This is a genomic window from Variovorax sp. 01T432 (assembly GCF_056398605.1).
Window position 1 is genome coordinate 279373 of sequence record NZ_JBFTPS010000005.1, and the last position, 56439, is coordinate 335811.

At 67.4% G+C, this 56439-nt stretch carries 53 protein-coding genes (2 of these 53 cut by a window edge); 33 read left to right on the top strand and 20 right to left on the bottom strand.

What is annotated here, in order from left to right; genetic code table 11:
* The 24 genes from AC1DNF_RS06375 to AC1DNF_RS06490 all read left to right on the top strand — a co-directional run.
* Positions 1-1295 carry the 3' portion of an FAD-dependent oxidoreductase gene (locus AC1DNF_RS06375; protein WP_478147705.1) on the top strand. 127 nt of this gene lie to the left of the window's left edge, so only the last 1295 of its 1422 coding nucleotides appear in the window; its start codon lies beyond the left edge, outside the window; it ends in the stop codon at positions 1293-1295.
* Between the two features lie 10 nt (positions 1296-1305).
* Positions 1306-2694 (top strand): MmgE/PrpD family protein, encoded by a 1389-nt coding sequence (locus AC1DNF_RS06380; protein WP_478147706.1) that lies wholly within the window; start codon positions 1306-1308, stop codon positions 2692-2694.
* Between the two features lie 10 nt (positions 2695-2704).
* Positions 2705-3772 (top strand): CobW family GTP-binding protein, encoded by a 1068-nt coding sequence (locus AC1DNF_RS06385; RefSeq protein ID WP_478147707.1) that lies wholly within the window; start codon positions 2705-2707, stop codon positions 3770-3772.
* The gene (locus AC1DNF_RS06390; protein ID WP_478147708.1) at positions 3769-5157 is read left to right on the top strand and encodes a dihydroorotase; all 1389 of its coding nucleotides are present in this window, start codon (positions 3769-3771) and stop codon (positions 5155-5157) included. The genes AC1DNF_RS06385 and AC1DNF_RS06390 overlap by 4 nt, the downstream gene beginning before the upstream one ends.
* A gap of 50 nt (positions 5158-5207) precedes the next feature.
* Entirely contained in the window at positions 5208-5885 is a 678-nt protein-coding gene (locus tag AC1DNF_RS06395; RefSeq protein WP_478147709.1) for an isochorismatase family protein, read from the top strand.
* 15 nt (positions 5886-5900) lie between these two features.
* Complete coding sequence (prpB, locus tag AC1DNF_RS06400; RefSeq protein WP_478147710.1) at positions 5901-6797, top strand: methylisocitrate lyase; 897 nt, start codon at positions 5901-5903, stop codon at positions 6795-6797.
* Positions 6798-6815: 18 nt separating this feature from the next.
* Positions 6816-7646 carry an aspartate/glutamate racemase family protein gene (locus AC1DNF_RS06405; RefSeq protein WP_478147711.1) on the top strand — a complete coding sequence of 277 codons (831 nt, stop codon included), beginning with the start codon at positions 6816-6818 and terminating at the stop codon, positions 7644-7646.
* Positions 7643-8638: a Bug family tripartite tricarboxylate transporter substrate binding protein gene (locus AC1DNF_RS06410; protein WP_478147712.1), complete on the top strand. Its 996-nt coding sequence runs from the start codon at positions 7643-7645 to the stop codon at positions 8636-8638. The genes AC1DNF_RS06405 and AC1DNF_RS06410 overlap by 4 nt, the downstream gene beginning before the upstream one ends.
* Positions 8639-8656: 18 nt before the next feature.
* Positions 8657-9667 carry a Bug family tripartite tricarboxylate transporter substrate binding protein gene (locus AC1DNF_RS06415; protein WP_478147713.1) on the top strand — a complete coding sequence of 337 codons (1011 nt, stop codon included), beginning with the start codon at positions 8657-8659 and terminating at the stop codon, positions 9665-9667.
* Between the two features lie 34 nt (positions 9668-9701).
* Positions 9702-10454: a hypothetical protein gene (locus AC1DNF_RS06420; protein WP_478147714.1), complete on the top strand. Its 753-nt coding sequence runs from the start codon at positions 9702-9704 to the stop codon at positions 10452-10454.
* Positions 10451-11191, top strand: coding sequence for an SDR family NAD(P)-dependent oxidoreductase (locus AC1DNF_RS06425; RefSeq protein WP_478147715.1), 741 nt, complete (start codon positions 10451-10453; stop codon positions 11189-11191). The genes AC1DNF_RS06420 and AC1DNF_RS06425 overlap by 4 nt, the downstream gene beginning before the upstream one ends.
* 12 nt (positions 11192-11203) lie before the next feature.
* Complete coding sequence (locus tag AC1DNF_RS06430; RefSeq protein WP_478147716.1) at positions 11204-11986, top strand: maleate cis-trans isomerase family protein; 783 nt, start codon at positions 11204-11206, stop codon at positions 11984-11986.
* A 154-nt stretch (positions 11987-12140) separates the two neighbouring features.
* A complete protein-coding gene (locus tag AC1DNF_RS06435; RefSeq protein ID WP_478147717.1) occupies positions 12141-14522 on the top strand; it encodes an adenosylcobalamin-dependent ribonucleoside-diphosphate reductase in 2382 nt (793 codons plus the stop codon).
* Positions 14523-14635: 113 nt separating this feature from the next.
* Positions 14636-15022 carry a putative zinc-binding protein gene (locus AC1DNF_RS06440; protein WP_478147718.1) on the top strand — a complete coding sequence of 129 codons (387 nt, stop codon included), beginning with the start codon at positions 14636-14638 and terminating at the stop codon, positions 15020-15022.
* 25 nt (positions 15023-15047) lie between these two features.
* Complete coding sequence (locus AC1DNF_RS06445; RefSeq protein WP_478147719.1) at positions 15048-15953, top strand: acyltransferase; 906 nt, start codon at positions 15048-15050, stop codon at positions 15951-15953.
* Positions 15954-15965: 12 nt separating this feature from the next.
* Positions 15966-16583, top strand: coding sequence for a PAQR family membrane homeostasis protein TrhA (gene trhA, locus AC1DNF_RS06450; RefSeq protein WP_478147720.1), 618 nt, complete (start codon positions 15966-15968; stop codon positions 16581-16583).
* Between the two features lie 95 nt (positions 16584-16678).
* On the top strand, positions 16679-17032 hold the full coding sequence (locus AC1DNF_RS06455; RefSeq protein WP_478147721.1) for a metal-sulfur cluster assembly factor: 354 nt from the start codon (positions 16679-16681) through the stop codon (positions 17030-17032).
* Entirely contained in the window at positions 17026-18123 is a 1098-nt protein-coding gene (locus AC1DNF_RS06460) for a hypothetical protein (protein WP_478147722.1), read from the top strand. Before AC1DNF_RS06455 ends, AC1DNF_RS06460 begins: the two co-directional genes overlap by 7 nt.
* 116 nt (positions 18124-18239) lie before the next feature.
* Positions 18240-19943, top strand: a complete 1704-nt coding sequence (locus AC1DNF_RS06465) for a SpoIIE family protein phosphatase (protein ID WP_478147723.1) — start codon at positions 18240-18242, stop codon at positions 19941-19943.
* Positions 19940-22408: a response regulator gene (locus tag AC1DNF_RS06470; protein WP_478147724.1), complete on the top strand. Its 2469-nt coding sequence runs from the start codon at positions 19940-19942 to the stop codon at positions 22406-22408. Before AC1DNF_RS06465 ends, AC1DNF_RS06470 begins: the two co-directional genes overlap by 4 nt.
* 4 nt (positions 22409-22412) lie before the next feature.
* Complete coding sequence (locus AC1DNF_RS06475) at positions 22413-24077, top strand: efflux MFS transporter permease (protein ID WP_478147725.1); 1665 nt, start codon at positions 22413-22415, stop codon at positions 24075-24077.
* Between the two features lie 21 nt (positions 24078-24098).
* Positions 24099-25202 (top strand): HlyD family secretion protein, encoded by a 1104-nt coding sequence (locus tag AC1DNF_RS06480; protein WP_478147726.1) that lies wholly within the window; start codon positions 24099-24101, stop codon positions 25200-25202.
* A 3-nt stretch (positions 25203-25205) separates the two neighbouring features.
* Complete coding sequence (locus AC1DNF_RS06485) at positions 25206-26612, top strand: efflux transporter outer membrane subunit (RefSeq protein WP_478147727.1); 1407 nt, start codon at positions 25206-25208, stop codon at positions 26610-26612.
* Between the two features lie 102 nt (positions 26613-26714).
* Complete coding sequence (locus AC1DNF_RS06490) at positions 26715-27914, top strand: YbfB/YjiJ family MFS transporter (RefSeq protein WP_478147728.1); 1200 nt, start codon at positions 26715-26717, stop codon at positions 27912-27914.
* Positions 27915-27982: 68 nt separating this feature from the next.
* Here AC1DNF_RS06490 and AC1DNF_RS06495 read toward each other — a convergent pair whose 3' ends face one another.
* The 5 genes from AC1DNF_RS06495 to AC1DNF_RS06515 all read right to left on the bottom strand — a co-directional run bounded on the left by AC1DNF_RS06495 (position 27983) and on the right by AC1DNF_RS06515 (position 31126).
* Complete coding sequence (locus AC1DNF_RS06495; protein ID WP_478147729.1) at positions 27983-28390, bottom strand: VOC family protein; 408 nt, start codon at positions 28388-28390, stop codon at positions 27983-27985.
* 232 nt (positions 28391-28622) lie between these two features.
* Positions 28623-29297, bottom strand: a complete 675-nt coding sequence (locus AC1DNF_RS06500) for a peroxiredoxin-like family protein (RefSeq protein ID WP_478147730.1) — start codon at positions 29295-29297, stop codon at positions 28623-28625.
* A gap of 102 nt (positions 29298-29399) precedes the next feature.
* A complete protein-coding gene (locus AC1DNF_RS06505) occupies positions 29400-29753 on the bottom strand; it encodes a hypothetical protein (RefSeq protein WP_478147731.1) in 354 nt (117 codons plus the stop codon).
* Positions 29754-29782: 29 nt separating this feature from the next.
* Entirely contained in the window at positions 29783-30322 is a 540-nt protein-coding gene (locus tag AC1DNF_RS06510) for a carboxymuconolactone decarboxylase family protein (RefSeq protein WP_478147732.1), read from the bottom strand.
* A gap of 54 nt (positions 30323-30376) precedes the next feature.
* Positions 30377-31126, bottom strand: coding sequence for an SDR family NAD(P)-dependent oxidoreductase (locus tag AC1DNF_RS06515; protein WP_478147733.1), 750 nt, complete (start codon positions 31124-31126; stop codon positions 30377-30379).
* A gap of 116 nt (positions 31127-31242) precedes the next feature.
* Between AC1DNF_RS06515 and AC1DNF_RS06520 the strand changes: the two genes are divergently transcribed.
* The 3 genes from AC1DNF_RS06520 (at position 31243) to groL (ending at position 34482) form a co-directional block, all read left to right on the top strand.
* Positions 31243-32157 (top strand): LysR family transcriptional regulator, encoded by a 915-nt coding sequence (locus AC1DNF_RS06520; protein ID WP_478147734.1) that lies wholly within the window; start codon positions 31243-31245, stop codon positions 32155-32157.
* A 335-nt stretch (positions 32158-32492) separates the two neighbouring features.
* Positions 32493-32783: a co-chaperone GroES gene (gene groES / locus AC1DNF_RS06525; RefSeq protein ID WP_478147735.1), complete on the top strand. Its 291-nt coding sequence runs from the start codon at positions 32493-32495 to the stop codon at positions 32781-32783.
* Between the two features lie 46 nt (positions 32784-32829).
* Positions 32830-34482, top strand: coding sequence for a chaperonin GroEL (gene groL, locus AC1DNF_RS06530; protein WP_478147736.1), 1653 nt, complete (start codon positions 32830-32832; stop codon positions 34480-34482).
* A gap of 58 nt (positions 34483-34540) precedes the next feature.
* Here groL and AC1DNF_RS06535 read toward each other — a convergent pair whose 3' ends face one another.
* Both AC1DNF_RS06535 and AC1DNF_RS06540 read right to left on the bottom strand, forming a co-directional pair.
* The gene (locus tag AC1DNF_RS06535) at positions 34541-36013 is read right to left on the bottom strand and encodes a sensor histidine kinase (RefSeq protein WP_478147737.1); all 1473 of its coding nucleotides are present in this window, start codon (positions 36011-36013) and stop codon (positions 34541-34543) included.
* Entirely contained in the window at positions 36010-36735 is a 726-nt protein-coding gene (locus AC1DNF_RS06540; protein WP_478147738.1) for a response regulator transcription factor, read from the bottom strand. The genes AC1DNF_RS06535 and AC1DNF_RS06540 overlap by 4 nt, the downstream gene beginning before the upstream one ends.
* Before the next feature lie 98 nt (positions 36736-36833).
* On the opposite strand from AC1DNF_RS06540, the gene AC1DNF_RS06545 reads away from it, so the two are divergent.
* From AC1DNF_RS06545 to msrA, 4 genes are all read left to right on the top strand, one after another.
* Positions 36834-37460, top strand: a complete 627-nt coding sequence (locus tag AC1DNF_RS06545) for a cytochrome b/b6 domain-containing protein (protein WP_478147739.1) — start codon at positions 36834-36836, stop codon at positions 37458-37460.
* A complete protein-coding gene (locus tag AC1DNF_RS06550) occupies positions 37457-38248 on the top strand; it encodes a molybdopterin-binding protein (protein ID WP_478147740.1) in 792 nt (263 codons plus the stop codon). The genes AC1DNF_RS06545 and AC1DNF_RS06550 overlap by 4 nt, the downstream gene beginning before the upstream one ends.
* Before the next feature lie 88 nt (positions 38249-38336).
* Positions 38337-38606, top strand: coding sequence for a pentapeptide MXKDX repeat protein (locus AC1DNF_RS06555; RefSeq protein WP_478147741.1), 270 nt, complete (start codon positions 38337-38339; stop codon positions 38604-38606).
* Between the two features lie 70 nt (positions 38607-38676).
* Positions 38677-39405 carry a peptide-methionine (S)-S-oxide reductase MsrA gene (gene msrA / locus AC1DNF_RS06560; protein ID WP_478147742.1) on the top strand — a complete coding sequence of 243 codons (729 nt, stop codon included), beginning with the start codon at positions 38677-38679 and terminating at the stop codon, positions 39403-39405.
* A gap of 18 nt (positions 39406-39423) precedes the next feature.
* On the opposite strand, the gene AC1DNF_RS06565 is transcribed toward msrA, so the two are convergent.
* From AC1DNF_RS06565 to tal, 3 genes are all read right to left on the bottom strand, one after another.
* The gene (locus AC1DNF_RS06565) at positions 39424-39774 is read right to left on the bottom strand and encodes a DUF805 domain-containing protein (protein ID WP_478147743.1); all 351 of its coding nucleotides are present in this window, start codon (positions 39772-39774) and stop codon (positions 39424-39426) included.
* A gap of 75 nt (positions 39775-39849) precedes the next feature.
* A complete protein-coding gene (gene pgi / locus AC1DNF_RS06570) occupies positions 39850-41406 on the bottom strand; it encodes a glucose-6-phosphate isomerase (protein ID WP_478147744.1) in 1557 nt (518 codons plus the stop codon).
* The gene (gene tal, locus AC1DNF_RS06575; RefSeq protein WP_478147745.1) at positions 41403-42353 is read right to left on the bottom strand and encodes a transaldolase; all 951 of its coding nucleotides are present in this window, start codon (positions 42351-42353) and stop codon (positions 41403-41405) included. Before tal ends, pgi begins: the two co-directional genes overlap by 4 nt.
* Before the next feature lie 117 nt (positions 42354-42470).
* Between tal and AC1DNF_RS06580 the strand changes: the two genes are divergently transcribed.
* On the top strand, positions 42471-43142 hold the full coding sequence (locus tag AC1DNF_RS06580) for a lipocalin family protein (protein ID WP_478147746.1): 672 nt from the start codon (positions 42471-42473) through the stop codon (positions 43140-43142).
* Here AC1DNF_RS06580 and AC1DNF_RS06585 read toward each other — a convergent pair.
* The 4 genes from AC1DNF_RS06585 to AC1DNF_RS06600 are packed head-to-tail and all read right to left on the bottom strand — an operon-like array spanning position 43088 to position 48044.
* On the bottom strand, positions 43088-43750 hold the full coding sequence (locus tag AC1DNF_RS06585; protein WP_478147747.1) for an HAD family hydrolase: 663 nt from the start codon (positions 43748-43750) through the stop codon (positions 43088-43090). The two genes, AC1DNF_RS06580 and AC1DNF_RS06585, sit on opposite strands and share 55 nt — an antisense overlap.
* Positions 43747-44793 carry an ABC transporter ATP-binding protein gene (locus tag AC1DNF_RS06590; protein ID WP_478147748.1) on the bottom strand — a complete coding sequence of 349 codons (1047 nt, stop codon included), beginning with the start codon at positions 44791-44793 and terminating at the stop codon, positions 43747-43749. The genes AC1DNF_RS06585 and AC1DNF_RS06590 overlap by 4 nt, the downstream gene beginning before the upstream one ends.
* A gap of 16 nt (positions 44794-44809) precedes the next feature.
* Positions 44810-47032, bottom strand: a complete 2223-nt coding sequence (locus AC1DNF_RS06595; RefSeq protein WP_478147749.1) for an ABC transporter permease — start codon at positions 47030-47032, stop codon at positions 44810-44812.
* A 1-nt stretch (position 47033) separates the two neighbouring features.
* On the bottom strand, positions 47034-48044 hold the full coding sequence (locus AC1DNF_RS06600; RefSeq protein WP_478147750.1) for an ABC transporter substrate-binding protein: 1011 nt from the start codon (positions 48042-48044) through the stop codon (positions 47034-47036).
* 127 nt (positions 48045-48171) lie between these two features.
* Here AC1DNF_RS06600 and zwf point away from each other — a divergent pair, with 127 nt between their 5' ends.
* Entirely contained in the window at positions 48172-49641 is a 1470-nt protein-coding gene (gene zwf, locus AC1DNF_RS06605; protein ID WP_478147751.1) for a glucose-6-phosphate dehydrogenase, read from the top strand.
* 22 nt (positions 49642-49663) lie between these two features.
* Here the strand turns inward: zwf and AC1DNF_RS06610 are convergent, their stop codons facing one another.
* From AC1DNF_RS06610 to AC1DNF_RS06635, 6 genes are all read right to left on the bottom strand, one after another.
* Positions 49664-50656, bottom strand: coding sequence for an ABC transporter ATP-binding protein (locus AC1DNF_RS06610; RefSeq protein WP_478147752.1), 993 nt, complete (start codon positions 50654-50656; stop codon positions 49664-49666).
* Positions 50653-51651 carry an ABC transporter ATP-binding protein gene (locus AC1DNF_RS06615; protein WP_478147753.1) on the bottom strand — a complete coding sequence of 333 codons (999 nt, stop codon included), beginning with the start codon at positions 51649-51651 and terminating at the stop codon, positions 50653-50655. Before AC1DNF_RS06615 ends, AC1DNF_RS06610 begins: the two co-directional genes overlap by 4 nt.
* A gap of 16 nt (positions 51652-51667) precedes the next feature.
* The gene (locus tag AC1DNF_RS06620) at positions 51668-52579 is read right to left on the bottom strand and encodes an ABC transporter permease (protein ID WP_478147754.1); all 912 of its coding nucleotides are present in this window, start codon (positions 52577-52579) and stop codon (positions 51668-51670) included.
* 61 nt (positions 52580-52640) lie between these two features.
* On the bottom strand, positions 52641-54224 hold the full coding sequence (locus AC1DNF_RS06625) for an ABC transporter substrate-binding protein (RefSeq protein WP_478147755.1): 1584 nt from the start codon (positions 54222-54224) through the stop codon (positions 52641-52643).
* A 27-nt stretch (positions 54225-54251) separates the two neighbouring features.
* The gene (locus AC1DNF_RS06630; RefSeq protein ID WP_478147756.1) at positions 54252-55505 is read right to left on the bottom strand and encodes a M20 aminoacylase family protein; all 1254 of its coding nucleotides are present in this window, start codon (positions 55503-55505) and stop codon (positions 54252-54254) included.
* Positions 55505-56439, bottom strand: partial view of an ABC transporter permease gene (locus tag AC1DNF_RS06635; protein ID WP_478147757.1) — the 3' portion only. Its footprint extends 46 nt past the window's final position; 935 of the gene's 981 nt are visible here — the last part of the coding sequence; its start codon lies beyond the right edge, outside the window — the gene reads right to left on this strand; it ends in the stop codon at positions 55505-55507. The genes AC1DNF_RS06630 and AC1DNF_RS06635 overlap by 1 nt, the downstream gene beginning before the upstream one ends.

Here is a 56439-nt window from a genome sequence, read left to right on the forward strand (position 1 = left end):
AGGTGGCCATCCTGGAAAAAAGGGAGCGGCCGGGCGGCAATTCCTCGCTCAGCACCGGATCGGTCCCCGGCGCCGGCAGCCGTTTCCAGCGCGAGGCCGGGATCATCGATTCGGCCGACGTGATGATCGCCGACCTGCAGCGCGTCGCCGGCGAGAGCGACTTGCCGGAACTGACGCAGCGCATGGCCCGCATCTCCGCCGGACTCTGCGAATGGCTGGTCGACGACGTCGGCGCCCGCATGGCGTTGATCACCGACTACTGCCACGTCGGCCACACCATTCCACGCCTGCATGCCCCGGTGTCGCGGCGCGGACAGGACCTCGTCGACGACCTGGTCGCCGCGGTGGACCGTCGCGAGATCCCGCTCGCGGTGAACAACCCGGTGCAGACGCTCTACCTGGGCGCGGATGGCGCGGTCGTCGGCGCCGGCGTGGGCGGCGCGGGCATCGAGCCTTCGCGCATCGGTGCCCGCAACGTGATTCTTGCCTCCAACGGCTTCGCGGCCAACCGCGCGCTGGTCGCGCAGTACTGCGGCGAGATCGCGGGTGCCGAATACTTCGGCGCGCTCGGCAGCGAGGGCGAGGCGGTGCTCTGGGCGCGACAGCTCGGCGCCCGGCTGGCGAACATGCAGGCCTATCAAGGCTATGCAGCCGTGGCCTACCCGCACGGCTCGCTACTGTCGTGGACCACGATCGAGAAAGGCGGCTTTCTGGTCAATGCGCGAGGCGAGCGCTTCGGCAACGAAGACCTGGGCTACTCGGCCTATGCGCGCCATGTGCTGGCGCAGGACACGCCCGTCTACGCCGTGTTCGATGAACGCATCATGACCCTGGCTTCCAAGGAAGACGAGTTCCGCGAGCTGGTCGACTATGGCGGCGTGAAGAAGGCCGACAGCGTGAGCGAGCTTGCCGCCTGCTTTCAGTTGCCCCCCCAGGCATTGGGTGCGACGCTGGATGCCTTCAACGCGGCGGCCAAGGGCCACGCCGTCGACTCGCAAGGCCGCACGCGCTTCGGCATGGCGCCGTTGACCGGCCGGCTGTGGATCTGCCGGGTCACGCCAGGCCTGTTTCACACGCAGGGCGGCCTCGCGGTGGACGCCGACGGCCGTGTGCTGCGCGAGGATGGCACGGCCATCGCCGGCCTGTTCGCCGGCGGCGGTGCGGCGGCCGGCATCAGTGGACGCGCGGGCGCCGCAGGCTATGCGTCGGGCAACGGCCTGCTCACCGCCATCGGCCTCGGCTACCTTGCGGGCCGCGCCGCCGCTGCGCAAGCGCGCTCGGGTGCGGGTGCCTGAAGGGCGCGGCATGGCGGCATCGACGAATTCCCTCTCCTTCCAGCTCGCGCAGTTCACCCATGACCTGCGACTCGAAGCGGTACCTGTGGCGGTCCGGCACCTGGCCCGGATGCACCTGGCGGATGCACTGGGCGTCGGCCTCGGTGGCGCCGTCGTGCCTGCCCATCGGCGGTTGCTGACGCAGCTTCGAAGCGAAGGCGGCTCTCAGGGCGCGGCCACCGTGTTGGGATTTTCCGGCGGCCTGCCGGCGCCGATGGCGGCGATGCTCAACGGCATGTCGATCCATTCGCTCGAATACGACGACACGCACATGGCCTCCATTGTCCACGGCAGCGCGGTCATCGTCCCGACCGCGCTGGCCGCGGCCGAAGCGCAAGGGCTGTCGCTCGACGAGATGGTCCGCTTGGTCGTTGCTGGCTGGGAGGTGCTGGTGCGCATCGGCGAGGCCAGCCCCGGCGGCTTCCAGCGTCGTGGCTTCCAGGTCACCTCGGTCGGTGGCGTGGTCGTGGCGGCGCTGCTTGGCGCGGTCGCGCGCGGCGCGGGCAGGGCCGAGACGGCGGCGGCCATGGGCATCGCCGGCAGCCAGGCCGGCGGCGTCTTCGAATTTCTCAGCAACGGCTCCAATGTGAAGGCGCTGCACCCGGGTTGGGCCGCGCACGCCGGCCTGTGGGCCGCAGCATGCGCCCGGGGCGGCATGACGGGGCCCGCTACCGTGCTGGAGGGCCGTTTCGGCCTTTTCAATGCCTATGCCGACGACGCGGCGGCAGGCGCGCGGCTGGCACTCGGCGTTCAGGATCTGGGCAGCAAATGGATGCTTGCGGATGCAGCCTTCAAGTTCTTTCCGTGCTGCCACTACATCCATCCCTTTCTGGAATGCGCGCAACTGCTGCTGCCGCGGGTGCCGTCGCCCGCCGATATCGCATCCGTGCATTGCCGCGTCGCGCCGGGCGCCGCCACCGTCATCTGCGAACCGTGGGAAGCCAAGCTGCAGCCTGCGAGCGGCAACGAGGCCAAGTACAGCCTGCCGTACTGCATCGCACGCATCCTGCTCGGCCGTCCGGTGGACATCGCGACCATGACGGCCGAAGGCGTCGATGCCGACGCGCTGGCGCTGGCCGCGCGCATCCACTGGGCCCCGCGCGCAGAAAGCGGCTTTCCGCAGCGATTCGATGCCGACCTGCGCATCGAACTGGCCGACGGCACCCGCTTGCACCAGGACGTCGACCAGGTGTTCGGCAGCCCGCAGAGACCCGCCGGAGAAGACGCAGTGCGCGCCAAGTTCGAGGTCAATGCCGGGGTCCTGCTCGAGCGGCAAGCCCGCCTCGCGGCCTGGGATACCGTGCTCCAAGGCGGGACGCTCGACACCTTGCAGCAGGCATTGCGTTCGGTCGCCGAGTAGTTCCCACGCCATGGCCACCACCCCCGCTTCCCCTGCCGCGCGCCTGCCCGTCGACCTGGTCACCGGCTTCCTGGGGAGCGGCAAGACGACACTGGTCAACGCGGTCCTGCACGATCCCGCGTTTGCGCGGACGATGGTCATCGTCAACGAATTCGGCGCCGTCGGGCTCGACCATCTTCTGGTGTCGAGCGCCGACGACCAGGTCCTGCTGCTCGATTCGGGTTGCCTGTGCTGCGCTGCGTCGGGCACTCTGCGCGACACGCTGATCGACCTCTTCGCCCGACGCAGCAGCGGCAGCGTCGCAACGTTCGACCGCATCATCGTCGAGACCAGCGGACTTGCCCATCCGGCGCCCCTAGTCGCCTCACTGCTGGGCGACTCGGCCTTGACGCCACGCTGCTCGCTGTCGCAGGTGCTGACGCTCGTGGACGCCAGCCGCGGCGCGCGCACGCTGGAACGCTACGCCGAGGCTCGTCGCCAAGTCGCCTTCGCCGACCGCCTCGTCATCAGCAAGACCGACACCGCCGACACGGCGCAGATCGAGCAGCTCACGCGGCAGCTCGCCGCCATGAATGCCCATGCGCCGATCGTCCACTGGAAGCGGGGCGACGCGCCGGCGCCCCTGTTCCGCGCGCCGCAGGACGGTCCGCGCGGCGCGGCGACAGACGCCGATGCCTGGCTGCGCGGGCCGCTGCGCCCGCAGTACGCCGAAAGCGGCGCCGAAGCCGACGCTCATGGGAGCGCCTTCCGCCAGATCACCACCCACGTCCTGCCGCTCACCGGCGCCATTGACTGGGCGACCTATGCGAGCTGGACGCAGGCGCTCTCGGCGCGCCTGGGCCAACGGCTGCTGCGTTGCAAGGGCCTGCTGGCACTGGGCGACGGCACGGCGCCCTGGGCGGTGCAAGGCGTGCAGGGCTACTTCGCGCCCCCCCAACGCTTGGCCGCCTGGCCCGCGGACGGGCCGCGAGGATTCCTGGTCTGTATCGGCGAATCGGTCACCCGGGCCGAGCTGGATGCCATCGTGCCGCCCGGGCCCCCTTCTCACCCATCGACTTTCGAAAGCACTTCGTCATGAATCAAAGCTTCATCCTCCGCGGCGGCACCGCGGTCAGCGCAGAGCGCGACCCCGAGCCGCAAGATGTCCTGGTCGAGGACGGCCGTATCGCCGGCTTGCTGACGCCGGGCACGCCGGTCGACGCGCGCGTGGAAGAGCGCCGCATCGATGGCCTGCATGTCTTCCCTGGGCTGATCGAGGCCCACATGCACTTCGGCTTCGGCGAGAAGATCACCGAATACCAGACCGAGACCGCGCACGCGGCCATCGGGGGCTTCACGACGGTGCTGGCGTATTTCCTCAACAACGAGGCCTATGGCGACGTCTACCGGCGCGAGCAGGGCTATGCGCGTCCGCGCGCCCATATCGACTACGGCTTCCACTTCAGCACGGCGTCGGAACTGCACGTGCAGGAGCTGCCTTCCTATGTGAAGGACTACGGCGTCACGTCCTTCAAGTACTTCATGAACTTCAAGGGCGAGGAAGGCCGGTACCTCGGCTTGGACGGCACCGACGACGGCTACTTCAATGCCCTGCTGCAGCAGGCGGCCGGCATCGGCGGCGTGACCGTGGTGTGCCACACCGAGAACATCGAGATCGTCAACCGCCTGCGCAACGCGCAACTCGACCGTGGCCTGGACACGCTGCAGCAGTGGGAGGCCATCAAGCCGCCGATCACCGAGGCCGAGGCCTGCATCCGCGCCATGTTCCTGGCCGAGCAGGCCGGCGCGACCATCTACATCCCCCACATGAGTTCGAAGCTGGGTCTGGATGAAGTGCGCCGCTGGCGCAGCCGCTACGACCGCGTCTACGTCGAGACCTGTCCGCACTACCTCACGCACACGAGCGACATGCCGCTGGGCGGCATGGGAAAGGCCAACCCGCCCTTCCGCAGCCAGGCCGAGCAGGACGCGCTGTGGGAGGGTCTGTTCGACGGCAGCATCGATGTGGTCGCCTCGGACCACTGCCCCCGCAAGCGCGTCACCAAGGACAAGTCGCTCTGGCTCGCATCGCAGGGATTCCCGGGCACGGCCACCATCCTGCCGGTGCTGCTGCACGAGGGCTATCACAAGCGGGGCCTGCCGCTGCGGCGCATCTGCGAACTGGTGGCGGCCAATCCGGCGCGCATTTTCGGCATCGACCACCGCAAGGGCGCGCTGCGCCCGGGCATGGACGCCGACATCACGCTGGTGGACCTGAATCTGGAACGCACGGTCCATCACGAGGACCTGTTGTCCTATTCGGACTACAGCATCTATGACGGTTGGACCTTCAAGGGCTGGGCCGTCGAAACGATCCTGCGCGGCAAGCGCGTGATGCGCGACGGCAAGCTGACCGGCACGCCCGGCGACGGCCAGTACCTCTTTCGCCGCAACGACGGCAGCGTGGACCTGCAGGCCGCCTGAGACACCTTCCGGCATTCCTCTTTTCTCTCTCTCACAGAAGCACACACACCATGAACATATGGGACGACGTCATCAGCGCCGAAGAGCAAAAGGCGTACGCAGCCGCCGGCTTCGGCCGCCCAAGCGGCCTTGGCAAGCGCCCCGCGCTGCTCATCATCGACGTGCAATACCGCACCGTGGGTACCGAACGCAAACCCTTCTACGAAGCGATCAAGGAATTTCCCACCTCTTGCGGCGAGGTCGCGTGGGATGCGGTGGAAGCGATGGTGCCGCTGATCCAGGTCTTTCGCGACCGTGGCTGGCCTGTCATGTACCCGCACGTTGCCCCCAAGCAGACCGACGAGGGCGGCCGGCTGGCGGAAAAAGTGCCGGCGATCATGGGTGTATCGGCCAAGGGCTACGAATTCGTCGCCGAGATCGCACCGAAGCCGGGCGACGTGCTGATTCCGAAAAAGCATCCCAGCGCCTTCTTCGGCACCGCCTTGTGCAGCCACCTGATCGACAAGCAGATCGACACCGTGATCGTTGTCGGCTGCAGCACCAGCGGTTGCGTTCGCGGCACGGCCGTCGACGCCTTCTCGCTGAATTTCAAGGTCGCAATCCCTCAGGAATGCGTGTACGACCGCAGCATCACCTCGCACAAGGTCAACCTTTTCGACCTCGGCCAGAAATACGCCGACGTGCTGCCCACCCGCGAGCTGATCGCCAAGCTCCAGGCCATCGCCTGATTACCCTTTCGAACCATGACCATGTCCCTCACCCCGGGCCAGCGCTTCCGCCTGGCCCTGCAGCAGGAAGAGCCGCTGCAGATCGTCGGCACCATCAACGCCAACCACGCGCTGCTCGCGCAGCGCGCAGGCTATCGAGCCATCTACCTCTCGGGCGGCGGCGTCGCGGCAGGCTCGCTCGGCCTGCCGGACCTGGGCATCAACACGCTGGACGACGTGCTCACCGACGTGCGCCGCATCACGGACGTGTGCGATGTACCGCTGCTGGTGGACATCGACACCGGATTCGGTCCCAGCGCATTCAACATTCACCGCACCGTCAGGAGCCTGGCCAAGGCCGGCGCCGCGGCATGCCACATCGAGGACCAGGTCGGGGCGAAGCGCTGCGGGCATCGGCCGGGCAAGGAGATCGTCTCGACCGCCGAGATGGTCGATCGCATCAAGGCGGCCGTCGACGCCCGCACCGACAACGATTTCTTCGTCATCGCGCGCACGGACGCCATCGCCAGTCACGGCGTGGATGCGGCGCTCGAACGCGCGGCGCGCTTTGCCGAAGCCGGTGCCGACGCCATCTTCGCGGAGGCGGCGAACGACCTCGCGACCTTCAGGCGCTTCACCGACGCGCTGGCCGTGCCCGTTCTCGCCAACATCACCGAGTTCGGCCAGACACCGTTGTTCACGCTCGACGAACTGCGCTCGGTCCGAGTCGCCATGGTCCTCTACCCCCTCAGTGCGTTTCGCGCGATGAACAGGGCTGCGGAGAACGTCTACGCCGCGATTCGGCGTGATGGAACGCAACGCGCCGTGGTCGCAGAGATGCAGACGCGCGAAGAACTCTATGACCGCATCGGCTATCACGACTTCGAGCGCAAGCTCGATGCGCTGTTCCAGGTCGATCGCGCGTCAACGTAAGTCTCAAGGAGGGCGGGAATGAAGATCTGGTACCAGAGCATGACGAGGGCTTCGGCATGGCCTGCCTACAACGCCGCCCTGCGAGAGGTTCTTAAGGCTGCGGCCGACGACGGTACCCAGATCGAGGTCCATGGGATCGAAAAGCGCGGCGGCGTGGGCGACCAGTACCGGTATCTCGAACTCCTTGAAACCCAGGAGGTTCTGGAAAACGTCGAGGCTGCCACCCGCCAGGGCTTCGACGCCTTCCTCATCGGCAACATCTGCGATCCGGGTCTGCGTGAAGCGCGCGAGATCACCGATATGCCGGTACTGGGTCTGGGCGAGACTTCCGGCCAGATCGCCAGCCTCATGGGCGGCAACTTCTCCCTGATCACAGGCTCCCCCAAGCACATCCCGAGGCTGGTGGAAAACGTGCGGCGCTACGGGCAACACGACATGCTGCACAGCGCACGCTCCATGGAAATGGTCCGGCTCGTCGACCTCGACCAGGGCTTCTCGGATGCTGCGGTGGGGCGCGCCCTCATTGCAAGGTTCCTGACCGAAGTCGAACGCGCGTGCGCGGAAGGCGCCGAGGTTGCGATTCCCGCCGTCGGGGTGCTGATGGTCCTGCTGGCGCGCGCGAACGTTCATGCCTGCGGTCCGGGTGGAATCCCGATCCTCAACGGCGTCAAGGCCCTCGTCAAGATGGGCGAGACGGCGGTGCGCCTGCGCGCGCTGATGGGCGGCGTCTGGACGTCGCGGCGCTGCATGTACCAGCAACCCCCTGCCGGCCAATTGGCTGAAATCCGCACCTACTACGGTGCCGTCTTCAGCGGTCTGCCCGATCCCACCTCGAAGGAGCTTTCATGAAGCCTGGCAATCGTTCACTATCATTGCTGCCCCGGGCGATCGCCCTGATGACGGTGTGTCTCTCGTCGTCCTTCGCGCCGCAGGTCTATGCACAGGACTATCCGACCCGCCCCATCAAGATCATCGTTCCGTACGGTTCCGGCGGAAGCGTCGACGCGATCGGTCGCACGCTGGCACTGGAACTGACCCAGCGTCTCGGCCAACCGGTCATCGTGGAAAACAAGGCCGGCGCGGGCAGCAATGTCGGCTCGACCTTCGTCGCCAAGTCCTCGGCGGACGGCTACACGCTCCTGCTGACTTCGCCGGGCAATGCGATCAACGTCACGCTGTACAAGCCCATGCCCTATGACATCAGGACCGAATTGACGCAGGTCGCCGTGGTCGGCCGTGCGCCCGGCATTCTGCTCGTGAATCCGGCGTTCCCGGCAAACGACGTGAAAGAGTTCGTCGCGATGGCGAAGAAGGCGCCGGGCACGCTGAATTTCGGCTCCGGCGGCTCGGGAAGTTCCGAGCACTTGTCCGGCGAGATGTTCAAGTCGTCGGCGCACATCGACCTCGTCCACGTGCCCTACAAGGGCGGCTCGGCGGTCATCACCGATGTTCTCTCCGGCCAGGTTCAGGCATATTTCACCAACCAGGCCAATGTGATCGGCCAGATCAAGGGCGGGATGGTCAAGATTCTTGGCGTGGCAGCGCCTGAGCGTTCGGCGCTTCTTCCCAACGTACCGACGTTCGCGGAACAGGGGTATCCGGAGCAACAGGTTTCGGTCTGGTGGGGCATTGCCGCGCCGGCAAGAACACCTGCCCCGGTTCTCGACCGGCTGAACAAGGAAATCGTCGCGGCCGGCGCTTCCGCCGCGATGCGCCAGCGTCTCTCCGAGATGGGCGCGGAGTCGATCACGACCTCGCGCGCCGATGCCAATGCCTTCCTCAAGCAGGAGATCGTTCATTGGGGCAAAGCCGTCAAAGCCTCCAACGCCCAAGTCAACTAGTCCATCGAGGAACGCACCATGCGCGCTATCCAACACGAGTCCTTCGCTGCGAGCCGGCGCACGGTCCTGACGGCACTGGGTGCGGGCCTTGCCGCCGCTTGCACGCCAGCATGGGCGCAGACCGAAGCGTGGAAGCCGGCCAAGCCGATCCGCCTGATCAATGGCTTTTCTGCGGGCGGTTCCGCAGACGTTCTTTGCCGGATGCTGGCAGAGGCCTTGCGACCGATCCTGGGACAGAGCGTCATCGTCGATACGCGTGCGGGAGCGAATGGGTTCATTGCCGCGGAAGCAGTGGCGCGGTCCGCACCGGACGGCCTCACGATCGGCTTCGCAACGATGAGCATGTTGGCCGTCGCGCCGCAGCTTCCCGGGATGAAGCTGCCGTTCAACACCCAGACCGAGCTCACGCCCATCGCCAGCATTGCCGGGATCTACTCGTTGCTCGTTTCGTCGCCGGACGCTCCGTTCAGAACCGTCCCCGAACTCATTGCGTATGCCAAGGCCCATCCCGGTGCGCTCTCCTACGCTTCGGCCGGGATCGGATCGATGCCGCACCTCGCAGGGGAACTGTTCGGGCGACAGGCCGGCATCGATATCGTCCACGTGCCCTACAAAGGAGGCTCGCAAGCCATCATCGACTTGCAGGCGGGCCGGGTCCAGATGTTGCTCGGCAACATGACCGACTACCTGGGCCAGGTCAAGAACGGTCAGCTGCGGGGGATCGCGTTCGGCGGCGAGCGCGCATCTCCGGCGCTGCCGGATCTGCCCTTGATCAGTCGCTGGCTGCCCGACTTCAACCTGAGCAACTGGTTCGGCATCATCGGCCCCGCGCACATTCCCGAGCCGATCGTCGTCACGCTGTCTCAGGCCATCCAGAGCGTTCTCGCCGATCCTGCGATCCGCAAGCGCATGGGCGATCTGGGTGCCGAGGCGCTCCCGGCCACGCCCGCGCAGTTCACCCAGCGGATCGACGCCGACCGCAAGCGGTGGGGCGACGTGATCAAGGCCGCCAGTATCAGGATCGAGTAGGCGGTCCGTACCCACCTTTGCGAAAGAGTTCGTTGTGCCGACAAGCGATTCATATCCTCCGAGCGCGGCGATCGTGCGCCAGCGCCTCGAAGAGTTCAGGGCCAGGCGTGGTTATGTGCTGCCTCACCAGGGCGCCATGGCCGCGGCGCTTCCCGATCTGCAGGATGTCTATGGTGTCATCTACAAGACACTGACGCTCGATCTCCATCACCTGGACCCCTTCGAGCGCGAGTTCGTGTGGCTCGCGTTGCTGACGGCTGCCAAGGAAGGCGTCGGGACACACCACATCGACCAGTTCTTCAAAAGCGGCGGGACGGATCGGCATGCGCAGGCGAGTTTCCGGCTGGTGGCCTGGTCGCTGGGCGTGGATGCGTTCCAGTTCCTGGAAGAAAAGTGGCAGCAGTACTTCCCGGTGCCGGGTGCGAGAGCGGCCTATGTGGCGGGCAAGGTGTCGCTGCTCGAAGAGTTCTCCGAGGTCCGGGGCGAGATGTCCCATCTGGCCCTGCTGGCCTGCTATGCGGCGAGGGGCCAGCATTGGGGACTCGAGGTCGAACTCGAGGATTGCTATGCGCGCGGCGTGCCCGAGGCGAAGATCGCCGAGGCCCTGAGCCTCGTGCTGTGGCCGTGCGGCGTCAACCGTTTTCTCGAAGCAAGCGACGTCTGGTTGAAGCTCATGAGGTCGGGCAAGGTGAAGCCCTCGGAGCCTTTCCAGGCCTGGGCGGACACGCCCGACCAGGACGGCTTCTTCCTCGCGCCACGGTCCGTCGGCGGCGGGACCGATCGATGACCGCCGCCCATACGCCAGCGCTTCGGCGCGTGGCCATCAGCGGAAGCGCGGGTGGCCTCGGCCGGGCGATCGCCCGGCGTTTTCACGAAGCGGGTGCCGAACTGTTGCTGCTGGACACGGACTCGGCGGTACTGGAGCGCATGCGCGGCGAGTTCGACCGACCCGTGGAGACTCTGGTTTGCGACCAGACTTCCGCGCCGGACATATCGCGTTTCGCGGCTGCCGCGGGACGCCTCGATGTGTTCGTCAACAATGCGGCCATGACCCTGCGCAAGCCGCTGGAGCAGATGACCCATGAAGACCTGCGCGTCGTCTTCGACACGAATGCGGTGGGTGCGATCGCCATGGCCATTGCAGCGGCGCAGGGCATGCTGGACCGGGGTCGTGGCGTGATCGTCAACGTGGCCTCGCAGCTGGCATTCAAGCCTTCACCGGGGCGTGCTTCATATGGCGCGAGCAAGGCGGCGTTGGTGCATTTCACGAAAACGGCGGCTGCCGAGTGGGCCGGCCGAGGGGTTCGGGTTGTCGGCATCGCCCCGGGTCCCGTGGATACGCCAATGGTTCGCGAACTGCTCGCCGTCCCTGAAACGGCTGCGGCGCTGCTTGCCGGAATGCCCATCGGGCGCCTGCTCGCCGCGAGGGAAATTGCCGAGTCGATCCACTTCCTGGCTTCGCCTGCGGCTGAATGCATCGTCGGCGAGGTGCTCGTTGCCGACGGCGGGAATCTGTTGACATGAGGAGCTGTTGAGATGAACGATGTCTGCGCGCACCCTGACCGGGAATACAGTTCACGCGCCCTGCTGGGCGTGGCCGTGCCCCAGGCAAACCCGGTCGTCGAACCCGAGTTCTCCGCCCTCATGCCGCCAGGTGTCGGCGTGATCGCCACCCGGCTGCAGGGCAGTCGCACGGAATCCAGTGACCGGATCGTGCAATACCTGGACAACCTGGGGACGAGCGTCGCCGCGTTCGACACCACACGTCCCGATGCATTGGGATACGCCTGCACGGGCACAAGCTATCTGATCGGACCGGAAGAGGAACGCCGTCGCATCGATGCATATTCCGAAGCGTTCGGCTTTCCCATCATCACCGCTGCGCGCGCGATCCTCGACGCCTGCAGGTTTCTCGACATCGCGCGGGTGGCGCTGCTCGCCCCCTACCCGCAGTGGATCGTCGATGCGAGCCTCGCATACTGGAAGCGATGCGGCCTTGTCGTCACCAGTTCGGCCCGCACCGCACTGGATGCCACGGATACCCGGGCCGTCTACAAGATCCGGGCGCCCATGGTCGTTGACGCGGCAAACGCGCTGGACACCGACAACGCCGATGCCATCCTGATCTCGGGAACGGGCATGCCAAGTCTGCGGGTCATGTCGCAGCTTTCGCTGCGAACCGGCAAGCCGGTGCTCTCGTCCAATCTGTGCCTTGCCTGGGCACTGCTGCGGAAGACCGGCGTGTCGATCGACGCACCCCGCACGGCGATGGGCGAGACGCTGCTTGGAGGCTGGCTTGAACGCGCCGCCTTGCTCTGAGACAGCAACCACCTCGCACCGCCTCCACTTCGCTTGACGCATGTCAATGCGCCCCCAGCCGACGGCTCCTAAGCTGCCCCCATGCTCAGGAGCCCCGCCGTGCAGCAGCGCGCAACGCATTCAGCCCCTTCTTCCCGAACCACAGGCTGGCGGCATGAAGCGTGACGACGCCATCGCCCGTCCGCTGCCGGTGCAGCCCATCACCCGCGACGTGCTGGCGGAGAAATACCTCAAGCCCGGAGAGACGGAAGTGGAGGCCCTGTTCGCGCGTGTCGCGCGGGCGCTGGCTTCGGTCGAGGCGCAAGGCGAGCGCGAGCAGTGGCAGGCGCGCTTTCTCGACAACCTGCGCGCAGGGGCGATCGGCGCCGGGCGCATCATGAGCGCGGCGGGCACGGAGCTCGAAGCGACGCTGATCAACTGCTTCGTCCAGCCGGTGGGGGACTGCATCCAGGGCAAGGACGCCGACGGCCAGGTCGGCATCTACGAGGCCTTGCGCGAAGCGGCGGAGACCATGCGGCGCGGCGGCGGGGTCGGCTACGACTTCTCCCGCATCCGGCCGCGCGGCGCGCAAGTGCGCGCCACCGCCTCGCTGGCCTCCGGGCCCTGCAGCTACATGGACGTCTTCGACCGTTCGTGCTCGACCGTCGAGAGCGCGGGTGCGCGGCGCGGCGCGCAGATGGGCGTACTGCGCATCGACCACCCCGACGTGCTGGAATTCATCACCGCCAAGCGCACGCCGGGGCGCTGGAACAACTTCAATGTATCGGTCTCGGTCAGCGACAGCTTCATGCACGCGCTGCTGGCCGACGAGGACTGGTCGCTGGTCCACCGCGCCCGTCCGGGTGCGGCCCTGATCGCGGGCGGCGCCGTGCAGGCGCCCGACGGCAACTGGATCTACCGCCGCCTTCCGGCGCGCGAGCTGTGGGACACCGTGATGCGTTCGGCCTACGACTTCGCCGAGCCCGGCATCCTGTTCAAGGACGCCATCAACAACGACAACAACCTGCGCTATTGCGAAACCATCGAGGCGACCAACCCCTGCGGCGAGCAGCCGCTGCCGCCCTACGGCTGTTGCGACCTGGGGCCGGTCATCCTGACACGCTTCGTCGACCATCCGTTCGCGATCGGCGGGCCCGCGCAGTTCGATTTCCAGCGCTTCGCCGAATCCGTCGCGCTGCAGGTGCGGGCGCTCGACAACGTGCTGGACCTGAGCTTCTGGCCGCTGCCGCAGCAGCGCGCGGAGGCCAAGGCCAAGCGCCGCATCGGGGTCGGCTTCACGGGACTCGGCGACACGCTGGCGATGCTCTGCCTGCGCTACGACGCCCCCGAGGGCCGCGCGATGGCGGTGCGCATCGCGCGCTGCCTGCGCGACGCCGCGTACACGGCATCGGTCGCGCTGGCGCGCGAGAAGGGGCCCTTTCCGCTCTTCGATGCCGGGCTCTATCTCTCGCCGGGTACTTTCGCCAGCCGTCTGGAGCCGGAGTTGCAGGCGCAGATCCGCGCGCACGGCATCCGCAACAGCCACCTGGTCTCGATCGCGCCGACCGGCACCGTGAGCCTGGCCTTCGCCGACAACGCGTCGAACGGCATCGAACCTGCCTTCGCATGGACCTACCGCAGGAAGAAGCGCGAAGCCGACGGCAGCACCAGCGCCTACGATGTCGAGGACCACGCCTGGCGGCTCTACCGCTTCCTGGGCGGGGACGTCGAACGGTTGCCGGACTATTTCGTCTCCGCCCTGTCCATGCCCGCCTCCGGCCACCTGGCGATGATGGAGGCCGTGCAGCCCTTCGTCGACACCGCCATCTCCAAGACGGTGAACGTGCCGGCCGACTTTCCCTACGATGATTTCAAGGGGCTCTACCTGCAGGCCTGGCATGCCGGGCTGAAGGGCATCGCCACCTACCGGCCCAACACCATCCTCGGCTCGGTGCTGGACGTCGCGCCCGCCGAGGCTTCGGCGCCGGACCCCATGCGCGCGATGATCCAGAGCCGCCCGACCGGCGCGCTCGGCGCGGTCGCGGAGAAGATCGAATACTGGACCCAGCAAGGCCGCCAGACGCTCTATCTGGTCGTGTCCTTCCTGCCGCTGGCCGACGGACGCGAGCGGGCCATCGAGTTCTTCATGCCCGTGGGCCAGAGCGGCGAATCGCAGCAATGGATCACCGCGAGCATGCGGCTGCTGTCGCTCGCAGCGCGCGGTGGCTTCCTCGAACGCGCGCTGGCCGACATGCGCAAGGTCGCCTGGGACCGCGGGCCGGTGCGCCTGGGACACTACGTCAAGAGCGACGGCAGCCGGGTGCCGCTGTGGCACGACTCCGAAGTGAGCGCGATCGCCTACGCGGCGCAGAACCTGATTGCCAGGCGCACGGGCCCGGCCGGCGCGCAGCCGGAACCGGAGGCACCGGCTGCGGCCGCTGTCGCGCCGACATCGCTGTCGGGCGCCAAGTGTCCCGAGTGCGGCGCTCACGCCATGATCCGCAAGGATGGCTGCGACTTCTGCACGGCCTGCGGGCACATCGGAAGCTGTGGATGAGTTCGCGGCCCCGGCGCGCGGGGCGACAGCGGACCTTGATATGGATCACGGCAGGGGGACGCGATCCGGCCTAAGGTCGCGTCAATCACCTCACGGGGTCACCCTGCCGAGCCATGTCGCCTGAACATTCGCCCAAACCCCTCGTCTATTCCTGCTCCGGCTGTTCCAGCGCCGCGCAGCTGGCCAATTACGTCGCCGTGCGCCTCGACCGCCAGGGCGATGCCGAGATGTCATGCATCGCCGGCGTGGGCGGGGATGTTCCCCACCTCCTGCGTATCGCGCGGAGCGGCAGGCCCATCGTTGCGCTCGACGGATGTCCGCTGAACTGCGTGAAGAACAGCCTCGCGCGGCACGGCATCACACCCTGGCGGCACTACCAGTTGCACCAGTTCGGCGTACGCAAGCGCCAGCACGAAGACTTCGACGCGACGCAGGCGCTTGAGGTGCTGCGCAAGGTCGAGCACGACCTGGCCGCCTTGCCCCTGCTTCCCGCCGGCTAGCGCCAATGCAGCGCCAGGATCATCCATGAAGTCCCCCGTGTCCACCGCCTTCGTCGACGTCCTGCGCGGCGTCCCCGTCGGGCTCCTGCTCGGGCTGAATACGCTGGTGGTCTCCTTGCTGCTGGTGCTCCCGGCGCTGGTCAAGCTGCTCGTCCCCATCGAGCGCGTCCGCGCCGCCTGCGACCGGATCCTGAACGCGCTGGCGGCGGCCTGGGTGTCGGTGAACAACGCCTGGATCGCCTCCGCCTGCCCGACACCGTGGCAGATCCACGGGGTCAAGGGACTGAACCCGCGCGGTTGGTACCTGGTCTCGTGCAACCATCAGAGCTGGGTCGACATCCTGGTGCTGCAGCGTGCGCTGCACGGACGCGTCCCCTTCCTCAAGTTCTTCCTCAAGCGCGAACTCCTCTGGGTGCCCGTGATCGGATTGGCCTGGTGGGCGCTCGACTTCCCCTTCATGAAGCGCGGTGTCGGCCGCGGCGCGCGGCGCGGCGACCTGGCCAGCACGCGCGAGGCCTGTGAAAAATTCAAGCGCGTGCCCACCGCGGTCATCAATTTCGTCGAAGGCACGCGCTTCACCGCCGGCAAGCACGCCTCGCAGAACAGCCGCTACCGCCACCTGCTCGAACCGAAGATCGGGGGCCTCGGCGTGGCGCTGGCCACCATGGGCGAGCAGTTCGAGGCGATGCTCGACGTGACCATCGTCTATCCACGGGGCACGCCCACCTTCTGGGACCTGCTGTGCGGCCGGGTGCAGGCGGTGACGGTCGATGTGCGCAAGCGCGCCATTCCGCCCGGCGTCCTGGGTGGCGATCTGCTGAGCGACAAGGCCCACCGGGAGCGCATTCGCGCGTGGATCGACTCCCAATGGGCGGCCAAGGACCAGCTGATCCATCGGCTGCTCGGCGAAGCCCACGCCGCGCGCGGATAGACAGCGAACCGCGTGTACCAGGGCGAACGATTCAACAGCATCACCCACCTCGTGGGCGCCGGGCTGGCATCGGCCGGCGCCGCATGGCTGGTGATCCGGGCCAGTGGCGCGGGCGATCCATGGAAGGTGATGGGCTTCAGCATCTACGGCGCGATGCTGGTCGCGCTCTACCTCGCCTCCACGCTCTACCACAGCCTCAAGGGCAGGGCCAAGGATGTCCTGCGCAAGTTCGACCACTGCACCATCTACCTGCTGATCGCCGGCACCTACACGCCCTTTGCGCTGGTGTCGTTGCGGGGCCCCTGGGGCTGGTCGCTGCTGGGTACCGTGTGGGGCCTGGCGGTGGTCGGCATCGTGCAGGAGCTGTGGCTGGGCAGGGGCGCGCGTGTGCTCTCCCTCGTGATCTACCTGCTGATGGGCTGGCTCGCGCTGGCGGCGGTCTCGCCGCTCTGGCGAGCGCTCACGCCGGCGGGCTTTGCCTGGCTTGCCGCGGGCGGCATCTGCTACACGGCGGGCATCGCCTTCTACGCCACCGATCACCGGCTGCGCCATGGCCACGGCTTGTGGCACCTGTGCGTGCTGGCGGGCAGCGGCTGCCACTTCTTCACCGTACTGCGCTACGTGGCCTGAGCCGCGCCGCCGCGGAGTTGATGCAGGTCAACGCTCCCTTGGGCACCTCTGCCTAGCATAGGCGCAACTCCTGAAGCGGTTCGCTTCCAAAGACCATGAGCCTCAGCGCAACCGCAGGCGCCGCGGCGCCCTTTCCCTACGAGGGGCCGCAGGCCCTGGCCCAACCCATCGCCGCCGCGCTCGCGCGCGTGGTGGACCCGGAGGTCTCGATGAACATCGTCGATGTCGGCCTCGTCTACGGCGTCACGGTCGATGCGGCCCGGGTCCATGTGCGCATCACGATGACCTCGGCCGCCTGCCCGGTGGCCGGCCTCATCCTCGAGGAGGCGGAGACCGAACTCGACCGCATCGTTCCGGCACAGCTCAAGATCCATGTCGAACTCGTGTGGGAGCCGCCCTGGACCGCCGAGCGCATGAGCGCCAGCGCCAGGCGATTCATGGGATGGTGATGCTTCGCGCGCTGTCCGGCATGCTGGTGGCGCTGTGCCTGCTGGCCGGGGTCGCCGGCGGCCTGTGGCGTCTGGGCGTGGCGGTGCCCGATCCGCTTCTCTTCGCCGGCATCGGGCGGGTGCTCCAGGTCCACGCGGCCTTGATGATCTGCGGCTTCCTGGGCACCGTGATCGGCATCGAACGCGCGGTGGCCGTCAAGCATCGCGCCGCCTTCGTCGCCCCCGCTGCCTCGGTCGCCGGCGCGCTCTGCCTCGCCGCCGGGCTGCATGCGGCCGGTGCGTGGCTCGGCGTGGCGGCGGCGCTGTCCTTCACGGCGGTCAGTGTCGTGGTGGTGCGGCGCCAGCGCGCCGCTCATACGGTCCTCCTGCTGATCGCCGCGGGCGCATGGGTGGCCGGCAATCTCCTGTTCGCGGTCGGCCGCGACGGCGACGCCGTGTTTCCCTGGTGGTTCGCCTTCCTGGTCATGACCATCGCGGCCGAGCGCCTGGAGATGACGCGTCTCATGCGAAGGCGCCCCGGCGCCGGCCTCGCGCTTCATGGCGCCCTGTTCCTGTTGCTGCTCGGCGCCGCGTGGTCCGGAATGGATCCGGGCGCGGGCGGGCGGGTCTACGGCCTGGCGCTGGTGCTGCTGGCCGCCTGGCTGCTGGTCTTCGACATCGCGCGCCGCACGGTCCGCACGCAGGGCATCAGCCGCTACATGGCGGTGTGCCTGCTGGGCGGCTACGGCTGGCTGGCGCTCGGGGGCGTCGCCTGGACACTGACGGCAAGCGGATGGCCCCTGCGCGACCTCGCCCTGCACGGGCTGGGGCTCGGGTTCGTCGTCAGCATGGTGATGGGCCACGCGCCGGTCGTGCTGCCAGCCATCGCGCGTGTCAAGCTGCGCTTCGGCTGGTTCTTCTACCTGCCGCTCTCGGCCCTGCACCTGTCCCTGGTGCTGCGGCTCTTTGTCGGCAGCTTCAGCGCGGCGGCACGCGCGGCCGGGGCCACGCTCAACGCCGCCACGATCGCCCTCTTCGCGGTCACCATGGCCGGCGCGGCCGTGGCATGGCGAATCGAGCATGGCGCCGAGTTCGCCGGAAAGACCCGCTAGCGGCGTGTCCTGCATCTCGCGCCGGCGCGGCTGCCTGCCGCGCCCGCGGCTTGCCATGGCGGYCGCCGGCTCGGAGAATTCCGTCTTGCACGGCACACCAGCCGCCAGCGGATGCAATGAACCTCGACCCTGTCCCTCCCGTCGCGCTCGTGGTGGACGACGAGCCTGTGACCCGCCTGATGGTGAAGCGGACACTGGAGAACCTCGGCTGCGCTCCGGTCCTGGAGGCTGCCGACGGAATGGCGGCACAGCAGCTCCTGCGCGAGCACCCGGACGTCGCCCTGGTGCTGACCGACATCATGATGCCGCGCATGGATGGCCTGGAACTGCTTCACTGGGGACGCCAGGCGGTGCCGGACGCCGTGTGGATCGTCCTTTCGGGGCTGGAGACCTTCGACTCGGCGGTGGCCGCGATCCGGCTGGGGGCGTTCGACTTCCTGCCGAAGTCGCCACGCTCGGAGGAGATGGGGGTCGCGGTGCGCAACGCGCTCGAGCGGCGGCAACTGCTGGCCGAACGCGAGCGGCTGCACCGGGCGTTGCAGCGCAAGGTTCGCGAACTCGAGCAGACCTCCGAGGTGCTGCGCCGCGATCTCGAGCGGGCCGAGGTGATCCAGCGCGCCTTGTTGCCGCGCACCCCGCCTCCGATGGAGGGCTATTGCATCCAGGCGCTCTACCGGCCGGGACAGCATGTGGGCGGCGACCTCTACGACGTGGTCCGGCTGGGCGAGCGGCACCTCGCCTTCTACCTGGCCGACGCCACCGGCCATGGCGTGACCTCGGCGATGCTCTCGGTGCTGTTCAAGCAGCGGCTGGTCCTGGTGGACCCGGCGACCGGCCTCGCGCTGCCGCCGGCGGAGGTCCTGGCGGCGGTGAACCGCTCGATCTGCGAGGCGCACGCCGCGCCGGGACTCTTCCTGACGGCCGTCTTCGGCCTGCTGGACACGTCGGACGCGAGCCTGACGCTGGCGGCGGCGGGCCATCCGCCCGTGCTGCACGCACGCGACGGCCAGGAAACGCGCCTGATCCGCCGCACGGGGCCCGCGCTCGGACTGGCGCCGGACGCGCACTTCCGGCAGGAGCGTCTCCAGCTCCTGGCGGGCGACCGGATCCTGCTCTACACCGACGGGCTCCTGCCCTCGGGGTCGGAGGGCGAGCTGGAACTGCTGCAGCAGGTGCTCGCCGCGCCCTTCTCCAGCGCGCAGGAGGTGATGGCGCGCCTTCACGGCGGCGCACCGGCGGGCGCGGACCGGGACGACGTGACCATCCTTCTGATCGACGCGCACGCGGGCGCCTCCTGGTTCGACAACGGCGCCGAACTCCCCGCGGCTGCCGCATCCGGCGCGGCGCGGCCCGAGGGCGACGTCGTGTTCTATGGCGAAGCAGACCATGCCGCCTACCTTGCGCTGCGCGGCCGGGCCACCTGGATGCATTCCGATGCCTTCCACGAGACGGCCCTGGCGGTGCTGGACGCAGGACGCCCCCTGGTGCTGGATCTCTCGGGCTGCGAGTACATGGACAGCACCTGCCTCGGCACGGCGCACGAGCTGGTCGCCCGGGGCGGCGTGTCGCTCGCGGGGGTGACGCCCGCCGTGCGCGCCCTGTTCGAGGAACTGAGCATGCAGCAGGTGCTGGCCGCGAGCCGCGAGGACCTGCCCGCCGCGCCCGAACTCCGCGCGCTGGCCACGGGGGCCGGCCAGGCCGGGGTGCAGAAGCGGGTCCTGCAGGCGCATGAGGCGCTCTCCGCGCTGAGCGAACGCAACCGCGAGGAGTTCAAGGATGTCGTCGAGTCGCTGCGTGGCGAGCAGGACGGGCCGAGATGACCACTGCCATTCGAGTGCTGCATCTCGAGGACGACCCGGCCGATGCGGAGCGCATCCGGGACAGGCTGCGGGACGAGGACCTGAGCTGCGACATCGTGTGGGTGCAAGCCACGGAGGACTTCATCTCCGCCCTGCAGCGGCAGGCCTTCGACGTTGTGCTGTCCGACTATAAAGTCGGTGGGCTGGAGATGCTGCGCCGGGTGCGGCAGCAGCAGCCGGAGCTTCCACTGATCGTGATCTCCACCGGCTTGACCGAGGAAGAGGCGGTGGATTGCATGAAGGCCGGCGCCACGGATTACGTCCTCAAGCAGCGGCTGCGGCGGCTGGGATTCTCGGTGCGGCGGGCGCTCGCCGAACAAGGGCAGAAGGCGGCGCTGCGCCAGGCGGAAGAAGACCTGCGCGCCCTCAACGCCGACCTGGAGGCGCGCGTGCGCATGCGCACCGCCGAGCTGGAAACCGCCAATGCGTTCCTGGACTCCGTGATCCACCACATCCCCTATCAGTTCATGGTCAAGGACGCCATCGACCTGAAGCTCGTCCGCGCCAACCGCGCCCTCGAGAAACTGACGGGGCGCACCCAGCAGGAGCTGCTCGGCAAGACGGTCCACGACTTCGTCGGTTCCAAGGAGGAGGCCGACTTCTTCACGGCCAAGGACAAGGAGGCGCTGGCCTTGGGACGGGAAGTGGACATCCCCGAGGAGACCCTGCATGCGCACGATGGCAGCGTGCGGGTCCTCCATGCGAAGAAGATTCCGATCCTCGACGAGGCCGGCCGGCCGCGCTACCTGCTGACCATGTCGGAAGACGTGACGCAAAGGAAGAAGAGGGAGCGCGAAATCGAGGCGCTGAACGCGGCCCTGGCGCAGCGCAGCGCCGAAGTGGAAGCCGCCAACCGCGCCAAGAGCACCTTCCTGGCCACCATGAGCCACGAGATCAGGACACCCATGCACGGCATGCTGGGCATGCTGGAACTCCTGAGCCTGACCGAACTGGACGCCGAGCAGCGCGAAACGCTCGGGCTGGTGCGGGAATCGAGCCGGTCGCTGCTGCGCATCATCGACGACATCCTCGATTTCTCGAAGATCGAGGCCGGCAAGCTGGAAGTCCGCCCCGAGGTCGTCTCGGTCAAGCGCCTGGTCGAGGAGGTGCAGAGCATCTACCTGGGCAATGCCAGCAGCAAGGGCCTGATCGTCCGGCGGATGGTGGACCCGCGCATCAGCCCGGCGCTGCGGGTCGATCCGGTCCGCCTGCGCCAGATCCTCAACAACTTCGTCAGCAACGCGATCAAGTTCACCTCCGAAGGCTGGATCGACATCAACGTGCAATGGCTGGGGCGGGCGGAGGGACAGGAAAGCCTGCGCTTCGAGGTGAAGGACACCGGCATCGGCATCTCTCCCGACGACCAGCGGCGCCTGTTCCAGCCGTTCAGCCAGGCGGACGGCGACGAGGGGCGGCGGCGGCCGGTCGGCACGGGGCTGGGGCTGGTCATCTCCCGGCAGCTGGCGCAGATGATGGGTGGCTCGATCAGCCTGGACAGCGAATCGGGGAGGGGCACGACGATCACCCTGGAACTGTCGCTGCCTATCGCCGAGCACCTGCCAGGCAGCGACGCCGACGGCGCGCGCCCCCTCTCGGCGGCCACCGCCATGCGCCGCGTGGCGCCCGACACGGCGCAGGCCGAGACGGAGGGCACGCTGGTGCTGCTGGTGGATGACCATCCCGTCAACCGCATGCTGCTCCTGCGGCAGGTGCGAAGGCTGGGCTATGCCGCCCAGACCGCCGACGACGGCGTCCAGGCCCTGGCGATGTGGAAGTCGGCGCGCTTCGGGCTGGTCATCACCGACTGCCACATGCCCCACATGGACGGCTATGAACTGGCGCGCGCCATCCGCGAGCAGGAATCCGAGGCGGGGCGCGAGCGCGCGCCGATCATCGCCTGCACCGCCAACGCGCTGCAGGGGGAGGCCGAGGCGTGCTTCGCCGCCGGCATGGACGACTTCCTGGTCAAGCCGGTGGAACTGGCGCAGCTGACCGAAAAGCTCGATCGATGGCTGCCGCTGCCGCGGGCCTCCTCGGCACCCACCGCTCCCGCCGGCTCAAGCGCTCAGGCCATCCCCGCCGACCACCCGATCGACCAGGCGCTGCTCAGCGCGAAATGCGACGGCGACGCGTCGATGGTGGGCGAGGTTCTCGCAGCCTTCCGGCGAACCTGCGAGGACGACTCGGTCGGACTGCGGCGGGCGGTGGCCGCCGACGACCTCGCCCAGGTCACCCAGTTCGCCCACCGCATGGTGGGCGCCGGCAAGATGGTCGGCGCGCTCGCGTTCGCCGCCGCATGCGAGCACATCGACCGCGCAAGCCGCGGCGGCGACTGGAACGCGGTGCTCGCCGGCATGTCGGCGTTCGAACGGGAACGAACGCGCCTGGCTTCCTGTTTCGAGGTATCGATGCGCGACCAAGGCTGACCCGATGCGCATGGACGGCACGCCCACCGCCGACGCGGCCGACGCCCAGGCGCCTCCCGCGGCGCGCAGCGATGCGGTGCACATCACCGCCTGCGTCGCCGTTTCGCTGCTCATGGGCCTGACGCAGGGCCTGGGCGTGAACCTGATCAACGCCAACCTGAGCGCGATCCAGGGTTCGCTGGGCGCCACCGCCGTCGAGGCGAGCTGGCTGGTCACGGCCTACACCGCCACCAACGTCTCGGCCGCCTTGCTGCTGACCAAGGCGCGCTTCCAGTTCGGACTGCGCCTGTTCGCCGACATCGGCATCTTCGCCTTCCTTCTGGTCAGCATCGTGCACCTGTTCGCCGAGCAGCTCGGCTCGGCGGTGCTGGTGCGCGCGGCGCTCGGCCTGGCGGCCGCGCCGCTGAGTTCGCTGGCGCTGCTCTACATGATGGAAGCCTTCCCGGCGCGCCTGAAGCCACTCGGCCTGGTGCTGGGCTTCGGCACGCTGCAACTGGGCGCGCCGCTGGCACGCGTGATTTCGACCGACCTTCTGCAGATCGCCCTCTGGCGCGGCCTGCACATGGTCGACGTCGGCCTGTCGCTCCTGTGCGTGGCGGCGCTGGCAGCGGTGCGACTGGCGCCAGTGCCGACGCTGAAGATGTTCAGTCGCGGCGATGTCCTGAGCTTCACGCTGTTCGCCGTGTCGCTGGCCCTATTCTGCGTGGTGCTGAGCGAAGGCCGGCTGCTGTGGTGGACCGATGCGCCCTGGCTCGGCGCCTGCCTGGCGATCGGCATCGCCTGTCTCGGCGCCTACGTGCTGATCGAGCTCAACCGGCGCCAGCCGATGCTCGACCTGCACTGGCTCACCAGCCCCTTCATGCTGCGCTTCATGCTGGCGATCCTTCTGTTTCGCATCGTGCTCACGGAGCAGACCATCGGCGCCGTGGGACTGATGACGGCGCTGGGCCTGCTCAACGACCAGATGCACGTGCTGTTTCTGTGGGCCGTCTTCGGCACGGCACTTGGGTTCTTGCTGGCGCTCGTGCCCTTGGCCTTCAGGAAGCTGGACTGGCCGGCGTACATCGCGCTGGTGCTGATCATCGGCGCGGCATGGAAGGACGCCGGCGTGACGCAGCAGACGAGGCCCGCCGAATTGATCCTGACGCAAACCGTGCTGGCGCTGGCCAGTTCGATGTTCCTGGCTTCGGCGGTTGCCATCGGCTTCGCCCATGTGGTGGCCGGCGGCATGAAGAATTTCATCAGCCTGGTGGCTGTGATGACCGGCGGCCAGACCCTGGCGGGCGTGATCGGCACGGCCGGCCTGGGCAGCTTCATCGTCGTGCGCCAGAAGCTGCACTTCGCCCACCTGGCCGAAACGCTGAACCTGGCCGATCCGCAGGTGGCTTCGCGCATCGCGCAGCTGTCGGCGCCGTACACCGGCACGCTCATCGATGCGAAGCTGCGCGCGACGCAGGGCGTGGCCGGGCTGGCGCAGCAGGTAACGCAGCAGGCCACCGTGCAGGCCTACAGCGATCTGTTCGAGCTGATCGCGATCATCGCCGCCTTGACGCTGGCATGGCTCACGGCGCTCAAGCTGTACCGCGGGGTCACCGGCAGGCCCCTCGTTCCTGAGCCACCGGCCTCCGCGCCGGCAACCGCCGCCGCGCCCGTCGCGCGCGCGGACTGAACACATCCCTGGAGACAAGCCATGCCGCTCAAACAATCCCTCCGTGCACCGAGCACCTGGATCGTGCTTGCCGTCACCCTCGTCGCCGTGCTGTTGGTGCTTTACGCCTGGCGCCTGCCGCCGTTCCACACCGCGGTCGAGACGACGGAGAACGCGTACGTGCGCGGCAGCGTGACGGTGATCGCGCCCAAGGTCGACGGCTACGTGGCCGCGGTGGAGGTGCTCGACTATGTGCCCGTCCAGGCCGGCCAGGTGCTGGTGCGGCTGGACGACCGCAACTACCTCCAGAAGCTCGAACAGGCGCGCAGCAACCTCGCCGCGCAGCAGGCTGCGCTGGCCAACGTGGTGCAGGCGCGGCGTGCCCGCGAAGCCGCCATCCTGAGCGCCGAGGCCCAGATCGCCGGCGCCCGCGCGCAGCATGCCAACGCCAAGGCGCAACTGTCCCGGGCCCAGGCCGACATGCGGCGCGCCACGCCGCTGGTGCAGGACGGCTCGCTGTCGCAACGCGAACTCGACCAGACCGAAGCCGCGCTGCGCCAGGCCGAGGCCGCCGTTCGGCAGACCGAAGCGACGGTGCGCCAGACCGAGGCCAGCAAGGCCGTGGCCGCGCAAGACCTGCAGACCGTGATCGTCAACCGCGGCGCACTGGAAGCCGGGGTGGACGCCGCGCAGGCTGCCGTGAGGCTGGCCGAGATCGACCTCGACAACACGAAGGTGCGCGCGCCGCGAGATGGGTGGGTAGGCGAGGTCGGCGTCAGGCTCGGCCAGTACGCCACGCCCGGCACGCCCTTGATGGCGGTGGTGCCCGACAAGGTCTGGGTGATGGCGAACTTCAAGGAGGCGCAGACCGCGCGCATGGCAGCAGGCCAGTCGGTGCGCCTGCGCGTCGATGCGCTGGCCGACGCCGTTCTCACCGGCCATGTGGCGCGCATCTCGCCGGCCACGGGATCGGAGTTCAGCGTCATCAAGAGCGACAACGCCGTCGGCAATTTCACCAAGATCCCGCAGCGGCTGACGGTGCGCATCGAGGTCGACGAGAAGCAGGCCGACGCAACCCGGCTGCGCCCCGGCATGTCGGTCGAGGCCAGCGTCGACACGGCCAGTCGCACGCACAACGGAAACTGAGCCATGCGTCGCATGCCGGCACAACTGAGTGCGTGGGCCGCGGCCTTGCTGCTGGCTGCCTGCACGGCGCCCGAGGTCTCCCGCCCCGATCCGGTGGCGATGCCGGCGGCCTGGTCCGCTTCGGGTTCCGGCGCCGTCGAGCCCGGCTGGTGGCGTGCTTTCGGCGACCCGGTGCTGCAACGCCTGGTCGAGGAGGCGCTGGCGCGCAATACCGATCTGCGGCTCGCCGGGGCGCGCCTGGCCGAGGCGCAGTCCCTGAGTGAGGCGCAGCACGGCGCCGACTGGCCCAACGTGGAGTTCGCGCTCGGCGCGCAGCGTTCCCGCACCATCAACCCGGTGACGCGGCGGCCCTACGACGCCAGTGCGCTGCAGCCGCAGTTTCAGGCCGCCTACGAGGTCGATCTGTGGGGCCGCATCGCGGCTCTGGATCGCGCGGCCGATGCCGGCCTGGCTGCCAGCGCCTATGCCCGAGAGGCCGCGGCTCTCAGCGTGGCCTCGACCACCGCCGGCGCCTACCTGGGCCTGCGCGCGCTCGACGCGCGCCTCGCAGTGGCGCGCGACACGCTGGCCTCGCGCCAGGCGGCCGTCAATCTGGCGCGCTCGCGCGAGCGCCAGGGCTACACCTCCAAGCTGGAACTGGCGCAGGCCGAGGCCGAATACCGTGCCACCGCGCAGGTGGTGCCGCAGCTCGCGCTGGCGGTCAGCCGCCAGGAGCACGCCCTGGGGGTGCTCCTGGCGCGCGCGCCGGGGCCGATCGAGCGCGGGCTGCCGCTGGAACAGATCACGCTTGCGCCATTGCCCGCCACGGGGCTGCCCTCGGAACTGTTGCGGCGTCGGCCCGACATCGCCGCCTCGGAGGCACAGGTGGCCGCCAGCGACGCGCAGCTGGCCGCGGCGCGCGCACAGCTGCTGCCTTCGCTGCGGCTGTCGGCGAGCCTGGGCAAGATCAGCTCGGATGTTCTGAATGGCAACCCCTTCACCCTTTGGAGCGTGGGCGGCAGCGTGCTGGCGCCGGTGTTCGAGGGCGGCCGGCTGCGCGCGCAGGTGCGGGCCAGCGACGCGCGGCGCGACCAGGCCCTCATCGCCTACGAGAAGACCGTCCTGGCCTCGCTGGCCGAGGTGGAAGACCAGTTGACCGGCATCGACGACCTGCAGCAGCAGGCGGCGCAGGTGGAAGCGCAGCGCCAGGCGCTGGCCGACGCACTGCGCATCGCGAGCGACCGCTACCGCGAAGGCTATGCCTCCTACCTGGACCAGCTCGACGCGCAGCGAAACCTGTTCAGCGCACAGCAGAGCTTGTTGCAACTGCGTGCCGACTTGCTGGGTGCGCAAGTGGGGCTGTACCGCGCCTTGGGCGGGGGCTGGCTCGCCGACACGGGCACGGGTGCGCCGGCGGCACGGCTGCGCTGAAGCCCGCGATGGCCCGGGATTCGCACTCATTGGCCTGAAACCGCCGGAGCCCGCACGCGCATCGGCCGCCGCCTCCATAGACTGGCGACCAGGAGTCTCCACATGAACTCGACAGCAGTCACAGCCAGCCAGGCCCGGCGAAGATCCAGCGACGCATGGATCGCCGTCGGACTGTCGATGGGGGCCGCGGTCTCCCTCGGCTTCTCGCGATTCGCCTACGCGCTCCTGCTGCCTCCGATGCGTCTGTCCCTGCACTGGACCTACGTCCAGGCGGGCGGCATGAACACGTCGAATGCCGTGGGCTATGTCTTCGGATCGGCGGCCGCGGCGTGGTTTTCCGAGCGCCTGGGGATCAAGGTCGCGTTCCTGCTCTCGATGGCCGTCAGCGGCCTCGTCCTCTTCCTGACCGGGCTCACGGCCGACTACACCGTCTTGATGGGGCTGCGGTCCGTCGGCGGCTTCGCGACGGCGATCACGTTCGTCCTGGGCGCATCGCTGGCGGCCGGCGTGAATCCGACGTCCGCGCCGCAGGGCAGCGCCCTTCCCCTGGCGATCTACGTCACCGGTGTGGGCAGCGGCATCGTCGTGTCCGGCCTGGTCGTCCCTCCCATCCTCGCCAGGCTGGGCGCCGCCGGGTGGCCCACGGGCTGGCTGTGGATGGGCGGCATCGCGATCGTTGCGCTCATTCCCGCATGGGTGGCGACGCGCGGCGTGCCGCCCCAGGCCGCGCGCGACGAGAACCGCCTGCCCTGGAAGGAGACCGTCTTTCTGTGGCCGACCTTCGCCAACTACACGCTGTTCGCCGCGGGGTACGTCTCGTACATGACGTTCATCATCGTGCTCATCCGAAACAGCGGCGGCGGCGCCCGCTACGCGGCGGGGTTCTGGGTCGTGCTCGGCCTTTCCTCGGTGATCGGTACGCTGGCCTGGGGTCGCGTGCTGCCGAAGCTCGGCATCCGGATGAGCTCTCCGGTCATCGCGATCGTCGTTCTCCTCGGCACCCTGCCCGTGCTGATCTGGCCGACGGTCGCCGCGGCGTTCATCTCCGCGGTCATCTTCGGCGCAAGCTTCATGGCCGGCCCCACCGCCGTGACCGTCATCGTGCGCAAGCTTCTGCGGCAGCAGATGTGGACGGCCGCACTCGCGGCGCTCACGGTCGCGTTCGCCATCGGCCAGGCCATCGGCCCCCTGATTTCCGGCTTCGTCTCCGACGCCACGGGATCCGTCAGCGCCGGCCTGTGGCTCTCGCCGGTACTCCTGATCGCCGCCGCCGTCTTCGCGCTCTTTCAGCGCAACAGGTGACGAGCACAGCGGCCAGGAGACAGCCCGCGATGCCGGGATCGGTCAGCCCACCTCCCAGCCGTCATGCGTCAGGCCCCCTCCTGCCAGGGCGCACGCTGCAGGATGACGCGATAGCCATCGGCGTCCTCGAAGGTGGCGCCCATCACGTCCCAGTAGGGGTTGTACGACGGAACAGGTTCGAATCCCGACTGGCGCATGCGCAAGACAGCCGCCTCCCACGCCTCCCGCTCGGGAAGGTAGAAGACGACCAGATTGTCCTGGGTCGGTGCGCGGCCGACCTTGTGCCCACGCTGATGCGTGAACTCGAAGTGGTACGGCCCGCCAGGTCGCCCAAGCATCACGCCGTCGAAGCCGGCGTGGTCCTCGAAATGGCCCAAGACCGACAGGCCGAGTCCGTCCCGGTAGAACGGAAGCAAGGCTTCGATGTCGTCAGTCGGACGTGCGATGCGAAGGATGGGTGAGGGTGTGGGTTTCACCTGCTTGGGCCTGGTTGAGGAAGTCATCGTGCGCGCACCACGAGAAGTAAATCGGAAGTACCGGGGAACGGGCAGACTTGGGTGCTCCCGTGTCAGGTCTTGGGCCGAAAGTGGCCGCCCGCGCATTTGTGGAACGCCGCTGGCCTTTCGCGGCTATAAAAGGCTCCGTCTCCTGCGGCGGCGTCTCTTGCAGAGCCCAAAACCTGTCGGACGGTGATGTGCAGCCAGTAAGTCAGATGAGGGCAGCATCCTGCAAAGCGGCCACAGCTGCAAGCACGTCGCGGGGCTCGGCCCGCTCGCGGTAGTCCGCTTCGACATGGGCGAAGGCGATGCGGCCGTCGCGGTCGATCACATAGGTGGCTGGTACAGGCAGCACCCAGCGGCCGTTGCCGTTGAGCACCGCCAGGTCGTTGCCCACCCGGCTGTAGAGCTCGATCAGTTCCGGAGACATCTCGAACGCCACGCCAAAGCCTGCGGCGGCTTGCAGCGCCGAATCGCTCAGCACCGGGAAGGCCAGCTCGTTCTTCTCGGCGGTCGACAGCGAGTTGTCGGGCGTTTGCGGGGACACAGCCGCCAGCTGGGCGCAAAGGCGCTGCAGTTCGGGGAGCTGCTGCTGCCAGGCCCGCAGCTCCAGGTTGCAGTAAGGGCACCAGCCGCCACGGTAGAAGACCAGGACCAGGGGGCCCCGCTCCCAGAGCATGGAAAAGCGAACGGGCCGGTTCAGGGCGTCGGTCAGGGTCAGGTCCGGTGCACGGTCGCCCGCCCGCAAGGCGCGGGACTCGATGCCGGTGGCGCGCAGGTCGGCCGTCGCGGCTTCCATCATCGCCACCCGTTCAGGGGCAGCGCGCTGCTTGAAGCCAGCTTTGTAGGCGGCCAGTTGTTCGCCAAGCGAAGGGCTCTGTTCCATGTTGTGCTTTCGTTGCGTGAAGAGGAGGGTTGATCTTCAGCGGCGGGCCGGCGCAGTGACCGCCAGGATCAGCGTAGGTGAACAAGGTGCCGGCGCCAGCAATCACCCCCCTGGACCACCACCTCGGCCCAGAAGACTTGCGGCACCACTGCCAGGAGCCGGTCGAGGCCAGCCGACACGAAGTACACCGGCACGTAGGTCAACAGCGCTGCTGAACTGGGCGCTGTCGCGCCGCCAAGCCAAGCCCAGCACCCGCAGGGTCAGCACACCGGCCACGCCGAAGCGCAGCACGGTGAGGTCCGGCGACTGCAGGCCATGGGCGATGCCCCAGCGGGCGAACACGGTATAGAGCGCACCGATGCCGGCCGCCAGCAGCCCCACGGCCACGCCAGCCATCAACTTGCGGTGGTCTTCGGCCGCGGCGGGTTTGGGGCGCGCGGGGTTGGCGGCGTTCATGGTGAGCCTTCGTGCGGCGGTGGCGCCGGTCAGGTCGTCAGTGCAGGGGCGGCCGGGAAGTCCACCGGCACTTGAGTCGTGGCGTGCAGGTAGTTGGTGACCGTCTTGTCGCCAATGACGACGATGACGTCGACCAAGTTCTCCTGTGTCCAGCCGGCATCGAAGAAGGCCTGCACGCGCGCCGGGTCGGCGTGGCCTCGTTCGGTGGCGATGTTCTTCACCAGCTTGGCCAGCGCGTCGAGCTTGGTGTCGAAACTCGCGCCACCGCGGCGGATCTCCAGGATCTGCTCGGCCGTAAAGCCGACCATGCCGCCAATGACGGAGTGCGCTGCCAGACAGTACTGGCAGCTGTTGACCTGGCTGACGACGAGGTTGACCACTTCGCGTGCCTTGCCGGTGATGCTGCTCTTGGCGTTCTGGAAGGCCAGGTAGTTGCCCAGCGCATGCTCGGACAAGGCCAATGTGGCGTACAGGTTGGGCACCATGCCCAGGCCCTTCGTCAGGGTGTCGAAGAGCGCTTGGTTGGCGGGGGACACTTGGTCGCGGATGGGGACTTGGAACTTGGTCATGTGGGTTCTCCGGGCGTCAGGCGTTGGGGTTCAGTCGGGGAAGGGAGCGCAGCGTTACTGCGCGGTGAAGCCGCCATCGACGGCGAGGCACTGCCCCGTGAGGAAGCGCGCCTTGTCGCTGGCGAGGAAGACGATGGCCTGCGCGATCTCTTCGGGTGTGCCCGAACGGCGAGCCGGCAAGCTGGCCAGGAAGCCGCTCTTGGCTTCCTCGTTGCTGCCCGTGAAGCGGTCGAGCATGTCGGTCTGGACAGGCCCCGGCGCCACGGCGTTGACGCGCACGCCGGCAGCGGCGCCTTCGAGCGCGGCGCTCTTTGTCAGGCCTTCGACCGCGTGCTTGCTCGCGGCGTAGACCGAGGCGCCGCCGATGCCCACCTGCCCGGCGACGGATGACAGGTTGACGATGGCACCCGCGCCCTGGCGCAGCATCACACGCATCTCGTGCTTCATGGCCAGCAAAGTGCCGAGGACGTTGGTGTCGAAGGTGCTGCGGTAGTTGGCCTCCGACTGCTCGGCCACCGGGCCCAGCTGGCCTTCGGTGCCCGCGTTGTTGACAGCCACGTCCAGGCGGCCGAAGCGCTCCGCGGTCTGTTCGACCAGGCTGCGCACCTCGGCTTCGGCGCGCACATCGGCATGCAGGTACTCGGCCTGCACGCCCAGGGCGCGCAGCTCGGCGGCCAGCGCATTGCCGGCTTCGTCGCGGCGGCCGGAGACGACGACGGAAGCACCTTCACGGGCGAAGGCCAGCGCCGTGGCGCGGCCGATGCCCGTGAGGGCGCCGGTGATCAAGACGACGGCAGGGTTCATGGTGGGCTCCAGGAATTCAGTTGCGATGGGAGGGACTTTGATTGCTTCCCCTCGTTCGCACTAGAGGCAGCAAGGCACTAACATCCAGTCCAAACTGGAATGAATAGGAGCCCGCCATGGATCGCCTCGCGGCCATGCAGATCTTCGTGCGTGTGGTCGAGAGTGGCAGTTTCTCCGCCGTCGCGCGCGAAACTAGTGCCACGCAGAGCGCCGTCAGCAAGCAGGTGGCTGCCCTGGAGCAAGCGCTCGGTGCGAGGTTGCTCAGCCGGACGACGCGGTCGCTGTCACTGACCGAAGCAGGCGAGCGCTACTTCGAACAGGCGCGACGCCTGGTGGCAGAAGTTGCCGAGGCCGAGAGCAGCTTGCGCCAAGGCGAACAACAGCTCATGGGCTGGTTGCGGGTGGCTGCTTCGGTGGGCTTCGGGCGACTGAAGCTGTTGCCTCTGGTGAAGACCTTCCTGCTGGCCCATCCCGGGGTAAAGGTGGACTTGCGCCTGAACGACGGCTTCATCGATCTTGTCGAACAGGGCATTGATGTGGCGGTTCGCATCGGCGAACTCGCGGACAGCACACTGGTGGCGCGCCGCATCGGCACCACCCAGCGCGCGCTGGTTGCCAGCAAGACCTATCTGCGCGCCCTGCCCAATGGGCTGAAGACTCCCAGGGAGCCTGACGACCTGCTACGCCACAACTGCATCGTCTACACCGAACTGAGCACCCAGAACGCCTGGACCTTCACGGCCGGCCCCGGTGCGCCCGTGCAGCCGGGCACGCTGGTCACGGTGCGCGCGCAGGGCAATCTGCAGACGAACAGCAGCGAAGTCGTGCGGGCTGCAGTGCTCTCAGGCATGGGCATTGGTCTGTCACCGACCTGGTTGTTCGAGGACGAGATCGCGCGCGGCGAACTGCAGGTGCTGCTGCCCGACTGGCCTGCGCCGTCCATGCCCGTGCACCTGATCAGCCCGAGCCAGCGGCGACAGTCGGCCAAGGTGAAGGCTTTTGCCGATCATCTGGCGACGACAAACGTGTGATCGGTCGGCGTCCAGGGAGGCGCCACGCGCGTGGGCTGTTTGCCAGGATGCCCCGTTCCAGCTTGAGCTGACGTCACCTGGCGCCGCCCCTCCAGCAACTGCAGGCCGACCACCGGCCGGCGGGGGCTTCAGCCAATGTTCAGTGGCGCGCCGACCAAGGTCGAGTGGCGTTCCGCAGTTGTCGCATGAACCACCGGCCCCTTGAAAGCGCGACAAATGCCCTTATCATTAGCACTCGCTGGACTTGAGTGCTAACACACCCCGATTCCAGTCGAATGGGAGGCCGGCAGACTGCCGGGCTACCGAAACAACCCCAGTTTCTATCAGGAGATGCAATGAAACTTCGTCCTTTGCACGATCGCGTGATCGTCAAGCGCATTGAAAGCGAAACCAAGACCGCCTCGGGCATCGTGATCCCCGACAACGCCGCCGAAAAGCCTGATCAGGGCGAAGTTCTGGCAGTCGGTCCTGGCAAGAAGAACGACAAAGGCGAACTCGGCGCAATGAGCGTCAAGATCGGCGACCGTGTCCTGTTCGGCAAGTACAGCGGCCAGACCGTCAAGGTCGATGGCGACGAACTGCTCGTCATGAAGGAAGAAGACCTGTTTGCGGTCGTCGAGAAGTAATTTCTCGGTCATTCATCCCCCACACAACTGAATTCGGAGAAATCTCATGGCAGCAAAAGACGTAGTCTTCGGCGGTGAAGCCCGCGCGCGCATGGTCGAGGGTGTCAACATCCTCGCCAACGCAGTCAAAGTGACCCTGGGCCCCAAGGGCCGCAACGTGGTGCTCGAACGCTCGTTCGGCGCCCCCACCGTGACCAAGGACGGCGTGTCCGTGGCCAAGGAAATCGAACTCAAGGACAAGCTCCAGAACATGGGCGCCCAGCTCGTGAAGGAAGTGGCCTCCAAGACTTCGGACAACGCCGGCGACGGCACCACCACCGCGACCGTGCTGGCCCAGGCAATCGTTCGCGAAGGTTTCAAGCTGGTGGCTGCCGGCATGAACCCGATGGACCTGAAGCGCGGCATCGACAAGGCGGTCACCGCCCTGGTCGCCGAACTGAAGAAGGCTTCCAAGGCCACCACGACGTCGAAGGAAATCGCGCAAGTCGGCTCCATCTCGGCCAACAGCGACGAAACCATCGGCAAGCTCATCGCTGACGCGATGGACAAGGTCGGCAAGGAAGGCGTCATCACCGTCGAAGACGGCAAGTCGCTCGACAGCGAACTCGACGTCGTCGAAGGCATGCAGTTCGACCGCGGCTACCTGTCGCCCTACTTCATCAACAACCCCGAGAAGCAATCGGCGTTGCTGGAAAACCCCTTCGTGCTGCTGTTCGACAAGAAGATCAGCAACATCCGCGACCTGCTGCCCACCCTGGAGCAAGTTGCCAAGGCCGGCCGTCCCCTGCTGATCATTGCCGAAGAAGTCGAAGGCGAAGCGCTGGCGACCCTGGTCGTCAACACGATCCGCGGCATCCTGAAGGTCGTGGCCGTCAAGGCACCTGGCTTCGGCGACCGCCGCAAGGCCATGCTGGAAGACATCGCCATCCTGACGGGCGGCAAGGTCATCGCCGAAGAAGTCGGCCTGACGCTCGAAAAGGTGACGCTGGCTGACCTCGGCCAGGCCAAGCGCATCGAAGTGGGCAAGGAAAACACGATCATCATCGACGGTTCCGGCGCTGCCGGCGACATCGAAGCCCGCGTGAAGCAAGTGCGCGTGCAGATCGAGGAAGCCACTTCCGACTACGACCGCGAGAAGCTGCAGGAACGCGTGGCCAAGCTGGCCGGCGGCGTGGCCGTGATCAAGGTTGGCGCTGCCACCGAAGTCGAAATGAAGGAAAAGAAGGCTCGCGTCGAAGACGCCCTGCACGCCACCCGCGCTGCAGTGGAAGAAGGCGTCGTGGCTGGCGGCGGCGTGGCCCTGCTGCGTGCCAAGCAAGCCGTGGGCGACAAGCTCAAGGGCGAGAACGCTGACCAGGACGCCGGCATCAAGCTGGTGCTCAAGGCCATCGAAGCGCCGCTGCGCGAGATCGTCAACAACGCCGGCGGCGAAGCCAGCGTGGTCGTGAACGCTGTTCTGGCCGGCAAGGGCAACTTCGGCTTCAACGCCGCCAACGACACCTACGGCGACATGCTCGAACTGGGCATCCTGGACCCGACCAAGGTGACCCGCACCGCGCTGCAGAACGCAGCTTCGGTCTCTTCGCTGCTGCTGACGACCGAAGCCATGGTCGCCGATGCACCGAAGGAAGAAGCCGGCGCCGGCGGTGGCATGCCTGACATGGGCGGCATGGGTGGTATGGGCGGCATGGGAATGTAATTCCCTCCGGCCTCCAGCCAAGACAAAAAGCCCCGCGGCGCGAGCCGCGGGGCTTTTTTTACATCAGCTGGAAGAAGAAGACAGCGCCCTTGCCGGCGCGCTGCAGCAGTTGGATGCTGCTGCCATGGAGTTGCAGAATGCGCTGCACGATCACCAGCCCAAGTCCGCCGCCACGGCTGGCGGCCGAAGAGAACGAAAAGGCCGGTCGCGTGAACAGGCCCTTGCGCAGTTCGTCGGGAATGCCGGGACCGGTGTCGCTGATCTCCACCTGGACCGCATCCCTGTCCTGCCACAGCCGCACCACGATCTCGCCGCCTTCAGGCGTATGGCGGATGGCGTTGTCGAGCAGGTTGGTCAACACCCGCTCGATCATCCCCAGGTCGGCGGTGACGACCGGCAGGCCGGAAGCGATGTCCGGCACCAGCCGCTGATGCCGCGCCTCGGCCGCCAGCTCGAATTTCTGAAACACGTCCTGCACCAGATCGGCCAGGGCGAAGCTCTCCTTCTCGGGCTTGACGACGCCGTATTCGAGTCGGGCCAGTTCGAACAGCTCCTGCGCCAGCCGGCCGACCTTGCGGCTCTGGCCCAAGGCGATGTCGAGGTAGCGCCGCCTGTCGTCGGCGCCCAGCGAATCGGACTTGAGTTGCAGGGTCTCGAGATAGCCGTGCAGCGACGTCAGCGGCGTGCGCAGGTCGTGCGAGATGTTGGCGAACAGTTCGCGCCGCTGCTGGTCCTGCACGGTGAGTTCRCGCCATTGGTCGGCAATGCGCCGCGCCATCTTCGCGAAGGCCTGCGCGAGCGTGGCGATCTCGCCGCCGCCGCGTCCCGCCTGCGCCAGCATGGGCGCGGCGCTCTCCAGGGCGGCCACTCCTTCGGTTTCGAACTGGCGGACCGCATCGGTCAGTTCACGCAAGGGCCGCGTGATGAGGTGGAAGGCCGCGAGGCCCGCCAGCAGGCCCAGCAGCGAAACCAGCGCCATCGACCACAGGGTGGTGCGCAGCACGCTGTCGGCCGCGACGTTCGCCATCAGCGCATCGCGATCCTCGCCGAACAGCACGACGTAGACATAGCCGGCATCGCTGCCGTCGATCTTGAGCGGCGCCGCGCTGAACACCTTCCGGACGCCGTCGCCGCGCGGATCGTCGCCCAGGATGGGCAGGGGCGCGCCGGACAGCAGGCGCCGGATCGGCGCCACGTCGACGCTGGTGCGCTTGAGATGGCCGGGCGGCGCGGCCTGCGCCACGATGCGGCCGTCGAGCCGCAGCAGGTAGACCTCGACGCTGGGATTGACCGCCATCAGCTTGTCGAAGAGATCGCGCACCGCCGGCTCGTTGAGCCCGCCGCGCTCCATCAGCGTGGAGTTCTCGGCGATGTGGGCGGCCAGGCCGAGGGAGAGGCGCTGCGTCACCTCCTGCTCGTGTTCGCCGCTGGCCCGCATCTGCAGCCAGGCCGACGCGCCGCAGCAGGCGAGCAGCAGCACAGCGAACACGGCGGAAAGGCGCCGCGACAAGGATGCCGAGCGAAAGCTCATGGCGGCGCCTCGTCGGCTGTGGGCGCCGACAGCTTGTAGCCGCGCCCCCAGACCGTCAGGATGCGGCGCGGTTCGGCCGGGTCGGCTTCGATCTTCAGGCGCAGGCGGTTGATGTGCGTGTTCACCGTGTGCTCGTAGCCGTCGTGCTGGTAGCCCCAGACCTGATTGAGCAGGTCGAGGCGCGAGAACACCTTGCCCGGATGCCGGGCGAAGAAGTAGAGCAGATCGAACTCGCGCGGCGTCAGCTCGACGGCCTTGCCATCGACCTGCACCTCGCGCGCCAGCGGATCGATGCACAGCCGGTCCAGGTCGATCCGGCCCGACTCCATGCGCGCATTGCGCGCCATGGCTTCGGTGCGGCGCAGCAGCGCCCGCACGCGCGCGACCAGTTCGAGCACCGAGAAGGGCTTGGCCAGGTAGTCGTCCGCGCCCAGTTCCAGGCCGAGGATCCGGTGCACTTCGCTGGATCGGGCGCTGGTGATGATGATCGGCGTGTAGCGCGTCATGGCGCGCGCTCGGCGGCAGATCTCGAGGCCGTCGACCCCCGGCAGCATGAGGTCGAGGATCAGGGCATCCCAGTTTCCGCGCTCCAGCTCGCGCAGGCCCGCATGGCCGTCGGCCGCGTGCGCCACGAGGTAGCCCTCGTCATGCAGGTGCATGCGCAGCAGTTCGGCGATGTGGGCATCGTCCTCGACGATCAAGACGCGTTTGGCGGGCTCCATGTCGCCGGATTGTCCCTGGATATCGGCCGCAGGGTTATCACGATTAATTGAACTCTTCGTGATGAATCGGTCATCGGATGCGCCCAACAATCCGCTCCATGAACCGCCCAGCGACCGCCCCTCGCAACGCTCCGATCCATCCGATCTGGATGCGCATCACCCATTGGCTCAATGCCCTGGCGGTGCTGGTGCTGGTGACCAGCGGCTGGCGCATCTACGACGCCTCTCCCTTCCTGCCCTTGCACATCCCCTCCTCGATCACGCTGGGCGGCTGGCTCGGCGGCGCGCTGCAATGGCATTTCGCCGCCATGTGGCTGCTGGCCGCGAACGGCCTCGTCTACCTCGCGCTGAACGTGGCGAGTGGGCGGCTGTGGCGCAAGTTCTTCCCGCTGTCGGTGGGCGGGATCTGGCGCGATGCCATGGCCGCACTGCACGGCACGCTCTCGCACGCCGATCCGCGCCACTACAACAGCGTCCAGCGCTTCGCCTACCTCTTCGTGATGCTCGACATCACGGTTCTCGTGCTCTCGGGCCTCGTGCTCTTCAAGTCCGTCCAGTTCGCCTTTCTGCGCGACTTGCTGGGCGGCTACGAATTCGCTCGCCGCGTTCACTTCATTGCCATGGCCGCGCTGGTCCTGTTCGTGGCGGTACACCTGGTGATGGTGGCGCTGGTGCCGCGCACGCTGCTGGCAATGTTGTATGGCAAGAAAGCGGAGACCGCATGAAGATTCTCAAACGCCCCGTGATCACGGGCGTGGACGGTGACGCCGCGCTCGTGGAAGCCCGCAAGCTGATCGCGCGCCGCGTCGAGCAGCCCGCCCGCCGCGCCTTTCTGCAGCGTTCGCTCACGCTCGGCGGCCTGTCGCTGCTCAGTGGCTGCGGCATCAGCGACAACAGCAGCGTCGAGGCGGCCCTCATGCGTATCTCGCGCTTCAACGATGCGGCACAGGGCTGGTTGTTCGATCCGAAGAAGCTGGCGCCGACCTACCCGGATTCGATGATCACGCGGCCGTTCCCGTTCAACGCGTACTACGGCGAGGACGAGGTCCGGGTCGTCGAGGAAGCTGGCTACAAGCTCGAAGTGACGGGCCTGGTCGCCGACAGGCGCAGCTTGACGCTGGCCGAGCTGCGCGCGATGCCGCAGCAGGACCAGGTCACCCGCCACATCTGCGTGGAAGGCTGGAGCGCGATCGGCAAGTGGGGTGGCGTGCCTTTCGCCGATTTCCTGCGCCGCGTGGGCGCGGACACCCGCGCGAAGTACGTCGGCTTCAAGTGCGCGGACGACTACTACACCAGCATCGACATGCCCACCGCCCTGCATCCGCAGACGCTGCTCGCGCTCACCTATGACGGAGAGCCGCTGCCGCCCAAGTACGGCTTCCCGATGAAGCTGCGCATGCCCACCAAGCTGGGCTACAAGAATCCGAAGCACATCCAGGCGATCTTCGTCACCAACACCTACCCTGGCGGCTATTGGGAAGACCAGGGCTACAACTGGTTCGGCGGCAGTTGAGGCCACGGGCTCAACGCTGTTGACAACGCGGGCCGTGTTCTCTTCGAACCGGGCCATTTCTTGAATTGCGAAACATGAGGACAATGAAATGAACAAACTCACTGCAACCCTGCTGGCCGGGTTCATGGCGATCGGCTCTGTCTCCGCCTTCGCGGCGGACGAGATGAAGAAGGACGACGGCATGGCCAAGGACGCGATGGCGAAGGACGCCATGGGCAAGGACGGCATGAAGAAGGATTCGATGGCCAAGGATGGAATGAAGAAGGACGCGATGGCCAAGGACGCGATGGCCAAGGACGCGATGAAGAAGGATTCCATGGCCAAGGATGCGATGGGCAAGGACGAGATGAAGAAGTAGTCGCGACGACGCCCTGCCCGCGGCACACACGGCAGTTGCCGAAAGAAGCACACAAGGAAGCGAAACCGAAATGAACAAAGCATCGACTCTCCCTCCCCTCTCCCGGCGCCTGGCGCTGGCGGCGTTCGCGGTGGCGGCCGGCGCAGCGGTATGGCACGCGGTGCCCTCGCTGGCGGCGGAAGCCGCGGTGGTCATTCCGGCGCCTGCGGTGGATGAGGCGGCCGCGCAAGGCGCCGCCACTGAAACCGCGGTGTTCGCGGGCGGCTGCTTCTGGGGCGTGCAGGGCGTCTTCCAGCACGTCAAGGGCGTGAAGAATGCCGTCTCGGGCTACGCCGGGGGCGAGGCCGGCACGGCGAAGTACGAGGAGGTCGGCTCGGGCCGCACGGGCCACGCCGAATCGGTGCGCGTCACCTACGACCCGAAGCAGATCAGCTACGGACGCCTGCTGCAGATCTACTTCTCGGTGGCCCACAACCCGACCGAGCTGAACCGCCAGGGGCCGGACAGCGGCACGCAGTACCGCTCGACGATCTTTCCGGCCGATGCCGAGCAGGCGCGCGTCGCGAAGGCCTATATCGCGCAGCTGGACAAGGCCAGGGTCTTCGGCAAACCCATCGCCACCACCGTCGAGCCGCTCAAGGGCTTCTATCCGGCGGAGGCCTATCACCAGGACTACCTGACGCACAACCCCGGCCAACCGTACATCGCGATCAACGACCTGCCCAAGATCGACAACCTGAAGCGCGTCTTCCCCGACCTCTATCGCGAGAAGCCGGTGCTGGTCGGCGCCGGCACCTGAGCGGCGCGGACCGCCGGATCAGGCGGCCAGGGCGGGCGTGATGGGCGGAGCCCCGTACGCGTTGGATTCAGGCTGGCTGGGCTGCACCATGAAATAGAGCAGCACCAGCCCGCCCACGACCGGGACGAAGCCGATCAGCAGCCACCAGCCGCTCTTGCCGCTGTCATGCAGACGGCGCGCGCCGACCGCAAGCAGCGGCAGCACGAAGGCAAGAATCGCGATCGCGTACACGAACTTGTGGATGAGGCTCGCGACGACGGCCACGATCACGTAGGCCAGCACGAACCACCAGTACTCGGGGCGCGAGGCACGCCCCGAAAAATCCACGTACTTGCCAAAGCAGGTCTGGACGGCCTGTTGAAAATTCATGAACGGCTCCTCTTTGATGGTTCCCGCACGAAGACCCCCGGCGGATCATATCGAGGGAACCCTCGATCGGCGTGACTATGTCGGCTGCCGAAGCCGAACGAGCAGACCCGCGGTGGAGGCATCGAGCCCCTTGGCGTCGCCGGACGCGAGGCGCGGCTCGATATCCTTGGCCAGCACCTTGCCCAGCTCGACGCCCCATTGGTCGAAGCTGTTGATTCCCCAGAGCGCGCCGCTGGTGAACACCCGGTGCTCGTAGAGCGCCAGAAACGCGCCGAGCGACTCCGGCGTCAGCTTCTCGAAGACGAAGAAGCTGCTCGGCCGGTTGCCCGGAAAATTCCGGTGCCCGCCCTCGTCGCGCTGGCCGACCATGAGGGCCTGCGCCTGCGCGATCGCATTGGCCAGCAGCTTGGCATGATGCCCCTGCAGCTCGTGCGACGCGTCGCGTACCGCGATGAAGTCCAGCGGGATGACGTCCGTGCCCTGGTGCAGCATCTGGAAGTAGGCATGCTGACCATTGGTGCCCGGCTCGCCCCACAGCACCGGCGAGGTACCGAAGGGCACGGCCTTGCCGCTCGCATCGACCTGCTTGCCGTTGCTTTCCATTTCGAGCTGCTGCAGGTAGGCCGGCAGCCGCTTGAGCGCGCTGTGGTACGGCGCGATGCACCTGCTGGTGAAGCGGTGGAAGTTGCGATACCAGACGTCGAGCAAGCCCAGCCGGACCGGCAGGTTCTGCGCCAGCGGCGCGGTGCGGAAGTGCTCGTCCATCGCATGCGCGCCGGCCAGCAGCGCACGGAAGCCGTCCGCGCCGATCGCCAGGGCGATGGGCAAGCCGATCGCCGACCACAAGGAATAGCGGCCGCCAACCCAGTCCCAGAAGCCGAAGGTCTTCTCGATGCCGAAAGCGCGAGCGGCCTCGACATTGGTCGTGAGCGCCGCGAAATGGCGGGCGATGTCGACACTGCCGGACTGCGCGAACCAGCGCTTGGCCGACTGCGCGTTGGCCATGGTCTCGGCCGTGGTGAAGGTCTTGGAGGCGATGAGGAACAGCGTGTGCTCCGGCGCGAGGCCCCTGAGCACGCCGGCCAGTTCGTGGCCGTCGACGTTGGAGACGAAGTGAAAGCGCTTGCCCGGCGCCACGAACTCGTCGAGCGCGAGCACCGCCATCTGCGGCCCGAGGTCGGAGCCGCCGATGCCGATGTTGACCACGTCGGTGATCGTGTGGTCCGCGCGGACTTCCTCGGCATAGGCCAGCATCGCGTCCAAGGTGGCGTGCACGTCGGCCAGCGGCGCCGCCAGCGTCTGCGGGACCGGCATCGAGGCCGGCGCCCTCAACAGCGTGTGCAGCACGGCGCGATCCTCCGTGGCGTTGATGTGCGCGCCAGCGAACATCGCGTCCCGGTGGGCCTCGAGGCCCGATTCACGGGCCAGCGACAGCAGCAGTTCTTCCGTGCGGGCGTCGATCCGGTTCTTCGAGAGATCGGCAAACAGGTGGGGCGCCGACTGGCTGAAGGCAGCGAAGCGATTCGCGTCCGAAGCGAAGGCTTCGCGCAGATCGAAACCGCGCCCGGCCGTGTCGTAGTGCGCCTGGAGCTGGGCCCAGGCCGCCGTCTGATCGCAACGAGTGGTCATCATGAAGCCTCCATCAGTTTTTCGAGTTTCACCGCGTCGGCGGCGAAGGCGCGGATGCCTTCGGCCAGCTTCTCGGTCGCCATGGCGTCCTCGTTCAGCGCGAAACGGAAGGCGCGTTCGTCGAAGCTGACCTTCGGGATGTCGAGGCGCCGTGCCGCATCGGCGTCCAGCGCGTGGGCCAGGGGCGCTTCGCTGCCGGCCAGCTCTGCCAGCAACTCGGGGCTGATGGTCAGCAGGTCGCAGCCGGCCAGCGCGGCGATCTGCCCGACATTGCGGAAACTCGCGCCCATCACCTCGGTCGCGATGCCGTGCTTCTTGTAGTAGTCGAAGATCTGGCGCACCGAATTCACCCCCGGGTCGTTCGCGCCCGCGCGTGCCGCTTCGTCCCAGGCGCTGCCCGCGGATTTCTTGTGCCAGTCGTAGATGCGCCCGACGAAAGGAGAGATGAGTCTCGCCCCTGCGTCGCCGCAGGCCACGGCCTGCGCGAACGAGAACAGCAGCGTCAGGTTGGTGTGGATGCCCTTGCGCTCCAGCTGGCGCGCCGCCTGGATGCCCTCCCAGGTGGAGGCAACCTTGATCAGCAATCGCTTCTCGACATCGATGCCTTCGGCGCGATAGAGCGCCACGATGCGGTCCGCGCGTTCGATGGTGGCGGCGGTGTCGAAGCTCAGCCGAGCGTCGACTTCAGTCGAGACCCGGCCCGGGATCAACGACAGGATCTCGGTGCCGAAGCGAACCAGGAGCCGGTCGATCACCTCGTCGATGGCAAGGCCTTTGTGCTTCCTGACTGTCTCGTCGAGCAAGGGCCGGTACTCGGGCTTCTGGACCGCCTTGAGGATGAGCGATGGATTGGTGGTCGCATCCCGGGGCTTGAACTGCGCCAGTTGGCGGAAATCGCCGGTGTCGGCGACGACGGTGGTCCATTGGCGGAGGGCATCGAGTTGGTTCATGGGTTCATTATCCCGCCGCAAAACTACAACCCGTGTCGTCCGTGGCTGACGAAATGCCCCGCGCCCCCAGGCTAGGGTCGTGAAACCTTGACCATTCGACCGACCCGGAGGAAGTCCATGTCTTTTCGCAATCATCGCGCCCCGCCGCCCACCGTCGCCTTCGATGACCGCGCCCACAGCGCGTCGATCGGGACGCTCGCCGCGGCCTTCTGTGTCGGCGGCTTCGTGACACTGCTGGCACTCACGACCAGCCGCGCCGCGCGCGCCGAGCTCGTCGGCGGACCCGCTGACGGCGCGCCGCTGATGCGCGCCCCGCTGCAAGTCGTGGCACCCGTGGACCTCAAGCGCTATGCGGGTCTGTGGCACGAGCAGGCAAGGCTTCCCAACCGCTTCCAGAACGACTGCACGGGGCCTGTCACCGCCGAATATGCCTTGCAGCACGACGGCACCATCGAGGTGCGAAACCGCTGCGTCCGGGCGAACGGCAGCTTCGACGAAGCCGTCGGCTCCGCCCGCGTGGTTCCGGTCGCGGGGCAGCCGGGGGCCGGCCGGCTCGAGGTGCGCTTCGCCCCCGAATGGCTGAGCTGGCTTCCCGCCGTCTGGGGCGACTACTGGATCCTGAAGCTCGACCGCGAGTACCAGGTGGCCCTCATCGGAACGCCGAACCGCAAGTACCTGTGGGTGCTGTCGCGCGCGCCCCGCCTCGACGAGGCCGTGCTGCAGGCGGAACTCGACTACGCGCGCACGCTGGGTTTCGACGTCGACAAGGTCGAGCTGACCGGCAGATAGGCGGCGAGCCGCGCCGGCACGGCGCTGGGGATTTCGCAGTGGATGGCGTGCCAGCCCAGGGCCTGCGCGGCCTCGACGTTGGCGAGGGAGTCGTCGATGAAGACCGTGTCCGAGGCCGCCAGGCTGTAACGTGTCGCGAGCAGCTCGTAGATCTCGCGTTGCGGCTTGATCATCTGCACGTCGCCCGAGAAGATGCCGCCGTCGAACCAGCGGAAGAAGGCGTGGCGTTGCTCCAGCACGCGCGCATACGGCGAAGGCATGTTGGAGAGGTAGTAGATGCCGAAGGTCTCACCCGCGTCGCGCCGCGCGCACAGCTGGCTCAGCAGATCGACCATGACGGGGATCGGCTCGAGGCGTTCACCGATGGGCGCCAGGGCTTGGTGGAGCCGCTCCTGCGGCAACGAGAGGCGCAGGGCGATCCGGCCGACAGCATCGTCGAGGCTGTGGGTTCCGCGATCGAAGCCCAGCCAGTCCTCGTGATGGAACATCTGCCGCGCCAGCGCCTGCGCGGCTTCCGCGGTCGGCGCGTGGTGCGCGAACTGCGTCTGCACCAGTTCCACGGGCGCCCACGTCAGGAGCACGGCGCCGAGATCGAAGACGATGTTCATCCGGCGGCCCTCACGACGGAAACCCCGTGGTGGCCCAGCGACAAGGTCGTGCTGGCGCCGACCCCCAGGGGCCGGGACAGGTCCGAGGACACGACGAACACCGACCCGAGAGCGGTGTCGAAGACGTATTCATAAAAGCTGCCCAGGTAGGCCGCCTTGCGCAGCGTCGCCGGCAGGCCGATGGCCGCCCCGATCTGCCAGGCTTCCGGCCGAACCGCCACCTTGACCACGCCCGGCGCGATGTCGTAGCGGCGAACCAGGGTCAGCGGGCCCAGGTCCACGCGCCCCTCCGGTTGCGCGACGGCGGGAAACACCATCGCCTCGCCCATGAAGCCGGCCACGAACTCGCTCTCGGGATGGCCGTAGAGCTGCTCGGGCGTGCCGCGCTGCGCGATGGTGCCATGGTCCATCACGATGATCTGGTCGCTCACGGCCAGCGCCTCGCTCTGGTCATGCGTGACATAGGCGACCGTCAGCTGGAGCCGCTGCTGGAGGTTGCGGATTTCCTCGCGCATCTCGCGCCGCAGGCGGGCGTCCAGATTCGACAGCGGCTCGTCGAACAGCAGCACCGCCGGCTCCAGCACGAGCGCCCGCGCCAGCGCCACGCGCTGCTGCTGCCCGCCGGAGAGCTCGCTCGGCATGCGCTCGTCGAAGCCGACCAGGCCGACACCCGCGAGTGCCTCGCGCGCGCGCGCGACGGCTTCGTTCTTGCGCAGGCCGCTCATCTTCAGGCCATAGCTCACGTTCTCGATCACGTCCATGTGCGGGAACAGCGCGTAGCTCTGGAACATCATGCTCACGTTGCGCTCGGCCGGCCCGAGCGTCGTGACGTCGCGCCCGCCCATGAGGATCGCGCCCGAGGTGGGGGACTCCAGCCCCGCGATCATGCGCAGCGTGGTCGTCTTGCCGCAGCCGGAAGGGCCGAGGATGGTCGTCAAGGTGCCCTCCGGGACCTCGAAGCTGATGCCCTTGACGGCCAGCGGGGCGCTCGCGTCGCGGCCGTAGCGCTTGGTGACGTTGCGCAGTTCGATGCCGTTGCTCATGTGTTCTTCCGAAAATTCAGGGCGCCGCCGCCACGATGGGCAGCACGCCGGGCCTGCGCCGTCCCAGCTTGCGCTCACCGACGACGAACTGCACGAACGCGATGGCGAGCGACATCAGGATCATCAACACCGTGCAGTATGCAAGCGCGATGCCATAGTCGCCGTTGCCGACGCGGCCGATGATGTAGGTGGTCGACAGTTCATTCTCGGCGGTCACCAGGAAGATGACGGCGCTCACCGTCGTCATCGCGCGCACGAAACTGTAGACCAGCGCGGCCACCAGTGCCGGCTTGAGCAAGGGCAGGACGACCCTGAAGAGGGTTTGCGACGTGGACGCGCGCAGCATCATCGAGGCTTCGTCGAGCGAGCGGTCGAGCTGCCTGAACGCCGCAGTGCCCGCGCGCACGCCCACCGGCAGGTTGCGGAACATGAAGCACAGCACGATGATGAGGCCGGTGCCCGTGAGCTCCAGGGGCGGCACGTTGAAGGCGAGGATGTAGCTCACGCCGAGCACGGTGCCCGGAATCGCGAAGGCGAGCAGCGCGGCGAACTCGAAGGCGCCCTGCCCCTTGAACTCGTTGCGCGCGAGCAGCCAGGCGATCAGCAGGCCCAGCCCGGCCGTCAGCGGTGCCGAGATGCCGGCGAGCTTGAGCGTGGTGATCAGCGAGTTCCACGCGGTGCCGGCCCACACCAGGCCGAACTGCCCCCACTCGAGCGCGAAGGCGGTCTTGAAATGCTGAAGGGTGAAGCTGTAGTCGCGGCCCCAGGTCTGGACGAAGCCGCCCGCGAAGGCGAACAGATAGACCACCAGGGTGAACGCGATCCACGGCAACGCGACGCAGTAGATCGTGCGGCGCACGCCGTCGGGCAAGGGCATCGCGATACCGGCATCGCCCTTGCCGCTGACGGTCGTGTAGTTGCGCTTGCCGAGCACCCAGCGCTGGATCGCGAACACGCCGAACGCGAAGATCGTGAGCACCCAGGCCAGCGACGCGGCACGGCCCTGGTCGTACTGCGCGCCGACGATGGCGAAGAAGATGTCGGTCGACAGCACCGAGAACTGGCCGCCCACGACCACCGGATTGCCGAAGTCCGCGATGCTCTCGATGAAACCGACCAGGAACGCGTTCGCCAGCCCCGGCTTGAGCAGGGGCAACGTGACCGTGAAGAAGGTGCCGCGGCGGTCGGCGCGCAGCATCAGCGCGGCCTCCTCCAGGCTCGGCGACACGCCCTGGACGACGCCGCGCATGATCATGAAGGCGATCGGCGTGAAGGCGAAGAGCTGCGCCACCAGCACGCCGGGCATGCCATAGAACCAGCGCGTGGGCTCGATGCCGAGGCTGCTTTCGAGCAGCTGGTTCACGACGCCCGCGCGGCCGAACAGCAGGATCAGGCCGAGGCCGACCACGAAGGGCGGCGTGATGATAGGCAGCAGCGCGAGCACGCGCAGCGGCCCCTGCCAGCGCCGCCCGCCGCGCTCGGCCATCAGCGCCATCAAGGTACCGAGAAAGGTGGTGCCGCCCGCCGTGAGCAAGGCCAGGACCAGCGTGTTCCATGCGACACCGCAGCGCACGCCGCCGGCGAGGCAACCCAGGCCCCACACGCGCTCGGTGCCGATGCGGGCAGCGAGCGCGGCCAGCGACCACTTGCCGTCTTCATTCAGGAAGGCGCCCGCGAGCGCCTTGCTCACCGGGTAGGCGATGAAGAGCGCCATCAGGACGCCGCAGCCGATGACCGATGCGGCGACAAAGAGATCCCCCTTGAAGAAACCCTGGCGCGCCAGGCCGAAGGATGTGAGCAGAATCAGCGCCGCCAGCGCGATGAAGCCTCCCGCGCCGATGCCGAACTGGTTGAGCGTCAGTTCGCCGAACAAGGTGTTGAAGACCGGGAAGCTCCATCCGCGCGCGCCGATCAGGAAGCCGCTGAGCGCCAGGCCGATGGCACCGACGGCACCGCCGAGAACGAGCACGCGGCCCTGGGCCCGGCCGGGCCGCAGCAACGCGCCGAAGGCGCAGACGGCCAGCCCCAGGAGTCCGTAGAAGAGCCAGACGCGCCCCTGCGCAGTCGCCTGCATGAGGCCGTTCGCGCCTTCGGCCTGCCCGAAGACCTGCGCAATGGCCTCGTACCAGGCGGTGTCCTGGATGGCGTACCAGGGCAGCGCGAGGTAGCCGAACAGCCCTGCGGCGATGCACACCCACAGGGGCGTGTCGGGATGGCGGCGGACCGCGGAAGTCGACACGCTAGCGCGGCAGCGAGTTGACGTCCTTCTCCCAGCGCGCGATCAGGCGCCGGCGCTCGGCGCTGGAGCCGTACTTCGCATAGTCGTAGTCGATGAACTTGATCTTCCTGAAGTCGGGAATGCGCGGGTCGAGCCTGGCATTCACGTTGCTCGGGAGCTGGAACTGCTTGTTGGCCGCGCCAAGCTCCTGCGCGGAAGGCGTCAGCGCCCATTCGTAGAACTTCTTCGCGGCATCGAGGTTGCGCGCGCCCTTGATGATGCTCATGGAGCCGATCTCGGCGCCGGTGCCGTCGGACGGCGTGATGGTTTCCACCGGGAAGCCCTGCATTTTCTCGCCCGGGCCGTCGTGCACGAAGCTGATCGACACCGCCGTTTCGCCGCGCGCGACCGCCTTGATGGGGCCGGTGCCCGAACGGGTGTACTGGCTGACGTTCTTGTGCAGCGCCTTGAGGTATTCGAAGGCCTTGTCCTCGCCCATCAGTTGCACGAGCGTCGCGATCATGGTGTAGGCCGTGCCGCTCGACGCCGGATTGGCCACCTGGATGTCGCCCTTGTATTCGGGCTTGAGCAGGTCGGCCCAGGTCCGGGGCACCGGCAGCTTCTTCTTCGCCAGGAGTTCGGGGTTGTAGCCGAAGCCGAGCGGCCCCGAATAGATGCCGACCGTCCTGTAGCCCGATTGCCTGGCCTGCTGCTGCGCCCACGGGTGCAGTTGCGCAAGCGTGGGCGATTTGTATTCGAGCGTGAGGCCCTGCTCCGCGGCCTGCAGATGCGGGTCGCCGGTGCCGCCGAACCAGATGTCGGTCTTGGGGTTGTCCTTCTCCGCGATGAGCTGCGCCAGGGCCTCGCCCGAGCCCTTGAGCGACATGTTGATCTTGACGCCCGTCGTGCGCGCATAGACCGTCGAGATCACGTTGCACCATTCGGCCTGGACCGAGCAGATGACGTTGACCGTCTGGGCCGACGCGCTGGCGCACAGGGCAACCAGACCTGCCGCTGCGAGAAACTTCTTCATGAGGGGCTCCGCAAGAAAAATAAAAAAAGGCCCCGCGGGCCGGCCCTCAGCTTAGCGCCGCGCCTGTCATACAGGATCGGTACAAGTACCATTCGATGGCAAGCGACAACACAACACGGATGTATCCATGAGTTTCGATCTCGTCCTCTTCGGCGGTACCGGCGACCTGGCATGGCGCAAGCTCATGCCAGCGCTGTTCCAGGCATTCCGGCACGGCAGCCTGCCCGAGGGCGGGCGCATCATCGGGGTGGCGCGCGACGATCTGTCCGACGACGCGTATCGCGAGTTGATCCAGTCGCGCTTCGCGGCGGTCGAAGGCGCCAAGCGGCCCACGCCCGAGGAGTTCAAGAAGTTCGCCTCGATGCTGTACTTCCTGCGCATGGACCTCTCCCAGCCGGCGGACTACGAGAAGCTCGCGCAGACGCTCAAGGCGCGCGACGCCGGCACGGTGGTGATGTACCTGGCGACGGCGCCGGCGCTGTTCACCCAGGTGGTCGAACAGATTGCAGCGGCCGGGCTCAATGGCCCCCACACGCGCCTGGTGCTGGAGAAGCCGCTGGGCCACGACCTGGCATCGAACCGCGCCATCAACAAGGCGGTGTGCAAGGTGCTGGACGAGCACCAGGTGTTCCGGATCGACCACTACCTCGGCAAGCCCTCGGTGCAAAACCTGTTCGCGATGCGCTTCGGCAACGCGCTGTTCGAGCCCATCTGGCGGCGCGAGCACATCGCCAACATCCAGATCACGATCGCCGAGGACCTCGGCGTGGAGAAGCGCGGCGCCTTCTACGACCAGACCGGCGCGCTGCGCGACATGGTGCAGAACCACGCGCTGCAACTGGTGTGCGCGATCGGCATGGAGCCGCCGATCAACGCGCACGCCGACGCGATCCGCGACGAGAAGCTCAAGGTGCTGCGCGCGCTCAAGCCATGGACGGCCGAGTCGATCGGGCTGCATGCGATCCGCGGCCAGTACGCGGCCGGCACGGCCTATGGCGAACGCGTGCAGGGCTACCGCGACGAGCCCGGCGTGGATCCCGAAAGCCGCACCGAAACCTTCGTCGCGCTGCGCACCGAGATTGCCAACTGGCGCTGGGCCGGTGTCCCGCTCTACATCCGCACCGGCAAGCGCCTGGCCTCGCGCGATGCGCGCATCGAGGTCAACTTCAGGCCGACGCCGCACGCCATCTACCGCGAACCCGCGAGCTCGGTCAACAAGCTCGTGATCAACCTGCAACCGAAGGACGGCCTGGAACTGCACATGCTGGCGCAGGCGCAGGACAACCGGCAGCGCAACGGCAACCGGATCGCAGGCCCGCAATTGGCGCCGGTGCAACTCGACCTGGACTTCGACAAGCGCTTCGGCACGGAGCGCGTGGGCGCCTATGAACGCCTGCTGCTCGACGTGATCGATGGCCGGTTGAATCTGTTCGTGCGAAGCGACGAACAGGAAGAGGCATGGCGCTGGGTCGAGCCGCTGATCGACAGCTGGGCCTCCGAAGGCACGCCCCGCAGCTATGCCGCGGGCACCTGGGGGCCCAGTGCCTCCAGCGCCATGATCGCGAGAGACAGCTACGCGTGGGGCGAGGAACAGTAGCGCGACCGGGGCCGGGGCCGCTTCAGGTGCGGCCTTCTTCCACCGCGTGGCAGGCCACCTGCACGCCGCGCAGCGTCTGCAAAGGCGGGCGCTCGGCCTTGCAGCGCGCGTTGGCGAGCGGACAGCGCGGATGAAAGGTGCATCCCGTCGGCGGATTGAGCGGATTCGGCACCTCGCCCTGCACTGGCGTGCGCGAGCGGCCCGTGAACTTCATCTGCGGAATCGCGTCCAGCAGCATGCGGGTATACGGATGCTGCGGCGTGGCGAAGAGCTTGTGCTTGTCGGCCACTTCCACCAGCCTGCCCAGGTACATCACGCCGACCTGGTCGGCGACGTGGCGCACCACCGCCAGGTTGTGCGAGATGAAGAGATAGGTCAGGCCCTGCTCGCGCTGCAGGTCCTTCATGATGTTGAGCACCTGCGCCTGCACGCTCACGTCGAGCGCGGAGGTCGGTTCGTCGCATACCAGGAACTCCGGCTGGGTCGCCAGCGCGCGCGCGATCGAGATGCGCTGGCGCTGGCCGCCGGAGAACTGGTGCGGGTACTTCACCATGTCGAGCGGGCTCAGGCCGACCGACTTCAGCAGCTCGCCCACCCGCTCCTTGAGCGCGAGCCCCTCCTTGAGGATGCCGTGCTCGCGCAGCGGCTCGCCCACGATGTCTTCCACGATCCAGCGGGGATTGAGGCTCGCGTACGGATCCTGGAAGATCATCTGGATGCGCCGGCGCAGCTTGCGCCCCTCGGCCGTCTTGAACGCCGCATGCGCGTCCTGCCCGTCGAAGCGCATGCCGCCGCGGCTGGGGTTGTAAAGGCCCACCAGCAGGCGCGCGACCGTGCTCTTGCCGCAGCCGGACTCGCCCACCAGCGCCAGCGTCTTGCCGCGTTCGATCGAGAAGCTCACGCCGTCGACGGCGTGCAGCAGGACCCGTGGCTTGCGTTCGAGCACGCGGTTGAGCCAGGGCGGCGAGACGTCGAAGCTCTTGGCGAGGTCGTTCGCCTGAACCAGCGCCGTCATGCCGCGGCTCCTTGCGCGGCGGGCGCGCTGTGGGTGTGCGCATCGTGCAGCCAGCAGGCGGCGCGGGTCGCGCCGGCGTTCAGCAGATCCGGCCGCTCGACCACGCAGCGTTCGAAGACGCGGGGGCAGCGAGGGTTGTAGGCGCAGCCGCGCGGAATGGCATTGAGGCGCGGCATGGCGCCGTCGATCTGGTTGAGGCGCTCGCGGTCCATGGTCATGTCGGGAATCGCGGCCATCAGGCCCGCGGTGTAGGGATGCGCGGCCTGGTGGATCACTTCGTGCACGGGGCCGATCTCCGCGATGCGGCCGGCGTACATCACGGCCACGCGGTCGCAGGTCTCGGCGATCACGCCCATGTCGTGCGTGATCAGCATCACGGCGGCGCCGCGATCCTTGCAGATGCTCTTGAGCAACTGGATGATCTGCGCCTGGATCGAGACGTCCAGCGCGGTGGTCGGCTCGTCGGCAACGATCAGCTTGGGCTCGGCCGCCAGCGCCAGCGCGATCACCACCCGCTGGCGCATGCCACCGGAGAACTGGTGCGGATAGTGGTCGATGCGCTGTTCGGCGGCCGGAATGCCGGTGTCCTGCAGCAAGCCGATGGCGCGCTTGCGCGCCTCGGCCTCGCTCACGGGCAGGTGGGTGCGGATCGTCTCGATCAGTTGCCGGCCGATGGTGTAGAGCGGATTCAGCGAGGTCAGCGGATCCTGGAAGATCGCGCCGATCTTGCGGCCGCGGATGTGCCGCATGGCCTCGTTGCCGAGGTTGTCGATGCGCTGGCCTTCGAGGCGGATCTCCCCACTGGCCACGCGGCCCGGCGGCTCGAGCAGGCCGATGATGGCGGCGCCCGTGAGCGACTTGCCCGCGCCGGACTCACCCACCACGCCCAGGATTTCACCGGGGGCGATCTCGAAGGAAATGTCGTCCAGCGCACGCAGGGTGCCGCGCCGATGGGGAAATTCGACGACCAGGTTGCTGACTTGGAGAAGGCTCATGTGCGTTGCTCCGGCTTCAGCGCAGGCGCGGGTTGAGCGCATCGCGCAACCAGTCGCCCAGAAGGTTCACGCTGAGCGCGATCAGCACCAGCATCAGGCCCGGGAACACGGTGATCCACCATTCGCCCGAGAACAGGTAGTCGTTGCCGACGCGGATCAGCGTGCCCAGCGAGGGCGAGGTCGGCGGCACGCCCACCCCGAGGAAGGACAGCGTGGCCTCGGTGATGATCGCGGTCGCGACCTGGATGGTCGCGAGCACCAGCACGGGGCCCATCACGTTCGGCAGCACATGGCGGACCATGATGCGCCACGGCGACACGCCGGTGACGCGGGCGGCCTGCACGTATTCCTTGCTGCGCTCGACCAGTGTCGAGCCGCGCACCGTGCGGGCATATTGCACCCAGCCCGTGAGCGAGATGGAAATGATCAGGACCAGGAAGGCCACCGAGGTGTGCGCGTTCGGAAACATGGCGCGCCCGACACCGGCGATCAGCAAGGCCACCAGGATCGGCGGGAAGGAAAGCATCACGTCGCACACGCGCATGAGGAAGGCATCGAGCCAGCCGCCCCAGAAGCCGGCGAGGAGGCCGAACACCACGCCGACCACGACCGAGAGCACGACCGAAACAAAGCCCACGACCAGCGAGATGCGGGCGCCGTAGATCACGGCGGACAGGATGTCGCGGCCCTGGTCGTCGGTGCCGAGCAGGTACTTGACCGAACCTTCCGCGCTCCATGAAGGCGGCAGGCGCGCATCGCCGAGTTCCAGCGAGGCGAGGTCGAAGGGGTTGTAGGGCGAAACCCAGCCGGCGAAGACCGCGCAGAAGATGCAGACAAGGGCGATCGCGGCGGCCAACATCGCGACCGGCGAGCTGCGAAAGCTGTGTCCGACGTCACTGTCGAGCCAGAGGGCAATGGTTTTTTTCATCGTGGAGCAGAAAGAGCGGGGCCCGCTGAAGCGGGCCCGCGGGGGTCGGGTCAACCAGCGATCAGGGCTTGATGCTCATCCACTTGAAGGGCATGTAGTTGTCGGCCATCTGCGTGAGCTCGACCTTCTTGCTCACGCCCCAGGCCAGCGCCTGCTGATGCAGCGGCAAGGTGCCGATGTCGTCCATGTGGATCTGGAAGGCTTCCTTGATCATCGCGTCGCGCTTGGGCTTGTCGGTTTCCGACTGGATCTTCTTGGTCAGCTCGTCCAGCTTCGGGTTGCAGTACGCGCCGAGATTGAACTGGCCGCTGCCCTTGTCGTCCGGACAGGCGGTCAGCGCGGTCAGCGCGTTGTGCGCGTCATAGGTGGTGGGCGTCCAGCCGAGCATGTAGAAGCTGGTGTCGCGACGAAGGACCTTCGGGAAGTAAGTGCCCTTGGTCTCGGCCACGAGGTTGATCTTGACGCCGATCTTCGCGAGGTTCGCGGCCACGCTCTGGCAGATCTGTCCGTCATTGACGTAGCGGTCGTTCGGGCAGTTCATGGTCACCTCGAAGCCGCTCGGATAGCCTGCTTCGGCCAGCAGCTTCTTCGCGGCTTCCGGATCGTAAGGCAGACGCTTGTCCTGGGCTTCCGTCCAGCCGTTGATGCCGGGGCCGACCAGCAAGCCGGTGGGACGCGAAGCGCCACGCATCACTGTCTTCTGGATGCCGACGATGTCGATGGCCTGGTAGAAGGCCTGGCGCACGCGCTTGTCCTTGAACGGATTCTTGCCCTTGACGTTGGAATACAGCAGCTCGTCGCGCTTCTGGTCCATGCCCAGGAAGATGGTGCGCAATTCCGGGCCGGCGATGACGCGCGCATTGGGGCTGGCGTTGACGCGGGCGATGTCCTGCACCGGCACCGGCTCCATCACGTCGACTTCACCCGAGAGCAGCGCGGCCACGCGAGTGGCCGGGTTGGCGATCGGCGTGAAGATGACCTCCTGCACGTTGCCTTCGATCTTGCCCCAGTAGGTGGGGTTGCGCGTGAACACGGTGCGCACGTTGGGCTGGCGCTCACGCACCCGGAAGGGCCCGGTGCCGTTGGCCTTGAACGAGGCCGTGTTCTCGATGCCCTTGCGGCGATCGACCGGCTTGGTCGCCTGGTTGGCTTCGCACCATTTCTTGCTCATGATCATCAGCTGCGTGATCACGTCGGGCAGGATCGGGAAGGGGCCGCGGGTCTCGATCTCGACCACGTAGTCGTTGACCTTGCGGACTTCCTTGATGTCGGTCGTGTTGGATTGCATGTCCGATCCATCCCCGGCCGCGCGGGCGAAGCTGAAGACGACGTCGTCGGCGGTGAAGGGGGTACCGTCATGAAACACCACGCCCTTGCGCAGCTCGAAGCGCCAGACCGTGGGCGAAGTCTGCTTCCAGCTCGTGGCGAGCAGGGGTGCAACGGTCAGGTCCTTGTTGCGGCCCACCAGCGTTTCATAGACGTTGGCGTCCGTGCTCAGTTGCAGCGACTCGTTGAGAGAGTGCGGATCGAGCGACAGCGCATCGCCCTGGTTCGCGATCCGGATGGTCTGCGCGTTCGCGATCAGGCTGGTGGCACCCAGCAACGAAAGGATCGCGGCCGCAGCCACTTTTTTCTTGAGATTCATGGGAAGCACTCCTCGGGTTGGAAAAGGTCAAGACGCAGCCGCCGAGGCGGACTGGCTTGGTGATGGATGGGCCGCGCCCGGCGGCATGCCCTGCTCGATCAGGCCGGCATGCAGCGCGGCGCCGAGCGGCAGGATCTCGTCGTTGAAGTCGTACCGGCTGTTGTGCAGAAAGGCGCCGCCCCGAGCATCCTGCCCGATCCGCAGATAGGCACCCGCCTTCTTCTGCAGCATGAAGGAGAAGTCCTCGGAGCCCATGCTGGGCTCCATGTGGCGCTCGACGTTGTGGGCACCCACGATCGACTGCGCGACATCGCCGGCAAAGATGGCCTCGGGAGCGGTATTGATGGTGGCTGGGTAGATGTGCTCGAACTTCACCTGCGCAGTCGCGCCGAAGCCGGCCGCCACCGCGGAACAGAGCTCGGAGAGGCGTTGCTCGACCTGCGTCTGCACCCTGGCACTGAAGGTCCTGACGGTACCGACCAGCGTGGCTTTCCCGGGCACGACGCTCATCGCCCCCAGGTCGCCTGCATGGACGGCGCAAATGCTCAGGACTGCCGCATCGATGGGACGCACGTTGCGCGAGACGATGCTTTGAGCCGCGGTGATGATGTGCGCGGACACGAGCACCGGGTCCACCGTGAGATAGGCATGCGCGCCGTGGCCGCCCTTGCCCGTGACCTCGATCGTGACGCGATCCGCCGCGGCCATCATCGCGCCGCGATTGATGCCCACGGTACCGGCGGGCATGCCGGGCCAGTTGTGCATGGCATAGACCGCCTGCACCGGGAAGCGATCGAACAGGCCGTCCTCGATCATCACGCGCGCACCGGCGAAACCTTCTTCGCCGGGCTGGAAGATCAGCACCGCGGTGCCGTCGAAGTTGCGGGTCTCGGCCAGGTAGCGCGCGGCCCCGACCAGCATGGCGGTGTGGCCGTCATGCCCGCAACCGTGCATGAGACCATTCTTGGCGGAGCGCCACTCGAAGTCGTTGTCCTCGCACATCGGCAAGGCATCCATGTCCGCCCGCAGCCCGATCATGCGGCCGCTGGCGGTGGACTTGCCGCGGACCACGGCGACGACGCCGGTCTTGCCGATGCCGGTGTGAATCTCGTCGACACCACAGGCCTTCAGTGCCTCCTGGACACGGCCGGCGGTGTAGACCTCTTCGAAGCCGAGTTCCGGATGCGCGTGCAGGTCGCGGCGAAAGGCGGTGATTTCGGGATGGAAGCGCGCGATGTGCGCAAACGGCCGCCCTGCAGCCTGGAAACGAGGCGCGTTCATCAATGGCCCCCTGCATTGCCGACACGCAGCCGCGGGTCGACAACGAAGTACAACAAGTCGACCACCAGGTTGATGACCACGAAGATAAGCGCGATGAGGCAGAGGTACGCGGCCATGACCGGGATGTCCGCGAACGTCACGGCCTGGATGAAGAGCAGACCCATCCCGGGCCACTGGAACACGGACTCGGTGATGATGGCGAATGCGATCAGGCCACCCAGTTGGAGCCCGGTAATGGTCATGACCGGCACCAGCGTGTTCTTGAGCGCATGGCCGAAGTGGATGGCGCGATCCGACAGGCCGCGCGCTCGCGCGAACTTGATGTAGTCGGTGCGCAAGACTTCGAGCATCTCCGCGCGCACCAGCCGCATGATCAGCGTGAGCTGGAATATGGCAAGCGTGACTGCGGGCAGCAGGATGTGCATCCAGCCATCGGCTCTCAGCAATCCGGTGCTCCACCAGCCCAGCTGAACCGTCTCGCCGCGCCCGAAGCTGGGAAACCAGCCGAGCAGCACGGCAAAGACGAGGATCAACAGAATGCCAATCAGGAAGGTCGGCAGTGAAACGCCGAGCAGCGAGATCGTCATGAACACTTGGCTGAGGAAAGTGCCGCGCCGCAATGCGGTGTAGACGCCCATCGGGATGCCGATGGCCAGCGCGAGAAAAGCCGCCACCAGGGAGAGTTCCAATGTGGCCGGGAATCGCTCGCCGATGAGCCGCGAGACCTTGCTGCCTTGACGCAGGCTCAGGCCGAACTCGCCTTGCGCGGCATTGACCAGGAAGTGCCAGAACTGCACGAAGAAGGGCTTGTCGAGTCCGAGGTCAACCCGGAGCGCGTGGATCTGCTCGGGTCGCGCATCCTGTCCAAGCAGAAACACCACGGGGTCGCCCACGTACTGGAAAAGAAGAAAGGCAATGAAGGCGACCGTGACCA

What these genes read in the sequence shown, in the direction of transcription:
- AC1DNF_RS06380 (WP_478147706.1), top strand. Translation starts at nt 1,306, where the DNA reads ATGGCGGCATCGACGAATTCCCTCTCCTTCCAGCTCGCGCAGTTCACC.
- AC1DNF_RS06385 (WP_478147707.1), top strand. Translation starts at nt 2,705, where the DNA reads ATGGCCACCACCCCCGCTTCCCCTGCCGCGCGCCTGCCCGTCGACCTG.
- AC1DNF_RS06390 (WP_478147708.1), top strand. Translation starts at nt 3,769, where the DNA reads ATGAATCAAAGCTTCATCCTCCGCGGCGGCACCGCGGTCAGCGCAGAG.
- AC1DNF_RS06395 (WP_478147709.1), top strand. Translation starts at nt 5,208, where the DNA reads ATGAACATATGGGACGACGTCATCAGCGCCGAAGAGCAAAAGGCGTAC.
- prpB (WP_478147710.1), top strand. Translation starts at nt 5,901, where the DNA reads ATGACCATGTCCCTCACCCCGGGCCAGCGCTTCCGCCTGGCCCTGCAG.
- AC1DNF_RS06405 (WP_478147711.1), top strand. Translation starts at nt 6,816, where the DNA reads ATGAAGATCTGGTACCAGAGCATGACGAGGGCTTCGGCATGGCCTGCC.
- AC1DNF_RS06410 (WP_478147712.1), top strand. Translation starts at nt 7,643, where the DNA reads ATGAAGCCTGGCAATCGTTCACTATCATTGCTGCCCCGGGCGATCGCC.
- AC1DNF_RS06415 (WP_478147713.1), top strand. Translation starts at nt 8,657, where the DNA reads ATGCGCGCTATCCAACACGAGTCCTTCGCTGCGAGCCGGCGCACGGTC.
- AC1DNF_RS06425 (WP_478147715.1), top strand. Translation starts at nt 10,451, where the DNA reads ATGACCGCCGCCCATACGCCAGCGCTTCGGCGCGTGGCCATCAGCGGA.
- AC1DNF_RS06430 (WP_478147716.1), top strand. Translation starts at nt 11,204, where the DNA reads ATGAACGATGTCTGCGCGCACCCTGACCGGGAATACAGTTCACGCGCC.
- AC1DNF_RS06435 (WP_478147717.1), top strand. Translation starts at nt 12,141, where the DNA reads ATGAAGCGTGACGACGCCATCGCCCGTCCGCTGCCGGTGCAGCCCATC.
- AC1DNF_RS06440 (WP_478147718.1), top strand. Translation starts at nt 14,636, where the DNA reads ATGTCGCCTGAACATTCGCCCAAACCCCTCGTCTATTCCTGCTCCGGC.
- AC1DNF_RS06445 (WP_478147719.1), top strand. Translation starts at nt 15,048, where the DNA reads ATGAAGTCCCCCGTGTCCACCGCCTTCGTCGACGTCCTGCGCGGCGTC.
- AC1DNF_RS06455 (WP_478147721.1), top strand. Translation starts at nt 16,679, where the DNA reads ATGAGCCTCAGCGCAACCGCAGGCGCCGCGGCGCCCTTTCCCTACGAG.
- AC1DNF_RS06460 (WP_478147722.1), top strand. Translation starts at nt 17,026, where the DNA reads ATGGTGATGCTTCGCGCGCTGTCCGGCATGCTGGTGGCGCTGTGCCTG.
- AC1DNF_RS06465 (WP_478147723.1), top strand. Translation starts at nt 18,240, where the DNA reads ATGAACCTCGACCCTGTCCCTCCCGTCGCGCTCGTGGTGGACGACGAG.
- AC1DNF_RS06470 (WP_478147724.1), top strand. Translation starts at nt 19,940, where the DNA reads ATGACCACTGCCATTCGAGTGCTGCATCTCGAGGACGACCCGGCCGAT.
- AC1DNF_RS06475 (WP_478147725.1), top strand. Translation starts at nt 22,413, where the DNA reads ATGCGCATGGACGGCACGCCCACCGCCGACGCGGCCGACGCCCAGGCG.
- AC1DNF_RS06480 (WP_478147726.1), top strand. Translation starts at nt 24,099, where the DNA reads ATGCCGCTCAAACAATCCCTCCGTGCACCGAGCACCTGGATCGTGCTT.
- AC1DNF_RS06485 (WP_478147727.1), top strand. Translation starts at nt 25,206, where the DNA reads ATGCGTCGCATGCCGGCACAACTGAGTGCGTGGGCCGCGGCCTTGCTG.
- AC1DNF_RS06490 (WP_478147728.1), top strand. Translation starts at nt 26,715, where the DNA reads ATGAACTCGACAGCAGTCACAGCCAGCCAGGCCCGGCGAAGATCCAGC.
- AC1DNF_RS06500 (WP_478147730.1), bottom strand. Translation starts at nt 29,297, where the DNA reads ATGGAACAGAGCCCTTCGCTTGGCGAACAACTGGCCGCCTACAAAGCT.
- AC1DNF_RS06505 (WP_478147731.1), bottom strand. Translation starts at nt 29,753, where the DNA reads ATGAACGCCGCCAACCCCGCGCGCCCCAAACCCGCCGCGGCCGAAGAC.
- AC1DNF_RS06510 (WP_478147732.1), bottom strand. Translation starts at nt 30,322, where the DNA reads ATGACCAAGTTCCAAGTCCCCATCCGCGACCAAGTGTCCCCCGCCAAC.
- AC1DNF_RS06515 (WP_478147733.1), bottom strand. Translation starts at nt 31,126, where the DNA reads ATGAACCCTGCCGTCGTCTTGATCACCGGCGCCCTCACGGGCATCGGC.
- AC1DNF_RS06520 (WP_478147734.1), top strand. Translation starts at nt 31,243, where the DNA reads ATGGATCGCCTCGCGGCCATGCAGATCTTCGTGCGTGTGGTCGAGAGT.
- groES (WP_478147735.1), top strand. Translation starts at nt 32,493, where the DNA reads ATGAAACTTCGTCCTTTGCACGATCGCGTGATCGTCAAGCGCATTGAA.
- groL (WP_478147736.1), top strand. Translation starts at nt 32,830, where the DNA reads ATGGCAGCAAAAGACGTAGTCTTCGGCGGTGAAGCCCGCGCGCGCATG.
- AC1DNF_RS06540 (WP_478147738.1), bottom strand. Translation starts at nt 36,735, where the DNA reads ATGGAGCCCGCCAAACGCGTCTTGATCGTCGAGGACGATGCCCACATC.
- AC1DNF_RS06545 (WP_478147739.1), top strand. Translation starts at nt 36,834, where the DNA reads ATGAACCGCCCAGCGACCGCCCCTCGCAACGCTCCGATCCATCCGATC.
- AC1DNF_RS06550 (WP_478147740.1), top strand. Translation starts at nt 37,457, where the DNA reads ATGAAGATTCTCAAACGCCCCGTGATCACGGGCGTGGACGGTGACGCC.
- AC1DNF_RS06555 (WP_478147741.1), top strand. Translation starts at nt 38,337, where the DNA reads ATGAACAAACTCACTGCAACCCTGCTGGCCGGGTTCATGGCGATCGGC.
- msrA (WP_478147742.1), top strand. Translation starts at nt 38,677, where the DNA reads ATGAACAAAGCATCGACTCTCCCTCCCCTCTCCCGGCGCCTGGCGCTG.
- AC1DNF_RS06565 (WP_478147743.1), bottom strand. Translation starts at nt 39,774, where the DNA reads ATGAATTTTCAACAGGCCGTCCAGACCTGCTTTGGCAAGTACGTGGAT.
- pgi (WP_478147744.1), bottom strand. Translation starts at nt 41,406, where the DNA reads ATGATGACCACTCGTTGCGATCAGACGGCGGCCTGGGCCCAGCTCCAG.
- tal (WP_478147745.1), bottom strand. Translation starts at nt 42,353, where the DNA reads ATGAACCAACTCGATGCCCTCCGCCAATGGACCACCGTCGTCGCCGAC.
- AC1DNF_RS06580 (WP_478147746.1), top strand. Translation starts at nt 42,471, where the DNA reads ATGTCTTTTCGCAATCATCGCGCCCCGCCGCCCACCGTCGCCTTCGAT.
- AC1DNF_RS06585 (WP_478147747.1), bottom strand. Translation starts at nt 43,750, where the DNA reads ATGAACATCGTCTTCGATCTCGGCGCCGTGCTCCTGACGTGGGCGCCC.
- AC1DNF_RS06590 (WP_478147748.1), bottom strand. Translation starts at nt 44,793, where the DNA reads ATGAGCAACGGCATCGAACTGCGCAACGTCACCAAGCGCTACGGCCGC.
- AC1DNF_RS06600 (WP_478147750.1), bottom strand. Translation starts at nt 48,044, where the DNA reads ATGAAGAAGTTTCTCGCAGCGGCAGGTCTGGTTGCCCTGTGCGCCAGC.
- zwf (WP_478147751.1), top strand. Translation starts at nt 48,172, where the DNA reads ATGAGTTTCGATCTCGTCCTCTTCGGCGGTACCGGCGACCTGGCATGG.
- AC1DNF_RS06610 (WP_478147752.1), bottom strand. Translation starts at nt 50,656, where the DNA reads ATGACGGCGCTGGTTCAGGCGAACGACCTCGCCAAGAGCTTCGACGTC.
- AC1DNF_RS06615 (WP_478147753.1), bottom strand. Translation starts at nt 51,651, where the DNA reads ATGAGCCTTCTCCAAGTCAGCAACCTGGTCGTCGAATTTCCCCATCGG.
- AC1DNF_RS06620 (WP_478147754.1), bottom strand. Translation starts at nt 52,579, where the DNA reads ATGAAAAAAACCATTGCCCTCTGGCTCGACAGTGACGTCGGACACAGC.
- AC1DNF_RS06625 (WP_478147755.1), bottom strand. Translation starts at nt 54,224, where the DNA reads ATGAATCTCAAGAAAAAAGTGGCTGCGGCCGCGATCCTTTCGTTGCTG.
- AC1DNF_RS06630 (WP_478147756.1), bottom strand. Translation starts at nt 55,505, where the DNA reads ATGAACGCGCCTCGTTTCCAGGCTGCAGGGCGGCCGTTTGCGCACATC.